Origin of the sequence: Mesorhizobium sp. M0045, assembly GCF_040323385.1 — a bacterium.
Taxonomy (GTDB): domain Bacteria; phylum Pseudomonadota; class Alphaproteobacteria; order Rhizobiales; family Rhizobiaceae; genus Mesorhizobium.
Genome location: NZ_JAMYUY010000030.1, coordinates 1 through 47,403, shown reverse-complemented (window position 1 = coordinate 47,403; position 47,403 = coordinate 1). Strand labels below are relative to the sequence as shown.

42 protein-coding genes, 2 pseudogenes and 1 riboswitch are annotated in these 47,403 nt (G+C 60.0%); of the genes and pseudogenes, 20 read left to right on the top strand and 24 right to left on the bottom strand.

Translation table 11 applies throughout. The features are described from left to right. Window positions 1-475: 475 nt before the first annotated feature. Window positions 476-1,171 carry an OmpW/AlkL family protein gene (locus NKJ72_RS28815; RefSeq protein WP_502901914.1) on the bottom strand — a complete coding sequence of 232 codons (696 nt, stop codon included), beginning with the start codon at window positions 1,169-1,171 and terminating at the stop codon, window positions 476-478. A 173-nt stretch (window positions 1,172-1,344) separates the two neighbouring features. Next, window positions 1,345-3,434: pseudogene (locus NKJ72_RS28810) on the bottom strand (prolyl oligopeptidase family serine peptidase). Here NKJ72_RS28810 and NKJ72_RS28805 point away from each other — a divergent pair. From NKJ72_RS28805 to NKJ72_RS28780, 6 genes are all read left to right on the top strand, one after another. Continuing rightward, window positions 3,425-3,715, top strand: coding sequence for a hypothetical protein (locus tag NKJ72_RS28805; protein ID WP_352480458.1), 291 nt, complete (start codon window positions 3,425-3,427; stop codon window positions 3,713-3,715). The pseudogene NKJ72_RS28810 and the gene NKJ72_RS28805 sit on opposite strands and share 10 nt — an antisense overlap. An 849-nt stretch (window positions 3,716-4,564) precedes the next feature. Then, window positions 4,565-4,738, top strand: a complete 174-nt coding sequence (locus NKJ72_RS28800) for a hypothetical protein (protein ID WP_352480457.1) — start codon at window positions 4,565-4,567, stop codon at window positions 4,736-4,738. Window positions 4,739-4,884: 146 nt separating this feature from the next. Next, window positions 4,885-6,189: a lysine N(6)-hydroxylase/L-ornithine N(5)-oxygenase family protein gene (locus tag NKJ72_RS28795; RefSeq protein ID WP_352480456.1), complete on the top strand. Its 1,305-nt coding sequence runs from the start codon at window positions 4,885-4,887 to the stop codon at window positions 6,187-6,189. 506 nt (window positions 6,190-6,695) lie between these two features. Beyond that, window positions 6,696-7,475, top strand: coding sequence for a phytanoyl-CoA dioxygenase family protein (locus NKJ72_RS28790; protein WP_352480455.1), 780 nt, complete (start codon window positions 6,696-6,698; stop codon window positions 7,473-7,475). A 110-nt stretch (window positions 7,476-7,585) separates the two neighbouring features. Next, entirely contained in the window at window positions 7,586-9,820 is a 2,235-nt protein-coding gene (locus tag NKJ72_RS28785) for a class I tRNA ligase family protein (RefSeq protein WP_352480454.1), read from the top strand. Between the two features lie 129 nt (window positions 9,821-9,949). Then, window positions 9,950-10,276, top strand: coding sequence for a hypothetical protein (locus NKJ72_RS28780; protein WP_352480453.1), 327 nt, complete (start codon window positions 9,950-9,952; stop codon window positions 10,274-10,276). A 372-nt stretch (window positions 10,277-10,648) separates the two neighbouring features. Here NKJ72_RS28780 and NKJ72_RS28775 read toward each other — a convergent pair whose 3' ends face one another. The 3 genes from NKJ72_RS28775 to NKJ72_RS28765 all read right to left on the bottom strand — a co-directional run bounded on the left by NKJ72_RS28775 (window position 10,649) and on the right by NKJ72_RS28765 (window position 15,250). Next, window positions 10,649-12,106 carry an NAD-dependent succinate-semialdehyde dehydrogenase gene (locus NKJ72_RS28775; protein WP_352480463.1) on the bottom strand — a complete coding sequence of 486 codons (1,458 nt, stop codon included), beginning with the start codon at window positions 12,104-12,106 and terminating at the stop codon, window positions 10,649-10,651. Window positions 12,107-12,615: 509 nt separating this feature from the next. Then, complete coding sequence (locus NKJ72_RS28770; RefSeq protein ID WP_352480452.1) at window positions 12,616-14,118, bottom strand: M16 family metallopeptidase; 1,503 nt, start codon at window positions 14,116-14,118, stop codon at window positions 12,616-12,618. 877 nt (window positions 14,119-14,995) lie between these two features. Further along, entirely contained in the window at window positions 14,996-15,250 is a 255-nt protein-coding gene (locus NKJ72_RS28765) for a hypothetical protein (protein WP_352452611.1), read from the bottom strand. A 345-nt stretch (window positions 15,251-15,595) separates the two neighbouring features. Between NKJ72_RS28765 and NKJ72_RS28760 the strand changes: the two genes are divergently transcribed. After that, window positions 15,596-15,808 (top strand): cold-shock protein, encoded by a 213-nt coding sequence (locus NKJ72_RS28760; protein WP_023679670.1) that lies wholly within the window; start codon window positions 15,596-15,598, stop codon window positions 15,806-15,808. A 213-nt stretch (window positions 15,809-16,021) separates the two neighbouring features. Here the strand turns inward: NKJ72_RS28760 and NKJ72_RS28755 are convergent, their stop codons facing one another. Further along, window positions 16,022-16,492: a Ros/MucR family transcriptional regulator gene (locus NKJ72_RS28755; protein ID WP_352480462.1), complete on the bottom strand. Its 471-nt coding sequence runs from the start codon at window positions 16,490-16,492 to the stop codon at window positions 16,022-16,024. A gap of 612 nt (window positions 16,493-17,104) precedes the next feature. On the opposite strand from NKJ72_RS28755, the gene NKJ72_RS28750 reads away from it, so the two are divergent. After that, window positions 17,105-17,353: a DUF982 domain-containing protein gene (locus NKJ72_RS28750; protein ID WP_352480451.1), complete on the top strand. Its 249-nt coding sequence runs from the start codon at window positions 17,105-17,107 to the stop codon at window positions 17,351-17,353. An 809-nt stretch (window positions 17,354-18,162) separates the two neighbouring features. Next, window positions 18,163-19,218, top strand: a complete 1,056-nt coding sequence (locus NKJ72_RS28745; protein ID WP_352480461.1) for a cytochrome-c peroxidase — start codon at window positions 18,163-18,165, stop codon at window positions 19,216-19,218. Window positions 19,219-19,495: 277 nt separating this feature from the next. On the opposite strand, the gene NKJ72_RS28740 is transcribed toward NKJ72_RS28745, so the two are convergent. From NKJ72_RS28740 to pdxR, 4 genes and pseudogenes are all read right to left on the bottom strand, one after another. Next, window positions 19,496-20,017 carry a helix-turn-helix domain-containing protein gene (locus NKJ72_RS28740; protein ID WP_051406236.1) on the bottom strand — a complete coding sequence of 174 codons (522 nt, stop codon included), beginning with the start codon at window positions 20,015-20,017 and terminating at the stop codon, window positions 19,496-19,498. A 248-nt stretch (window positions 20,018-20,265) separates the two neighbouring features. Next, complete coding sequence (locus tag NKJ72_RS28735; RefSeq protein ID WP_352480450.1) at window positions 20,266-20,973, bottom strand: B3/B4 domain-containing protein; 708 nt, start codon at window positions 20,971-20,973, stop codon at window positions 20,266-20,268. A 218-nt stretch (window positions 20,974-21,191) separates the two neighbouring features. Beyond that, a pseudogene (locus NKJ72_RS28730) lies at window positions 21,192-21,269 on the bottom strand (MOSC domain-containing protein); the annotation flags it as partial. A gap of 152 nt (window positions 21,270-21,421) precedes the next feature. Beyond that, a complete protein-coding gene (gene pdxR / locus NKJ72_RS28725) occupies window positions 21,422-22,918 on the bottom strand; it encodes a MocR-like pyridoxine biosynthesis transcription factor PdxR (protein WP_502901913.1) in 1,497 nt (498 codons plus the stop codon). Window positions 22,919-23,000: 82 nt separating this feature from the next. Here pdxR and NKJ72_RS28720 point away from each other — a divergent pair, with 82 nt between their 5' ends. The 3 genes from NKJ72_RS28720 to NKJ72_RS28710 are packed head-to-tail and all read left to right on the top strand — an operon-like array spanning window position 23,001 to window position 25,441. Beyond that, window positions 23,001-24,233: a trans-sulfuration enzyme family protein gene (locus tag NKJ72_RS28720; RefSeq protein ID WP_352480449.1), complete on the top strand. Its 1,233-nt coding sequence runs from the start codon at window positions 23,001-23,003 to the stop codon at window positions 24,231-24,233. A 52-nt stretch (window positions 24,234-24,285) separates the two neighbouring features. Further along, the gene (locus NKJ72_RS28715; protein ID WP_352480448.1) at window positions 24,286-25,188 is read left to right on the top strand and encodes a dihydrodipicolinate synthase family protein; all 903 of its coding nucleotides are present in this window, start codon (window positions 24,286-24,288) and stop codon (window positions 25,186-25,188) included. A gap of 34 nt (window positions 25,189-25,222) precedes the next feature. Then, window positions 25,223-25,441 (top strand): FMN-binding negative transcriptional regulator, encoded by a 219-nt coding sequence (locus NKJ72_RS28710; RefSeq protein WP_352480447.1) that lies wholly within the window; start codon window positions 25,223-25,225, stop codon window positions 25,439-25,441. A gap of 107 nt (window positions 25,442-25,548) precedes the next feature. On the opposite strand, the gene metE is transcribed toward NKJ72_RS28710, so the two are convergent. Further along, entirely contained in the window at window positions 25,549-27,885 is a 2,337-nt protein-coding gene (gene metE / locus NKJ72_RS28705) for a 5-methyltetrahydropteroyltriglutamate--homocysteine S-methyltransferase (RefSeq protein ID WP_352480446.1), read from the bottom strand. 95 nt (window positions 27,886-27,980) lie between these two features. Further along, a riboswitch (cobalamin riboswitch) is annotated at window positions 27,981-28,181 on the bottom strand. Between the two features lie 676 nt (window positions 28,182-28,857). On the opposite strand from metE, the gene NKJ72_RS28700 reads away from it, so the two are divergent. Next, window positions 28,858-28,989, top strand: a complete 132-nt coding sequence (locus tag NKJ72_RS28700) for a hypothetical protein (protein ID WP_023679681.1) — start codon at window positions 28,858-28,860, stop codon at window positions 28,987-28,989. Window positions 28,990-29,306: 317 nt separating this feature from the next. Here NKJ72_RS28700 and NKJ72_RS28695 read toward each other — a convergent pair whose 3' ends face one another. Together NKJ72_RS28695 and NKJ72_RS28690 are read right to left on the bottom strand one after the other, a co-directional pair. Then, window positions 29,307-30,140, bottom strand: coding sequence for a helix-turn-helix transcriptional regulator (locus NKJ72_RS28695; protein WP_352480445.1), 834 nt, complete (start codon window positions 30,138-30,140; stop codon window positions 29,307-29,309). 84 nt (window positions 30,141-30,224) lie between these two features. Next, window positions 30,225-30,455, bottom strand: a complete 231-nt coding sequence (locus NKJ72_RS28690; protein ID WP_352480444.1) for an MFS transporter — start codon at window positions 30,453-30,455, stop codon at window positions 30,225-30,227. Window positions 30,456-30,744: 289 nt separating this feature from the next. Here NKJ72_RS28690 and NKJ72_RS28685 point away from each other — a divergent pair, with 289 nt between their 5' ends. Next, window positions 30,745-31,422 carry a transposase gene (locus tag NKJ72_RS28685; RefSeq protein WP_352480443.1) on the top strand — a complete coding sequence of 226 codons (678 nt, stop codon included), beginning with the start codon at window positions 30,745-30,747 and terminating at the stop codon, window positions 31,420-31,422. A gap of 32 nt (window positions 31,423-31,454) precedes the next feature. On the opposite strand, the gene NKJ72_RS28680 is transcribed toward NKJ72_RS28685, so the two are convergent. From NKJ72_RS28680 to NKJ72_RS28660, 5 genes are all read right to left on the bottom strand, one after another. Further along, window positions 31,455-32,447 (bottom strand): adenosine kinase, encoded by a 993-nt coding sequence (locus NKJ72_RS28680; protein ID WP_352480442.1) that lies wholly within the window; start codon window positions 32,445-32,447, stop codon window positions 31,455-31,457. A 108-nt stretch (window positions 32,448-32,555) separates the two neighbouring features. After that, window positions 32,556-33,731, bottom strand: coding sequence for a methionine adenosyltransferase (gene metK / locus NKJ72_RS28675; protein WP_352480441.1), 1,176 nt, complete (start codon window positions 33,729-33,731; stop codon window positions 32,556-32,558). A gap of 53 nt (window positions 33,732-33,784) precedes the next feature. After that, window positions 33,785-35,122 carry a serine hydroxymethyltransferase gene (glyA, locus tag NKJ72_RS28670; protein ID WP_352480440.1) on the bottom strand — a complete coding sequence of 446 codons (1,338 nt, stop codon included), beginning with the start codon at window positions 35,120-35,122 and terminating at the stop codon, window positions 33,785-33,787. Between the two features lie 916 nt (window positions 35,123-36,038). Continuing rightward, window positions 36,039-36,419 carry a hypothetical protein gene (locus NKJ72_RS28665; protein WP_352480439.1) on the bottom strand — a complete coding sequence of 127 codons (381 nt, stop codon included), beginning with the start codon at window positions 36,417-36,419 and terminating at the stop codon, window positions 36,039-36,041. A 41-nt stretch (window positions 36,420-36,460) separates the two neighbouring features. Then, on the bottom strand, window positions 36,461-36,721 hold the full coding sequence (locus tag NKJ72_RS28660; RefSeq protein WP_352480438.1) for a hypothetical protein: 261 nt from the start codon (window positions 36,719-36,721) through the stop codon (window positions 36,461-36,463). Between the two features lie 123 nt (window positions 36,722-36,844). Between NKJ72_RS28660 and NKJ72_RS28655 the strand changes: the two genes are divergently transcribed. Next, the gene (locus NKJ72_RS28655) at window positions 36,845-37,789 is read left to right on the top strand and encodes a LysR family transcriptional regulator (protein WP_352480437.1); all 945 of its coding nucleotides are present in this window, start codon (window positions 36,845-36,847) and stop codon (window positions 37,787-37,789) included. Between the two features lie 143 nt (window positions 37,790-37,932). On the opposite strand, the gene NKJ72_RS28650 is transcribed toward NKJ72_RS28655, so the two are convergent. Continuing rightward, window positions 37,933-38,295, bottom strand: coding sequence for a hypothetical protein (locus NKJ72_RS28650; protein WP_352480436.1), 363 nt, complete (start codon window positions 38,293-38,295; stop codon window positions 37,933-37,935). Between the two features lie 80 nt (window positions 38,296-38,375). Here NKJ72_RS28650 and NKJ72_RS28645 point away from each other — a divergent pair, with 80 nt between their 5' ends. From NKJ72_RS28645 to NKJ72_RS28630, 4 genes are all read left to right on the top strand, one after another. Continuing rightward, window positions 38,376-38,954, top strand: a complete 579-nt coding sequence (locus NKJ72_RS28645; RefSeq protein WP_352480435.1) for a TetR/AcrR family transcriptional regulator — start codon at window positions 38,376-38,378, stop codon at window positions 38,952-38,954. Between the two features lie 46 nt (window positions 38,955-39,000). Beyond that, a complete protein-coding gene (fabF, locus tag NKJ72_RS28640; protein WP_352480434.1) occupies window positions 39,001-40,305 on the top strand; it encodes a beta-ketoacyl-ACP synthase II in 1,305 nt (434 codons plus the stop codon). Between the two features lie 66 nt (window positions 40,306-40,371). Next, window positions 40,372-41,187, top strand: coding sequence for an oxidoreductase (locus tag NKJ72_RS28635; RefSeq protein WP_352480433.1), 816 nt, complete (start codon window positions 40,372-40,374; stop codon window positions 41,185-41,187). A gap of 271 nt (window positions 41,188-41,458) precedes the next feature. Next, window positions 41,459-41,659: a hypothetical protein gene (locus tag NKJ72_RS28630; protein ID WP_352480432.1), complete on the top strand. Its 201-nt coding sequence runs from the start codon at window positions 41,459-41,461 to the stop codon at window positions 41,657-41,659. A 27-nt stretch (window positions 41,660-41,686) separates the two neighbouring features. Here the strand turns inward: NKJ72_RS28630 and NKJ72_RS28625 are convergent, their stop codons facing one another. The 5 genes from NKJ72_RS28625 to NKJ72_RS28605 form a co-directional block, all read right to left on the bottom strand. Further along, window positions 41,687-42,316 (bottom strand): hypothetical protein, encoded by a 630-nt coding sequence (locus NKJ72_RS28625; protein ID WP_352480431.1) that lies wholly within the window; start codon window positions 42,314-42,316, stop codon window positions 41,687-41,689. After that, the gene (locus NKJ72_RS28620; protein ID WP_352480459.1) at window positions 42,316-43,176 is read right to left on the bottom strand and encodes a lanthanide ABC transporter permease protein PedC; all 861 of its coding nucleotides are present in this window, start codon (window positions 43,174-43,176) and stop codon (window positions 42,316-42,318) included. Before NKJ72_RS28620 ends, NKJ72_RS28625 begins: the two co-directional genes overlap by 1 nt. An 11-nt stretch (window positions 43,177-43,187) precedes the next feature. Continuing rightward, a complete protein-coding gene (locus NKJ72_RS28615; protein ID WP_352480430.1) occupies window positions 43,188-43,976 on the bottom strand; it encodes a lanthanide ABC transporter ATP-binding protein PedB/LutE in 789 nt (262 codons plus the stop codon). Window positions 43,977-44,074: 98 nt separating this feature from the next. After that, window positions 44,075-45,046, bottom strand: a complete 972-nt coding sequence (locus NKJ72_RS28610) for a YVTN family beta-propeller repeat protein (RefSeq protein WP_352480429.1) — start codon at window positions 45,044-45,046, stop codon at window positions 44,075-44,077. A gap of 21 nt (window positions 45,047-45,067) precedes the next feature. Beyond that, complete coding sequence (locus NKJ72_RS28605) at window positions 45,068-46,243, bottom strand: lanthanide ABC transporter ABC transporter substrate-binding protein PedA1 (RefSeq protein WP_352480428.1); 1,176 nt, start codon at window positions 46,241-46,243, stop codon at window positions 45,068-45,070. 330 nt (window positions 46,244-46,573) lie between these two features. On the opposite strand from NKJ72_RS28605, the gene NKJ72_RS28600 reads away from it, so the two are divergent. After that, window positions 46,574-47,403, top strand: an 830-nt coding sequence (locus NKJ72_RS28600) for an alcohol dehydrogenase catalytic domain-containing protein (RefSeq protein ID WP_352480427.1), incomplete at its 3' end; no start/stop codon positions are given.

Here is a 47,403-nt window from a genome sequence, read left to right as displayed (position 1 = left end):
CCTCTCCTCACAACTCGTTCTGGTTGGCCTCCAAAAACACCGCCTTCCCCCACCTAAATACTATTTCTTCTCTCCGGCGCCGCGCCCCCCCCCCCCCCCCCCGGCTGCTCGTGAACCCCCGGTCTTCTTCGGCAGGCTTCAGCGATCTTGCCCCGTTCGGCTTCGCGCCCCCGGCGCGGGGCGGCCTGTCGGCTACTACTGGCAAGTACCTGGTCGGGCGCAGCCGGGGACGCCCCTCTTAACAACGGCTTCTTCAAGTACCCCCGACAATCGGCTGCTGTGCGTTGGATGGTAATCGCATAAAGTTGATCAGAACGTTTCTCCGATTCGGACACCTCCCGCACAGCCCCGTCTGGGGATCACAAGGCCCCACCCCTCTAATGATCCGGGTCGACTCGCCCGTGCAGCGTGGAAAGGGCGCACCAGGCGCCCTTCATTTCCGATCGGCTATCAGCAGCCCCTTCACCTTTCGTTGTTAGAAGCGGTAGGTGACACCTGCGCCTATCAACCATGGATCGAGCTCCGCCTTTCCCGTCAGCTTCGCGCCGTCGACCGTGACGTCGAAGTCTGGCTTGAGGAAAACCTTCTTCACGTCGAAGTTGACGCCCCAGTGCTGATCCACCATGTAGTCGAACCCGACCTGCAGCGCGGTGCCGAACGTGTTCTTAACATGGAGAGCATCTGCACTGCCGACGTCCTGGTTATAAAAGATCGTGTAGTTCACGCCGGCACCGACATAGGGCTTGAATGCGCCGAAATCGGTAAAATGATACTGCAATGTGAGCGTGGGTGGCAGCAGCCAAACCTTACCGATATTGCCCAGTCCGCCGATCGTTCCTTGGCCCTCGATGTTGGCATAGGTGGTGCCGAGTATGAGCTCGGCAGCGATGTTGTCCGTGAAGAAATAGGAGATATCGAGTTCCGGCGTCACCGTATTTGAATAAGAAAGACCGGAGCCGGGCACTGCATTGACGTAGCCCGAATCCTCAGTGACGACCCCCAACGCACGCAGGCGGACCTGCCAAGGGCTTGGCGCTTCCGTGACCGAGGCTCCTGCCTGCGGGACGTACGCGGGGTGCGCAAGGTCCGCCGCGACGGCCTGCTGTCCCACCACCATGAGGATGACGGCCGCTGTTACCCGCCGCGCCACGCCCATTCGCTTTTTCGCCATGATATTCTCTCCTTGCTCTTCAGAAATGATGCGACGCACTATGAAAAATCCTGCTGGAATCGACGGAGCGCTCATGCGCAGTTGCGTGGGACAGCGCACACATTGTTTGTGCCGTGCTCGCAATCATCGACCTGTACTCACTTGTTGAAACGTTGCCCTTTGTCTCCGCCCACCTATCGAACGCCATCGGCTTGCCAGCCGATCGCACTGCGAAGGAAATTGTTACCCAGGGCAATGAATGCGGCCCGCTCCCGATTATCCTTGCCGTAGCCGTGCCCGCCCGCGCCGGGCTCGTAGAAGTAAGCGGGATAGCCAAGAACCTGCAGCTTTGCGGCCATCTTGCGCGCGTGGCCGGGGTGGACGCGGTAGTCCCGCTTCGTGGTGGCAAGCAGGATCGGCGGATAGGGTTGTCCCGGCGTTGCGGCGTGATAGGCGGAGATTCCTTTAGGAAAATCCATTCCTCCGGCTTGTCGGGATCGCCATATTCGTCAATCCAGCTCGCGCCCGCCAAAAGCTTGGTGTAGCGGCGCATGTCGACAAGCGGCATTTTGCAGAACAGCGCGCCGCAACGCTCTGGATAGCGGGTAAGCATATTGGCGATCAGAAGGCCGCTATTTGAGCCGCCCTCGGCGGCAATCCGCCTCGGCAGCGTAATGCCCCTTCGCACGAGGTCGGCGGCAACTGCGGCGAAATCGTCATGGGCGAGACGCTTGCCCGCCCCGCGCCCCGCCTCGTGCCAACGGGTGCCGAACTCGCCGCCGCCCCGGATGTTCGCCACCACGCACGTGCCGCCGCGTTCGAGCCACAGCTTGCCGAGCGAGGAGTTGTAGTGGGGCAGGACCGATTTTCCGTACCCGCCGTAGGCGGTGAGGTGAACCGGGGCATCCCCGTTCCCGTTCGCCGGACCGACCTGCGTATAGGGGATCATCTCACCATCGGTCGAGACTGCCGCGTGGCGCGTCACCACCAGCCGGGATGCGTCGAAATTCTCCGGGTTGCGCTTCAGGATTACTGGAGCGCCAAGAGGCGGCGCGGCATTGAGGTCTAGTAGGAGAAGCTTCCGCGGCGTGATCGGGTCCTGAGCCGAAAAGAGGACCTCTCCATTGGTCTCGTGACGTTCCGCATCGACCGACCGAAGGTGAACAGTCCCATCGGCGGGCACGGTGTCCAGCGCTCGGCGCGTCCATTCCTGGCGGCCGGGGGTGAACATCTCGAAACGCGGATCGAGGTCGACGAGGTAGGAGATAATGAGCTTCCCGTTATTCCAGAAGAATGACTGCAGGGAGCGCCTGTCGCCTGGTTCAAAGAGGATGGCAAAACTGCGCTTGCCGGCGATGAAGGAGGAAAGCGAGATGCCGATCAGCGCGTCCGCGGCATGGGTCATCCCTCCCACTGTCCATTGCTTGCGCGGCTTTACCGCCAGCCAGTCGCCGAAGCCGCTCCACGAGGCGTCCGGAGGAAGGTCGATCCGCATCTTCGGCCCGCTCCTGTCACCGATTCGGCCGATTTTCTCAAAGAAGGTCGACCGCTCGATGAACCAGAGGCGCTCGCTCTCGGCGGTGCGGTCCAGGCGGGCGGACACTCCGAGGGATTCGGAACCGGTCTCGAAGATTACGGGCGCGGTGAGCGGATCCGCGCCACGCTTCCACAGCCGCACGGTGCGCGCGTAGCCGGAGCGGGTGGCCATGCCATCACCAAACGCACTAGAAAGCAGAAGCGTGTGAGGGTCGAGCCAATTAACCCCGCCCTTGGCCTCCGCGAGGTTGAAACCGTCGGCGACGAAGCTAAGAGACTCCAGATCGAATTCGCGATGCACGACCGCCTCACTGCCGCCGCGCGACAGGCCCAGAACGGCTCTTTCCCGTCTCTCCGGCTCAAGGGATGCGCCGCGCCAGATCCAGTCCTCTCCGTCGCTAGCGGCGAGGGCGTCCAGATCGAGCAGCAGCTCCCACTGGGGATCCACTTTCATGTAGGCGGCAAGGGTGGTCCGGCGCCACAGTCCGCGCGGATTTCGGGCATCTTGCCAGAAATTGTAGAGGTACTGACCGCGGCGCCTGCTCAAGGGGATCCGGTCAGGGCGATCGAAAATCGCTGTCAGGGCGTCATGGTCCCGCTCGAATTCCGTTCCACCGAAGTGCTCCAGGGTCCTGGCAGACTGGCTGGCGGCCCAGTCAAGTGCCCGTTCGCCTTCTACATCTTCGAGCCAAAGATAGGGATCATCGTCGGGAGCATTCAGCATTGGGCGGAAATCGAATGCGGTCATGTCCGGATAACTCGAAGAGTGATGTCGCCTGGAAAACAGGCGCAAAGTCTTCCGTCGGCCCGGGAAAGCTCAGTTTTCGCGGCTGCGACCGCATGTTCGGCGCGCATTATCATGGGATTATTTCTCCTCTGTCCGTGCCGCAGCGCGTTTTGCGGACTGCCGTGCAGATGTCGTGCCAAATGAGAAAATCGTTTCATAACAATGCGATCACCCTGATGGCGCTGTGTCTCATGTCCGACATCGTCGAAGATCCGACAACGAATGCAGCCGTGACCGCCTGATAGAACCTCCTGTGCCAACTCGGTGGGCACTGCGGAATAAGCAGTGAAGCTCACCGCGAAAGCGGCCGAGCTTCGGATCGACATCGGCGACGCGGCGATCGACGACCACTACGTCGCCGGTGTCGGGCGCGGCACAGCCTGAGGACTCCGCGGCGCGATCATTGAATAACTGCGTTTACGATGGCTCCATCCTGGCCCCACCGGTGGGCACGCAAAAGACTGCTTTGCGGCCTCATCCCTTTGCCTGGATTGAGTCGCAGGGACCGAATGGCGCACGTGCTTTTGGAACCGGCAGAGTGGTCATAAAGCAATTGTCTTCCGGCTATCTTTCCAGAGATTTCGACAATCCAGTTGTGAAGGTCCCACATCGCGCAATCATTGATGCGCTCAGGTGTGGGCATACACCCATTCGCAACCATCTCATCAAGAGCATCGATCCGACACCAACATAGAGAATTGCTTCCCCATGAGAGAGGCCTCGCGGCGGACATGAGATTGCGTCACTCTTCATGATCGCGGCCTCCGAGGATGTCGGGATCGAGCCAGTGCAACGGCACGATAGGGCGAAGGATCTGGCAGCTGTTGCAACTCCCGACCTCGATGGCCAAGGCATATCGCGATCTGTCCGGCAGAGACACAAGGTTCTGCACTGTCCGTTCATGAAGACCGATTAGCTATTCGGAAAAAGGCGACATCGACGTGCAAATCGGGCGCCGCCGTGAGGCGTCCCCCTCAATGTCGGATTTCCGACAGGATCGCAAATCCGCCAACCTGTTGTTTAATAAGGGTTTCCTCCTCTGGCACGGCCCATGCACCGGATTCTACGAACGCATCAGCGAGACGTTGTCCATGATCATGCGCACCGAAAATGCCGTCGCCGCAGTGAAAACCGCGCTCTCGCCTGCCATCAAGCCGCCGAAAGGCATGATGGTTGAGGCGGGGCGATTGCGCCGGCTTCAACGCCTCATGGGCTTGGAAAGCGTCTCGCGTGACGGCGACGCGGGCATCCAGACGGGCGGATAGGACATACGTCGTTGCCCCACGTCGCCGGCATGACCCCAAACCGGTCGGGACCAAGGCTCGAAAACGTCCGCCAGGGGCCCAAAGGCTATGGCCGATATTCGCCGCGAACAAGCCGGCTAGTGGGAAGACTCTATAGGAGGAAAGCAGTGGAGTTATCTTGCGTTGGGGTCGGTGCCGGGCCGTCTAATTTGAGCCTAGCGTGTCAGATACACGAGCAAGTTGGGCAGGGGGCACTGTTCCTGGATCGGCAGGTCGACTTCCGCTGGCATCCAGGCATCGCATTCGATTCCTCGGAGCTCCAGGTCTGCCACTTCAAGGATCTGGTCACGCTGGTGAATCCGCGATCAGCCTACACTTTCGTAAACTTCCTGCACGAGAACGGGCGTCTGTATCACTTCCTGAACGCACAGTTCGAAGCCGTGCTCAGAGTTGAGTTCGAGCAATACCTGAACTGGGCCTTCCACAGGAACCCACTTGTGCGTGGCGGCGAGACGGTGCGTGGAATCCGCTTTGACGGCGAGTTTCGGGTGCGGACGGATAAGGCGGTTCTCGGCGCCAGAAACGTCGTGGTTGGCATTGGCAAGCAGGCGCAAATTCCGGCTCAGTTTCAGGGCTGGACTGGACGCAACCTGTTCCACTCATCTGTTTTACTGCACATGCATCCTGAGGTGCGGAGAAAGCATGTCTGCGTGGTTGGCGGAGGCCAGTCGGGAGCCGAGGTGATGTTGCACCTTGTCGGCCTGCCGAAAGAACGGCGGCCTGCCTCGATCACCTGGGTCTCGCAGCGCGAAAACTATTTGCCTCTCGACAACAGCCCGTTCACAAACGAGTTGTTCATGCCCTGCTTTTCGGATCGTTTCGCGGCGATGAGCGAGTCGCGGCGTAAGGTGCTCCTGCGGCGTTTCGTGCTTGCCTCGGACGGCATTTCGGAAAGCACGTTGCGCGCAATCTATCAGGCGCTGTACCGCCACGCATTTTTCGAACCAAACCGATGCGACATCACACTGCGGCCGGGCTGCACCGTCTCGCACTGCATCAACGCCGGCGCGGGTCACAGGCTGACCCTGCAGCACGGCATGGACGAGGTCGAAGAAGTCACGGCTGACATCGTCATCCTGGCCACCGGTTACGAGAACGCGGTGCCAGACTTCTTGGAACCCATCGCGCACCGGCTGGAGCAGATCGACAAGGAATTAGCTATTCGCGAGGATTTTTCGGTGAGCTGGGACGGACCGCGTGACAGACGCATCTTCGTACAAAACGCGAGCCTCGGGCAGCGCGGCCTGGCCGATCCGAATCTAAGCCTGCTGGCCTGGCGTGCGCGCCGCATTCTCGATAGCCTTCTTGGGCGCGCGCCATGCGCGAACTCCGAGCATCCTGGCTTCATCAGCCATACCTCGATCGAGAGCTGGCCCGCCCCCGCAGCCGAAGAAATGGGCAGCGGGATATGACTCGTAGACTTTTGATCATCGGCGGTGGCATCCTAGGAATGATGTCCGCCTCCGCTGCGGCGAAGGCCGGAGGCTTCTCCGAAATCATCGTGACCGAACAACCCCTTGGACCAAGCGGCGCATCGCATTATTCTGGGGGCGTGCATTTCCCCTACGGTTGTCAAGACCGTACCAGGTCGCTCACTCGAAAGAGCGCCGTGGTCTTGGCGGCCATGGCTGGGTCGGCGGTCAGCGGATGGTGCCGGCCTTTAGCGATGCGTGTCGTGGCTGGACCGGGTGAAGCGATTGATCCGGCCCAGTTTACGGAACCCCTGGACCCGGCTCAGCCTGACATAGGCAGTCTCGCGCCGAGCTTCTGCGGACAATATCCGCCGGAGCGGAACGCACTTAGCATCGCCGTCCCACATGACGTGAGTCCGTCTCCGTGGACCCGCAACTTGACCAGCGCCCGACTGACCTAATTGGGATGTCCGACCAACCAGTCTTTCCAACAGGAGGCTTTTCGCATGTTGACTGATGCACAAAGAGAAAAGTGGCAGAAAGACGGATACGTCAGGCTCGAAAGGTTCTTCGCTCCAGCGGCTCAGGAAGATATCTCTACTTTTGTCGAAGATATGTCACGCTGGGATGTCAGCGATGATAAATGGCTCATGTGGTTCGAGAAGACGACGGACAATCGAAAGATTATCTCCAAGATCGAGAATTTTCTCGACTTCCATGATCCATTGTGTCGTTTGCTCTTAGAAGATCAGCGCATAAAGTCAGCGGTCGAGGATTTGCTCGGCGAAGATTCGCGCAGGCTCAAGGAGTTGCTGATTTTCCATTACCCCGACAGCGGCGGCTATCTCCCGCATCAGGACATTTATCACATTCCACACAAACTCCCCCACCGGATGGTCCATGCGGTGGTTGCAATAGGCATCGACGACTCCGACCCGGAAAACGGCGGGCTTTTCTTCAGCCCCGGCAACCACAAGAAGGGGGTATTTCCCATGGATGCCGGTGGGGTGATCGATCCTCAAGTCGCCGAAATGTTCTCCTGGGAACCCGTAGTATGGAAGGCTGGCGACATCTTCATCTTCGACGATTACGCACCGCACTACTCACGACCGAACAATAGCAATCGTTCGCGCCGGACACTCTACTTGGTGTTCCAGCGTGCTTCAACCGGTGGACCGACCCGGGCTGAATATAACGTGCTTAAGCGCGCCCTTAACCCGCCCGAGGGCAAAGTGGCCGATCTCGACCAACTCAAGCCCCCAAATGGCATTTTCTATCGCGATTGAGCTCACGCAGCCAGGCGGAGGCAGGCACACGAAACTGATCGACCGCTCAAAAATGCGCGGAGAGTATGGCGTTCTGATTTGCGAGCTCGCGGAGCATAGACCGCAGCCCGTTGCGACGCTTCGGCACGTGGATTGTGGAGGTGGTCGCAGGGCGGTATTCTGTGACGCCTACAGCCCGACTGGCGCCCCCCTCGTCGCCCGCCTGGCGGCCCAGAGCTGCATTATCCTGGCCGGGGCCGCCAACGGGTCGGGCTACCGTTTCTCTCCACAAAGTCCACGGGGGGCTGTCGCTGTCGCGTTGGCAGCCGAAGATCCCACTGCTTCAACAGCTTAGGTTCGTCATGCGCAAATACACGTTTTCTCGAACGGAGCTGTCGCGGGCGTTCGGTATCGACATGGCCACGCTTGGAACGGGAAGCGCTCGCACGGGGTTTTCATTCGGAAAGGTTGGACCCGGCATCACATCCGAGCCCCATCGGCACGACGAAATCGAGGCCTTCGTGGTCCTGTCAGGATCGGGCAAGGTCAGGACCGACCTTGGGGAAATCTCGGTCGAGGCGGGCGATGTCGTTCTGTTCCACCCTTTTGAAGCGCATGTGCTGCGCAACGACGGAAACGAAGACCTAAATTTCGTCGATGTCTACTGGCGAGACGGCCAGGCCGCCCTTGATGCCGCTGCAAAGACCACGGCTCCACGAGGGCCGATCTTCGTCTTCTCCACGCCGCCAACGCCAAATGGCGATCTGCATCTGGGGCATCTTTCTGGCCCCTATTTCGGCGCCGACGTCTATACTCGTTTCCTGCGCATGAAAGGAGTCGAAGCATATCACCTCACTGGAAGCGATGACAACCAGAGCTACGTCACGACACGCGCCGATGCCGATCAATCGACGCCTGCGAACGTGGCGCGCTACTACGCCGACGAGATTCGCGCCACGCTTGCACTTCTCGATTGTGACGTCCACAGCTTCCAACCCACAATGGGCGATGACGGTTACGGCGAGTTTCAAGCCGCGTGTTTCCGCAGTCTTCTGAGCAGCACGGCGGTAGATCTGCACCAGAGCTCTGCGCTTTTCGATGCTGTGACAGGCCACTATCTTTACGAGCCGGATGTTAGCGGCCTCTGCCCCGATTGCGGCGGCTCCGCCGGTGGCAACATCTGCGAGGAATGCGGCGCCCCAAACCTTTGCCACGACTTGGGTGCAGCCCGGTCACGGCAGTCTGCCGAGGCGCCGCTGGTCGGCTCCGTCCGCCGCCCGGAACTTGCCTTGGACCGATGCTACGACAATATCGACCGGCATCTAAGGGCGTCGGGCGTCCCGCTACGGATCTTGGATCTCTTCGCGCGCCTACGCCGACGCGGCAACTTTTCAGTGCCCATCACCCACCCCTCGGACTGGGGCCTGCCGGCCGAAGGGTTCCCGGGGCAAGTGATCTGGGTCTGGCCGGAAATGGCCTTCGGTTTTCTTTACAACATCCAGGCGCTCGGCCGCTTGCTGGGTCGCGACTGGAAGGCGGCCATGCCCGGCAATGACTGGCAGATTGTCCATTTCTTCGGCTTCGACAATTCGTTCTACCACGCGCTACTCTACCCCGCTCTTTACGCCGAGGTCTTCTCCCACTGGACGCCTCGCATCCATTATCACGTCAACGAGTTCTACCTGCTCGACGGCAAGAAGTTCTCAACCAGCTGCCGCCATGCGGTCTGGGGCAAGGAGGTTCTGAGCCCAAAGACAGTCGACGTCGTGCGCCTCCATTTGGGCCTGACACGCCCGGAAGGTGAGCGGACGGATTTCACGCTGAACGCGCTGCGCCGCACCGAGAACGAGGTGTTCCAAGGGATTTGGCTGAACTGGCTTGATGCATTGAACCAGGAGATCAAGCAGGATTTTGCCGGCCGTGTACCCGATGCAGGCGACTGGAGCCCGGCCGACCGCGCCTTCTTTGCTCGGATAGAGATCTATCGCGCGGCGATGGAACGCGCCTATTCGGACGAAGGCTTCTCGGTCCGGCGCGCGGCCGCTCAGGTCTGCGATTTCGTGCGCGATTGCGTGATCTACCGTCGGGCGCAAGACTATGCGGCGGCGCGACGTTTCTATCCCGCCCGCAATCGGACTTCGCTAGCCCTTCAGACGACGGCCGCTGCGATCCTGGCACCGACACTCGCTCCGCTGATGCCCCGATTCGCCAGAACGCTGGCGCGAGGCATCGATGGCGTCTCAACCGAAACATGGCCCCGGTCCGTCCAGCGCCTTGCGCCCGGGACGCGCTTTGATCTCGGACCCGTGTTGGTGTTCTACGCCAAATCCGGCAATCCTCATCTCGATGAGGAGGAAGCACTATGAGCCCAAAGGTGCACCAGTGAGCTATCCCGATCTCGACCAGATCTGCGCGGCAATCAAAGCCGATGATGCCAAATATCTTTACTCGCTGTCACTGGCGACCGAAACCGCTATCAGACGGTAGAGACCAGATTGGCGGACCTGAACCAACGCATCGTCGACACCCTGGCCCGCGCCTTCGAGACCGCTCAGCCGATCGCTTCCCAGCCCTTGCTGTTCGTGCCGCAATTGCCGTGTGGGCTCGACTGCGCTGACCAACCTCTTCGGCATCGCGGGATTTCCGTCCTCCAGCCGGTCAAGACTGCCATGCGGTTCGAGGCGCTTGGTCAACCTGGCGCGCCCTGGATCGTGCGCCGATCACCGGAAATGTCGAATGCGAACGCCTGCCTGATGGTATCTTCGATTCTGTCCGAGCCTGTACCGGCGCGGCAGTCGGCCGAAGAACAACTGAGCTACTGACAATCGGAAGGTAGCAGGTTCAAAATTCTGCCCCAGAAACCGGATATTGCGCACAACCAGCGTTCACGATCGCGATGGTGCACAAGCTTCCAACCAGACCCGCGCAACGACAGCCCGTCGCCTGAAGATAGTCGGCGAGGGCCGCCAAATCCCTCGCAAGCGTATCCTCCGTCACATGCACGCCGTCTTCGCCCACAATGCAGACGCTTGTCTCGTCGAGAGATAAGTTCAGCCAGGGTGCTCCTTCAGGATTGCGTGTTTGCTCGGGTACGGGGCCGCCCCTCAGTTCCCAATCGAGGAGCGATCCTACAATTCACATATTTGGAGATCGCTCGCTAGGTTAGCCGGCTGTGAACCCTGCAAGCCGAAAATTCAGATGCCGCCCATGCACAGATATTTCATTTCGAGGTAGTCCTCGAGGCCATGGCGGGATCCCTCCCGCCCGATGCCGGACTGTTTTATCCCACCGAACGGCGCCGCTTCTGAAGACATCCGGCCGGTATTTACCCCGACCATTCCATATTCCAAGGCCTCGGCCACACGCCAGACACGCTTCAGGTTGGAGGCATAAAAGTAGGCCGCGAGGCCGTAGATCGTGTCGTTGGCCTCACGCACGACCTGATCCGCATCTTTGAAGCGAATAATCGGTGCCAACGGCCCGAATGTCTCTTCTTGCGCGACGGTCATCTCGCTGGAGACACCGGTCAGGACTGTCGGTTGGAAAAACGTGCCATTCGTGCCGATGCGTTTGCCCCCGCATCGAATTGCGCCGCCTTTGGCGACGGCATCGGCAATATGGGATTCGATCTTGGCCAAAGCGTGCTTGTCGATGAGCGGTCCGATGTCCACTCCGGGAGCGAAACCGTCACCAACTTGAAGTCGGCGAGCCCGTTGCACGAATTTCTCGACGAACTCGTCGTGAACGCCCGACTGGACGTAAAGGCGGTTCGCCGAAACGCAGGTCTGGCCGGCATTGCGGAACTTCGCCTGGATCGCACCGTCAACCGCGGCATCGATATCGGCATCATCGAAGACGATGAAAGGTGCATTGCCGCCGAGCTCAAGGCTGACTTTTTTGATCTGGTCCGAGCACTGGCGCATGAGAAGGCGCCCGATCTCAGTCGACCCGGTGAAGCTGATCTTGCGGACCTTGGGATTGGTACAAAGTTCGCGGCCGACCGCGTCACCTTCGGACGCATAGATCAGGTTGACGACGCCTTCGGGAAAGCCAGCCTGATGGGCGAGGGCGAACATTACTCCCGCCACGAGCGGCGTCTGTTCAGCGGGCTTGAGGACGATCGTGCAGCCCGCCGCCAAGGCTGGCGAGATTTTGCGCGCCACCATCGAGGCCGGGAAATTCCATGGCGTTATCGTACCAACAACTCCGATGGGCTGCTTGATTACCAGCATTCGGCGGTCCATCGATGGTGCGGAGATCGTCTCGCCATAGACGCGATTGGCCTCCTCGGCGTACCATTGCAGATACGCCGCAGCATGCGATATCTCCGACTTGGCTTCGGCAAGCGGCTTGCCCATCTCCGCGGTGAGAATCGTGGCGAGATCGTCGGCGTGGTCGATGATCAACTGATGCCATCGCCATAGAACGTCGCTGCGCTCACGTGCGGTCAACCCTGCCCATCCAGGCTGCGCGACATAGGCCTTGTCGATCGCAGCGCATGTCTCATCGACACCCATGTCGGGTAGTTCTGCCAGCACTTCGCCAGTCGACGGGTTGAGGACCTCGAATGTCCGCTCGCTAATCCGCGTGCCAAGTGCCGGCAGGCGATCAATGGGTCCAAACAGGTCAGGGGATCTCAGGTGACGGATCATCGGCAGGCACAGGGGCAATACCGGATTCCTCCTCAACGCAGCAGGTATATATAGCAGGTGCGGTGTGTACTCCGCGACGTCCGGGTTCCTTATAGGGCCTCGGCCAGACAGCTGGTAGACCACGGTAACCAACTGGAAAGGGAGAATACCTGAATACGCTAGAAGATGCCTCGCGGTTCTACTAGTCGAACGATTGAACAACGGACATCGGCTTCGCCAGCCGCGCGGAGTGGATGCTGGTGGACTGCGCCTACAATCTGCGGACCACGAATCGGCGACTCTATCCACTCGAAGAGAGGCTGGCCTGAGGAGGGGCGCACCCCAATAATGACGCCTGAACCGGCAAATGCCTGGCAAGGCCCGCGAAAACCGCTCCTCGCGGCTTTAAACAGATCCCGTTTACCGGGCGAGCGCCCGCAAGATGAGAAAGAGGATGGAGAGGAACAGGGTGGCGAAGGCGCGCCGAGGGAAGACCGGCCGGCGCATTTGCATGGGGATGGAGCTCATGATCAATTCCCCGCCTGTTGCTGCGGCAAAAGATAGCCTGTGGTCGAATGGTCGAGCACCAGATAACGCGCGGCGACCGCCTTGACCTCGTCGGTGGTGACCTGGCGGACGCGGTCCGGCCTCTCGAGCACGTCCTTCACATTGCCACCGGTGGTGAGCGTCTTGCCATAAATGTTGGCGATGTGGTCCAGCTCGTCGTGCGCAAAAATCACCGAGCGGATATAGCGGTCTTTGGCCTTGTCCAGCTCGTCGCGGGTGACGCCATCCTTGGCGATCCGGGCGACTTCGGCAACGGCCGCCGCTTCGAGATCGACGAGCTTTGCATCGCCGCGCGGCGAGCCGGAGATGGTGAAATTGGTGTCGTCTAGCATGGTGCCCTGGAAGGAGGCGCCGGCCGCCGAGGCTATGCCTTGCTTGACGACAAGCTCCTGATAGAGCCGGCTGCGGTTACCGCCGCCGAGGATCTCGGCCAGCAGGTCGAGCGCCTCGGCCTCGCCGGGCTCTGCCGTATGATAGGACGGCACCACCCATTGAGTGGAAAAGCTCGGCACCGAAACGCGCGCATCGGTCAGCGTCACTGTGCGCCTGGTGTTCTGCTCCGGCTCGACCGGACGGTTGCGCGGGGGCAGGTCCGGCCCGCGCACAACCTTGCCATAGGTCTTCTCGGCCAGCGCCTTCACCGTCTCAGGCTCTACGTCGCCGGCCACCACCAGCACGGCGTTGTTCGGTCGGTAGTATTTGTTGTAGATGGTGAATGCGTCGGTGCCGTTCAGCTTCTCCATCTCCTGCATCCAGCCGATGACCGGAATGCGGTAGGGCTGGTTCTGCCGCAACGTCGCGTTGACCTCCTCGTCCAGCAGAGCATGCGGGTTCGTCTCTCTGTGCCAACGGCGCTCCTCCAGGATCACGTCGCGCTCGGTCTGGATATCATCGTCGTTGAGGATGAGGTTGAACATGCGATCGGCCTCGAAGCCCATCATCTCACCCAACGCCGAGGGCGCCACCGTCTCGAGGAAGGTGGTGTAGTCATAGGCGGTGAAGGCGTTATTGTAGCCGCCGATGGCTGAGACGGCTCGGTCGAACTCGCCGGCGGCGTGGTTGGTCGTCGCCTTGAACATCAGATGCTTGAGGAAATGGGCAAGGCCGGATTTGCCGGGTGGCTCGTCGGCGCTGCCGATCTTGTACCAGACCATATGAGTGACGATCGGCGCGCGGTGATCGGGGATGACGACCACTTCCATGCCGTTGTCGAGCAGAAAATCCGTCACCTTGCCGCCGGCAGTGGCGGCCAGAGCCGGAGCGGTCGTCACCAGGGCCAGCGCGGTGGCAATGAACGCGTTGCGCAGCCAGGCGGACGATCGATGGCTCCGGTTGTGGTGGCTGGTCGAAAGGCAAGGTTCGAGGCAAAGTGATTTGTCCCTAATTTTGATGAAGGCGCTGCGTCCCCGTCTCCCCGCGTGGGAGGATCGGCGGGTAGCGCCGAGCCAGATGAATAAGCTCTTCATGGAGCCAGGCCTTACCCGAGCCTCATCTTTGGATGGACCCAGGAGACCTGCGGCGGTATTTCTTGGTGAGGTGATCATGGGACGGATTCTCCTTGGTCCGCGACGCCTTGCGGATGACCAAGCATGCACCGTGCCAGATCAGAAAACCGTTCGAGGCAGTGGACAAATCGGGCTCTGCCATGTTGCGCATCCGACATTGTCGGACATCGGACAGGGCCGAACGCGACGCGCGCGGCTGAGAATATCTTCTTCGTTCGGAAGACGATTGGGCGCGCTGCCGGGGAGGGGTATAGGATGCGCTTCGAATGGCCGCTGCACTGACGGTGAGAATGGAGATGTTGGTCGCCGCAGCGGAACCCTGTCCTCGACAGCCAGACCGGGTCGATGCTGAAGGGCAGAGGCGTGAGCAGCCCAGCCAACTCGAGCGCGGAGCCTGCTCGCCCTAGGACGGATCTGATCCAAAAATCGGCAACTTGGGCGATCTCGGCGAGGCGCTGGACAACGAAGATCGTAGGACTCGGGCGGGAAAAAACGATGCGGTCGCGCTTCTGGCGTAATGCGCCTGCCGCGAGGCCGTTGAGCCTGATGAGTTGCTGCGCGAAAGGAAAGGGGAGTGTTTGCGCGGGACCTTGGTCAAACGTAAGAAACAACCGTCGAGCTCGCCGTGGAGGGGCATGCAGGCACGTTGGTCGCTGGAGGACAGCAGCACGGAAGCTGTCCGCGCTTGCCGTCGTCGCTGGGTACCAAACAGGAGAATTTGGCGGTCGCGATCGAATTCATCTGCGTAAATACCGCCTGGCTGTGCTCGGTTTGCCGGCGAACAGATTTTGCCTTCTTTGCGGCTGCAAACGCATCCCTGGCGGCGTGGTCCCTTAGGTCAAGAGCATCGGGTGAGTAACAGCCTGATCCTGCTCAATCTGATGCGCGCCAACCGCCTCGCCGGATTGTGGAACCGCTCGCGGGTAGCTTCTACCACAAACAGCAAGGTCATGAAATCAAGTAGGAAGTCGTCGATCGCTTGGGCGATTGTTTCTGACTTGCCCTTGAACTGGTCCAGCAAAACGCGCGCGTTATCGATCGCTTCCACGCTGGTGGCATCGATTAACCCCTCGACCCTCTTGAAACAATCCAATTCGAAACTCCTTCAAGCGCTTGTCGAGCCGTTATGCACGAAGGTAGCTCCGTGAACTACCCGGCCTTTGACCTGGCGGCACGAGCAGCGGTCGGCCTTACGTCCCGTGCCTCCAAGCACCAGCCATAGACGTGGCGCTGAGGAGCGTTGGAAGGATGGGGCGCTCCCGGCCATGCTCGAGCGGTACCGTAGGACAGTGCTTGCTGGCGACCACGGCCACAATTGAGTGCGCCAGCTGATCGGGGCTTAACAATTTTTCGCTTTTTGCTGCGCCCAAGTCTCGGCTATGAGTCGGGCAGGCCTAATGGCCTGCCCACGTTGCAATTATTAAGGAGGAACACGTATATGCCTACTGGAACGGTAAAGTGGTTCAACAGCACCAAGGGGTTTGGATTTATCCAGCCCGACAATGGCGGTCCGGATGTTTTCGTCCACATTTCGGCTGTCGAACGTGCGGGCCTCTCGACCCTCGCTGACGGCCAGAAGATCAACTATGAGATCGAGCAGGATCGCCGCACCGGGAAATCCTCCGCTGGCAGCCTCAGCAAAGCTGGTTGAAACGTCCTGGCAAGAGTGGGCGCGTAGGTCCGGAGGTCCTCACGGCCGATAGGAGCGAGCAAAAACTGAGGGCAGCAGATTGCTGCAGGCGTCGCGAATTCCTCATGAAACAAAGTTGTTTGAAAGGAAGGCGGGGTTGGCCCCGCCTTTTTATATGACGCGCAGATTAAGCCGATGGCTGCAACGCTTCAGAACGAATCTCCATTGCCGAAATCAAGCCGCGACCTTCTTGCGGGTTCGCTTCGTCGGCGCCGGCTCCGGCGCTTCCGGCGCTTTCGGTTTGCGGCCGAGCCCCATTGTCTTGGCCAATGACGAGCGCGCCGCGGAGTAGTTCGGCGCGACCATGGGATAATCCGCCGGTAGGCCCCATTTGGCCCGATATCCATCCGGCGTCAGCCCATAGTGGGTCGACAGATGGCGCTTTAGCGATTTGAATTTCTTCCCGTCTTCAAGGGAGATGATGTAGTCCGGTGTCACCGACTTCCTGATCGGGACTGCAGGCGTAAGGGCAACCGGCTCTTTTGCAGAGACACCTTCCGCCGTCCCTTTCAGAGCCGCGTGCACTTGGCCGATGAGGGCAGGGAGATCCCCCACCGGGATCGGATTGTTGGAGACATAGGCTGAGACGACATCGGCCGTGAGCTCGATGAGGGTGTCGATGTTTTTTTCGGCTTCTTCTGTCATGAAACTCTCCAGGCGGCGTGAAACACAGTCGGCGAAGCGTCGCTTCATAGTGGCGGTCGCCGCTGAAAGCAACCAAGGTCTCAACAGGGTTATTGCGATGCTCGTCCAGCAGCGAGATCTATAGCGCGGTATCGCGCCGTCATGACCGTTGATGCGTTCCGTTGTTGGCGACCTGCCGCGGTGCTTGCGCATTTTCAGGCGCGTCTCGGCCGTAAGCTTTGCGCCAGACGACCAGTAATCTCGAAACGAAGCGGGCTGTTTCTGTTCGCCATCCTCTCTTTGGCTGTGAAGTCGGTGGCAGAGCAGTGGCCGCTTCCTGGTGGCGCGTGGAGGAACTATCAAGCGTTGATTCGCAATGGTCGAAACGATGTAGATTCATCCGGTGAGCCGCTCTCGCAGCAGGATGTTAGGGATTGGCCCGCTGGTAAACCGAGGACATCACGCCGCTGCTTTGCTATTGAACCGCTATCGCTGTGACAACACATTCCGCAATGGTGGGCGGGTGTAGAGGAGGCGCCTGTTCACGCAAACTAGCGGTTCAGCAGGTCGGGAGGAACGAATGAGCTCAGGAACTTTCAGCAGCCCACTTTCGTAAGGCGTGCAGCGCACATCGTGCAAGAGATTGCCCGTCCTGCAGATGCTATCGATTTTCTCAACGAATGGCCAGAAGATCGCAGAGACCGGATCCACGAAGCCGCCCCCAGGGCGTGCTTTGATGCATACAACGGACGAAAACCTGCGAGCGCAGCGCGCAAGAGTTTTTTCCGCTTTGCGAAACAGGTCGTCATATTGGAAGATGCAACCTCCGCGATGCAATGGCTCGCTGCCTGCATGTCGGACAGTAGAAAAGCGCAAGTATAGGCGTCGCAGTCGTGTGTGAGGCTGGAGCGGGTACGCCGACGAGGTTATTGTGTCGAGATTTCGCCGGCATCTGGAGCGTAGTGTAGCGAACAAACAATATTTTGCGGCGCTATGGCGATGTTAATCATCTTGTTGTATTTGTAAATCAGCTTCTCGCGATAGGATTGCAACGCCTCCGGTGTGAAAATCACTGCGTGGGACTTGGTTCTCAAATTCATGATGGTAAATTGCCGTGTAATGATTGCAAAGCAGTTGTCCCATCGAAGCAAGATGATAAATGAAGCCAAAATTGTGCTCCGTCGTCTGCCAATATTCGCTCTATGGAGGCCTACAAGCCAATTAAAACAGCTACTCGGGCGCCTCTGAAATTCGTGTAATTCTGCTCACCCCAAACGGCCCTCTACAGTCGAAATAAGATCGTCCCGCAAAGGTGCTACAAGACACTATCGCGGATCGATTTGGGCCCACGTCGATTTGGCGAAGGCAGGCGGAAGTCGAGCGGGACCTGCTGCGGAACAGATAACCGGCCCCAAACCGAATCGGACACGGTGGCCCCGATTTCTTCATAGTTGAAGGCGCAGAGAGAACCGAAGCACGGCTCCGGGCTCCGGCGCCGCCGCTTGCCGAGCAGCGATCCTCCGCCTCCCTGAAATCCAATCGAGAAGAGCGTTCAATTCCGGGACGGTCCAAGCTCTGCCGCGAAAACAGGTGTCAGACCACCCGGTCCTCTCCCGCAACTGATCTAGCGCAGGGCGTTCATGAGCCGCATATCCCAGAGTGGCTGCGTGCACGACGCAGCGAGATCATTTATGAAAATCCTATTTAGTACGATGGCTGTCCCCTTGCTGGCAGCCACCGCTTTTGCTGCGGATTCGATCCCCGCAGACCTCAGAGAAACGGCACTGGCCACCTTCAGGGCTTTGCCATCCACCACGCCGGCAGTCGCCAACAACCCGATCACCCCGGAAAAGATCGCTCTCGGCAAGGCACTGTTCTTCGATCCACGCGTTTCTGCGTCAGGCGTCTTGTCGTGCAACTCGTGCCACAACCTGGCCACCGGCGGCGACGACAATCACGAAACCTCGATCGGCCATGGTTGGCAGAAGGGACAGCGCAACGCGCCGACTGTACTGAACGCTGTCTTCAACATCGCCCAGTTCTGGGATGGTCGTGCCGCAGACCTGAAGGCTCAGGGGAAGGGACCGGTCCAAGCCGGCATCGAAATGGCCAATACACCGGGCCAAGTCATCGCCACGCTCAAGTCCATGCCGCAATATGTCGAGTGGTTCGATGCAGCTTTTCCGGCTGAAGCCGATCGGGTCACCTTCGACAACTTCGCCAAGGCAATCGAAGCCTTCGAGGCGACACTGGTCACGCCGGCCCCCTTCGACAGCTTCCTGAATGGTGATGAGCTTGCCATGACTTCCGAACAGAAACAGGGCCTGGCGCTTTTCATGGACAAAGGCTGCTCGTCCTGCCATGGCGGTATCAACGTTGGTGGGGAAGCCTATTACCCATTCGGCCTCGTAGAACAGCCCAGCGCCGAGGTCCTGCCGGAAAAAGACAAGGGCCGATTTGCGGTCACCAATGCAGCCGACGATTCCTATGTTTTCCGCGTGGCGCCGCTGCGCAACGTTGCACTCACCGCGCCATACTTTCATTCGGGCAAGGTTTGGGATCTGAAACAGGCCGTTGCCATCATGGGAACCACCCAGCTTGGCGTGGTACTGGCGGACGAAGAAGTCGACCTGCTTGTTGCCTTCCTCAACTCGCTGACCGGAAAGGCACCCGAGGTCGCCTATCCCATCTTACCCGCCGAAACGGCGACAACACCCCGGCCTATAACGCAGATCTTAGGAAAATAAACGGCCAGCTGACTGCGGAACATCGCAATTGACAATGATTGCGACTTTTACTGGACGAGACGAGTCGCGACGTCCATGAGAACGCAAATGGCTCGTTTCCAAAGTGCAGACACTGCTTCCGTCACCAGCTCGTTGCGATGGAATCATGTTTGGGATCTGGCGTGCGACATGCCAAGGAAGGCGTCTGACGCATGAGGCTCGCGCGCTGTCGATACCGCGCGGCGGCCGGCCATCGCGCTGGCGGCCGAATTGCCGCGCGCCGAAGTGATCGGCCCCCTTAGGGCGAAGGGGCAGCCACTCCGTCCTCCATGTCCAGCGATTCTTCGACTGCTTCCGGATTCCGGGCGATGGTCCAAAGGAGAGTATTCGCCGCTGCATCCGGTTTCGAGCGACCTTGCTCCCAGTTTCGAAGCGTTGCCAGATCGAGGCCATACCTCACGGAGAATGCCTCCTGAGAGAGCTTCGTGCGATCCCGGACTTCGCGAACACTTATCGGCCGCGGCGCATGAACCTTCGCGATCACGCCTGCGGACGACAGTTCATTCTTCAGTGCCAATAGGTCGTCGACGCAAGGAACCGTCACGAACGCCTTGCCGTGATCGACCATCTCCGTGAGTATCGCGTGGGCCGTCCTGAGCGGCAGCTGTCTCTTAACGAGAATCCGGGCGGCCTCAGGAGTATTCGCGCCGTGAAGAAAACTGAGGCTCAGTCGGACGGGAGAGCCTGACGACACCGGGACGACGTCCCGGGTTCGCACCCGTTGTCCGTACCGCTCCATGAATTTCGATGTAGTCGACATTAAGCTTCTCCGCGATCACTCGACCGAGCTTGCGCAATTTGGACCATCCCCACTGGAGACATCGCGATAAAAGTACGCCAAACAACGCTAAGGGAGAACAAGCAGTGATCTGATTTCGTTCGACGCTCGTTTTCGAGAGCCGTTCTGGGTCGTTCGCAATCAACTGTGTAGGCCAGCGGAGCGGAGCAAGGAGCGCCAGATCCGGACAGGGCTGAGTGGGGTGTTTCTCCGAAAGATGGGGCCATGCCCTAAGGAACACGAGATGTAGTGGACTCGTGGATCCGCGCGGTTTCGATTCGCGCACCCGGGCACAACGCTTGGATAAGTCCCATCAGATGCTCTCCGGTGGCCGTCATCTGTTTAGCTGACATTGGGCCGAGGGCTTCCAGCACGAGCCACATGGCGCGGGTATCGACCGTGACCATGGTGCGCCGCCCCTGCCGCCAGTTCCAGCGGCGGCACGTGACACCGGCATCATCGCACCAGATGACTTCGCCCGGTTCAGGATGCTCGGTTACCATTTCACCTTGCTGGATCGTGTCGAATGGCTCCGCTCCCTTCGCAATTAAAAGTCTCGGGACCCCCTGGTAGAGATCGAGATCCTCCCCGCCAATCGGAACGCCATACAACACGCTGACGGCATTGTAGGCATCAACCAGTGGGGATATCCGCGGGAGAGAGCCATCTTTCCGCACCCGCTTGAGAAGCGCGGCGGCCGAGCACGGCGTTCGATTGGCCTTTGTGCCGAAAGCCTCGTAGGCAACGGCCCACGCCGCAAGATGCGCGTCCCTTTGGGCGTCATCGCGAAGCGCCGCCTGTTCCGCCGCCGCAATCGTGTCGTTCAACGCCTGTGCATCCGGCACGTCGATTTCAGCGTTCCGCACCACAATGCTGATCAGATGAAAATCCGGGTAGCGGGCCTTGATCTCGGGGGCAATCAATGGCGTGAAAGACATGGGAAGCTCTTTTCTCATGGGGAGGCTTTGCGCTGCGGGTCGTTCGGGAAATGTTTCAAGAAAGGTGCTTGGCGAGCGTCCAGATCTTCTGGCGTCGCCATGGTGCATGCCGCACCATGCGCTGGATAATTCCATCATTCGGCGGTGGACAAGGCCTGATAGAGATCGTCGATTATGTCTTGCGGGTGCTCGAGCCCACCTCGGCCGGCAACAAGCTACGCCTCCTCCAGATCCTCCATTTCATAGGAGGCAGCGGGCGCGATATGGATGTGAAGCAGCTTTCCTTGCCGGGTCATGCATCGCTTTCGGAAATTCGTCTCGCACGAAAATCTGCCGCCAAACTGGCCTGATCAACAGCATGGTATGGCGTTTTCCCAGTTGGCTTTGCAAGGAAATGCGGTTCAGCCCAAGGGTCGGTTTCCTCGCCAGCACGCCACGTCCCGCCGTTTTAGCCACCGTGTCCCGGCAACGCGTCTTGCACCTGCTTGACAACCGCTCGCAGGATCTCAACGCCCTTCTCGATTTGCCGAATGCTCAAGGCGGCATAGCCCATGACAAGCCCCACGCGATCGATGTGGCCTTCGTCCGATTGCCGCTCGTAAAGGGGCGAGATCAGGTGCAGCCCCAGGCCCGCGTCTCGGGCGGCTTCGACCAGGGTCGTTTCCCGCGATCGCGGCAGTTCGTCGAACCAAACGACGACGTGCAGACCGGCCTCTGCTCCCTGGACAGCGATGCGATCTCCGAAGCTGCGCCGCAAGGCGCCCAACAACGTCTCCCGCCGCTCGCCGTTCAGCCTGCGCACACGCCGCACATGGCTTTCGTAGCCGCCACTCTCGAACAAACAGGCCAGAGCCTCCTGTTCAGCCACCGGCGAATGCCGGTCCGCGAATTGTTTGGCGGTAGCGAAGACCTCCTGCAATTCCGTCGGGACGACGAGGTAGCCTATGCGCAGCATCGGCGAGAGCGTTTTGGAGATCGTGCCGAGGTAGATGACAGCCCCGTGGTCCTCGAGACTGTGCAGCGGAGGGACCGGATTGATGTCGTAGCGATATTCGCTGTCGTAGTCGTCCTCGATCACATAGGCGTTGTTGTGCCGCGCCCATTCCAGAAGCTGATGGCGGCGCGCGATCGGCATGACGCCGCCCAGCGGAAACTGATGCGATGGCGTGACATAGGCCAGTCGCGCCCCGATCCCCGCCAGCAACTCCGTCTTCATCCCGTCCTCGTCGACGGTGACGGGGATGGGCAAGGCACCCGTACTGGCAAAGACCTGACGCGCCATCCTGTAGCACGGGTCCTCGATGACGAAGCGGTCGGCACGATCGAGAAGCAGGCGAGCGCACAGATCGAGGCCCTGCTGCGAACCGTTGATGATGATGATCTGCTCGAGGTCGCAGCTCAGCGTTCGGGCGCGCCAGAGATAGCCCTGGAGCGCCTGGCGCAGCCGGCGCGAGCCGCGAGGGTCGTCATAGGCAAGACGCAACGGGCGCTGCCCCATCGCCTCGTTCATCGCACGTTTCCAGACCAATGCGGGGAAGTCTGACGGCGCCAGGTCGCCATAGCGGAAATCGACCTTCAGTCCAGTCGGCAGATAATCCGGCCAGGGCGGCGTGACGCGCAGTCGTTCGCCATAGGCGGACAGATGAACCGGGCCGACTCGTTTCGCGACAGTGCGGCTCGTCTCAGGACCGATCAGCGAGGATGCAACGCGAGGTCGTGCGCCTTGACGGACTTCGATGAAACCTTCCGCGGTCAGTTGGTCATAGGCGACCGTCACCGTCGTTCGCGAAACCCCAAGGTCATTTGCCAGGCCGCGGGAGGACGGCAGCTGACTACCGGTTCCATAGACGCCGCCGAGGATTTGCTCGCGAAGAGCCTCGTAGATCTGGCGTGCACCCATCGCGTGCGAGCGACCTGCAGAACCGGCACTTGAAGACTGGACCATTTCATTCATTGCCAACTGGATATTTCACATCGGCCAGTTTGCCGTCAATCTTTCGGAAACCCAAGAAAGATCTAGAGGCCGAATGACCCGTTCCTATCAATCCGAAACCGATGCTCTCACGCGGTCGCTCCACGACACCGGTCCCGGATTCGCCACTCGGGCGATCCATCATGGCTACGATCCCGCCGGCTTTTCCAATGCCGTTCAGCCGCCAGTCTTCTTGACCTCGACCTATGGATTCGAAAGCGTGGCAGCGAACGAGGCCGCCGCCGCCCTTGGCGGAAGGCTCTATGCGCGCGAATACAATCCCACGACGGAGATCCTCGAGCAACGGCTCGCCAATCTGGAAGGAGCCGAGGCAGGTTTGGTCGTTGCCTCGGGGATGGCGGCTTTCGGCACACTGATCTTGTCGCTCCTGTCCCAAGGCGATGAACTCATCGTCCACAAGACACTTTATGCGAACACGCTTGCCATGGTCGAACAGGCGGTCCCCCGCTTCGGCATCAAGGTCGTCGCGGTCGACCTGTCCGATCCTCACAATCTCGATGCCGCGATCACGGAGCGGACCCGGCTTGTTTTCTTCGAGACGCCGGTGAATCCGCTGAGCCGCATCCTAGACATCTCTGCCATTGCCGAGCGCGCCCACGCGCGCGGTGTAAAGGTTGCAGTCGACAGCACCTTCGCCTCCCCCGCGCTCCAGCGGCCGCTCGAACATGGGGCAGACCTCGTGCTCCACTCGCTGACCAAATACATCAATGGGCACGGCGATGCCCTTGGTGGGGCGATTCTCGGCGACGCGCAAACGCTCCGCACGCTGCACGAAACGGGCCTGCGCTACATCACCGGCGCAGCGCTCTCGCCCATGTCAGCCTTCCTGATCCTGCGCGGTCTGAAGACGCTCACGCTGCGCATGGAACGGCACAGCGCCACGGCCCTTGCGGTGGCTCAGGCGCTCGAGGCGCACCCGGCGGTGGCATGGGTGAGTTATCCCTTCCTCGACTCGCACCCTGATCAGGTGACGGCGCGAAAGCAGATGTCCCAAGGGTCGGGCATGTTGGCCTTTGGCCTCGACGCTGGGTTCGAGGGCGCGCGGCGGATGATGGACCGGCTCAACCTGATCACCCGGGCTGTCAGCCTCGGCGATGCCGACAGCCTCATCTATCATCCGGCAAGCCTGACCCGTGCTCGTCAGCCGATCCGCAAGGATGCGCATCTGGCCGATGGAGTCGGCGAGGACCTCATCCGTCTCTCGGTGGGTCTTGAAGACGCCGAGGACCTGATCGCCGACATGCGGCGGGCTCTGGACGCCTTGTGATGACCTGTGGTCCGGCCAGTCCCGCGCTCGCGTACAAACCCGGAGCCTTGCCATGGCATTCCTGAGCGGCCTTTCCGCGTTTCCCATCACGCCGACCGATCGTGACGGCCGTGCCGATACCGTTGCTCTGCGCAAGCTGATTGCCAGGCTTTGCGCCGCTCAGGTCGATTCCATCGGTCTTCTCGGCAGCACCGGCACATACATGTATCTGACGCGCGAGGAACGGCGACGGGCGCTCGCCGAGACCTTGGACGAAACCGGGGGACAAATGCCGGTCGTAGTGGGTGTGGGCGCGTTGCGCACCGATGAAGCAGTGAGGTTCGCGCAGGACGCCAAGGCCCTTGGAGCTGCCGCGGGGCTGCTTGCGGCCGCCTCCTACACCCCGCTCACTGATCACGAGGTGTTCGAACATTTCTCGACGGTGGCGTGCGAGAGCGGCCTGCCGATCGTCGTCTACGACAATCCAGGAACGACGCATTTCCATTTCACCCCAGCACTCGTCAGCCGCCTGGCAAAGGTGGGTGGGATTGTCGCTATCAAGAATCCGACAGACAAGGGCGATGCGATCAAGAGCCATCTGGCCGACCAGAGGCGCACTGTGCCCGAAGGGTTCTCGATCGGCTACAGCGGCGACTGGAACGCTGCAGAGGCCATGATCGCTGGCGCTGACACATGGTACAGCGTCCTCGCGGGCATCCTGCCCGAGGTCTGCACAAAGATCGTCACAGCGGCGCAGCAGGGCGATGCGGCCGAAGCGCGACGGATCGATGCCGCGCTTGCGCCGCTCTGGAGCCTCTTCAAGGAGTTCTCGAGCCTTCGCGTCGTCTATGCACTTGCCGAATTGCTCGACATTTGCCGTGCCGACCCCCCGCGTCCCATCCTGCCTCTGCCCTCAGCAGCGAAGCGCCAGATCGCCGCCGCGTTGGAACGCTTGCCATCGGATGTCAACCGGTGAATAGCGAACCCGGCGGCCAGCGAAGGAACCTGTCATGTATGTACCCGCGCATTTCGATGAACCGAGCCGAGAAGTCCGCTATGAACTGATCGAGAACAGTGCACTTGGTATGCTGATAACCCATGGCCGGAGCGGTCTCGACGCCAATCACATCCCCTTCGAACTCGACACGTCACAGGGAGAAAACGGTACCCTTTACTCCTGCGCGATTAATACACGTGCCGAAGGAAAGTGCACATTCTCGCTCGAGTGACTTATTTCAAAAGATGTGATCGCGTTTTGGCACATTCACGGCCGACATGCGGCAGCCGGTCACTCACCACATGGTGAGCAACCAGGAAACCCTCCGGCCTACACTTTCTACCGGAGCGCACGTGCTGCATCGACCATGTTCATCAGGGCAGGGCGGACCTCCTCCCATTTGCGTGTTTTGAGGCCACAGTCCGGGTTTACCCACAGTTGGGAATCCGACAGTCGCTCGCGGGCAAGCATGACGAGATCCGAAATCTCGCCGACTTCCGGGACGCGTGGTGAGTGAATGTCGTAGACTCCGGGACCGATTTCGTTCGGATATTTGGAGCTCGTGAAGGCGTCCAGCAGTTCCATCTTCGAGCGCGACGTCTCAATCGAAATGACATCCGCATCCATTTCAGCGATCGCGTCGATGATCTCGTTGAACTCCGAGTAGCACATGTGGGTATGGATTTGAGTCGCGTCCTTTACACCCGTTGAAGCGATCCGGAAGCATTCGACAGCCCAGTCGAGATAGTCGTTCCAATCAGACTGGCGCAGTGGCAATCCTTCGCGAAACGCGGCCTCATCGATCTGGATCATCCTTGCGCCGGACCATTCGAGATCCGTCACCTCGTCGCGGATGGCGAGCGCGATCTGGCGGCATGCTTCGGAGCGGGGTACGTCGTCGCGAACAAAAGACCAGTTGAGAATGGTCACCGGGCCTGTGAGCATTCCCTTCACAGGGTTTTCCGTAAGCGACTGGGCGAATTGCCACCAGCGCAGCGTCATCGGCTTGGGCCTCGATACGTCGCCGAAGATGATGGGGGGGCGCACGTAACGCGACCCACAGCTCTGCACCCAGGCATGCTGGGTGAAGGCGAAGCCGGACAGCTGCTCGCCGAAATGCTGTACCATGTCGTTTCGTTCGAACTCACCGTGCACCAGCACGTCCAGCCCGATCTCTTCCTGCCAGCGAATTGCAGCCTCGATCTCCTTCTTCAGGAAGGTCTCGTAGTCGACATAGCTCAGCTGGCCCTTCGCATGAGCGGCCCGCGCCCTGCGTACCTGCGGCGTCTGCGGGAAGGACCCGATGGTCGTCGTCGGGAACGGCGGCAGCCCGAGCGTGCCGGCCTGGACTCTGGAGCGCTCGGCAAAAGCGCTCTCTCGTCGCTTCATGCTGTCGTCAATGCTGGCGATCCGCCCCTCAACAAGCGGGTCATGGATCTTCGTGGACGTTACGCGAGTGGCGGCAGCCTCGGCAGACGCTTTCAACGCGCCTGCCACCGCATCCCTGCCTTGGGACAGGGCCCGGGCCAGCAACACCAACTCGTCGGTCTTCTGGGCCGCGAAGGCGAGCCACGACCTGATGTCCGCGTCGAGTTCCGTCTCCATGCGGAGGTCGATCGGCACATGCAGCATCGAGCAAGAAGGCGCGATCTCGACGCGGTCCAAGGGCCAGCCGGCGACGATCGGTTTGATGCGGTCGAGAATGGCGGGCAGGTTCGCACGCCAGACGTTGCGGCCATCGATCAAGCCAAGCGAGAGCACCAGATCCTTCGGTGCGAGCCGACCCACCGTTTCCAGCTGCTCGGGAGCGCGCACGAGATCAATATGCAGCCCGGCCAGGGGCAGAGAAACCGCGGTTTCGAGATTGTCTCCCAGCGGCCCGAAATAGGTAGCCAGCATCATTTTCAACTCGGGCGCGGCTTTTGACAGCTGGCCATAGGCGAATTCGAACGCAGCTCGTTCGTTCGGGTTCAGATCGAGGACAAGCGCTGGCTCATCGATCTGCACCCAGTCGGCTCCCGACAGCTTCAGCCTCTGCAGGAGTTGCTCGTAGACGGGCAGCAGCCTCGGCAGGAGCGCGATGGGATCGAATCCTTCGGCAGGCGATTTCGCCAGCTTGAGGAAGGTGATCGGTCCAAGGATGACTGGGCGTGTGTGAACGCCGAGAGCTTTAGCCTCGATGAAGTAATCGACCGGTTTCGTCGACGAGAGGGCGAACGTCTGATCATCGTTGAGTTCCGGCACAATGTAGTGATAGTTGGTGTCAAACCACTTGGTCATTTCCATCGCGGTTACATCAGACCGATGAGCCGCCTGCTGGTGACCAGCGTGTCGACAATCCTCCGTCTGACCCTGGTTGCCGCGCGCCATTGCGAAGTAGATGTCAAGTGGAACCTCGCCGCTATTCCAGCCGTAACGGGATGGAACGGCGCCGACCATGGCTGCGGTGTCGAGCACATGGTCGTAGAGCGAGAAGTCGTTCGACGGGATTTTCGACACGCCGCGATCGTGCTGCTCCTCCCAGCCAGCGGCACGGAGCGCCTTCGCGGTCGTGAGAAGGTCGGCAGCGGACGATTTTCCGGACCAGTAGCTTTCAAGCGCGAATTTCAGTTCTCGCCGACGACCGAAGCGGGGCACGCCGAGCGTTGCTACAGGAATTTGCTGAGAGATAGTCATGCCAGACCCCGATGGTTGGGGCGTCGGTGACAAGGAAGGCGCTAGCAGGCCGGCACGAACGCCAGGCTGCAGCGGCCACCGAGACACCCCGCCCGTGGACGTAATTCGCCGTGGCAGGTCTCCTGGCTCGCGGGGTCATAGCCTCTACCCGTCTTCCCAAGGCTATTCGCCTCAGTGACATGAGTGGGGTTGGCTCGCCGCTAACAGTTGCGGGGGCAGCGCCGGCATCGCACCGGCTTCCCTCTTAGCTCCGCTGCGGCAGCGCCGTACGGAGAACCACGACGCGGGAGACAATTACAGCAGTTCGCTTCTTTGTCAACGCCGCATAAAGAAATGTTTATGTCGTTATGTTAAATTTCCGTTGGCATGTTCCAAAGGTCGCCTCGAAAGCGAAAACTGTGGAGCCTTGAGCGGCCGGTAAATCAAAGCAATGACGCACGGCGCCCTTGTCCAGGAGGATAGGAGTTCGTCGGCTGCCGGCAGCAAACATACCGGCAAGCGCCGTGGTGCTGCTTAGCGCATCATGCGAACCACCTCGGCGTCGAACTTCGGCTCCGAGGTTCCGACCGCTTCGTTGGTGATCTGCTCGCGACCATATTCGGCTCAATGGCGAGGCTGTTGCCCATGTGGAAGCTGTTGGCCGTGATGCCCTCGGTGATATGACACAACGATTTCGGGGGGAGCACACCGAGGCCAGGCGCAGCGGCGTGTTGCGAAGTGATCGAGGCCAATGTCTCGAACTGCTTGTTCGCAGCCCACCGGCTCAAGGTAACCCGGCTCAAACCACCGGGCCAGCTCAAGTCCTGTCCAAATGAGGCCTGAGCGGCAAATCATCGTGCACGCGCACGGTCTGGCGTTCAATCTTGTGATGCGTCTTGGGCGGACAATCGCCACGGTGCAGCGCGCAGAAGCGGTCCCCAATTGGGAAGCCGAGGGCGGTGAGGCAAGCCAGCGCCACAGGCGGAAGGGGACTTGGACCTGTTTGCCCTGCTGGACCACAAGTTCGCGACACAGGGCCTCAAGGAGAAGACCAAGAGTGATTATGCGCGGGACCTCGCCAAATTCATCAAAAGCAGCGGGCAGTCAAAGTTCGGCGCCGATTGACATGGAGATAGCCATCGCAGCGGACCGCCCAGGCGGACCGCAAGCCGGAATACAACCGGGTGCAGGCGGCCAAGCTCGTCCACAAGATGGCGTCGGGCACACACCGGCGATGGGAAAGCGGACCGTGGAGTGCAGGAACTTCACGCCTATCCACGCTCCCGTGGACGTGTCCTGCGGCACATCGGCAGCGATATTGAGGAGGCACTTGAGCTTCTGGTCGAGCACTCTTACCTGCCACTGCCTACGCTTAACGTCATCTCGTACTGAAAACGCACCACGCAAGGTCGAGATGTAACATGCGCCCTTCGTGGATGGTTCTAAGCTTCCTCGGGCGCGGTCAATCTGTGATAACGGTCGCTTGGAACCTCCATCACCGCGACGCGATCAAGGTTGGCGTATCGCGCTCGGTAGTAACCTTCTTCCTCCACTTCGGCGAAACTACACTGGGGAACGTCAAAGGTCGCAGCTTCCAATCCGAAGAAAGTCGTAGCGGTTTCTTCATCCAAGAAGTTCCACTCATCTTCTCCGTCGTCATATGTGACGCGAACATAGGAGGCCATGCGCACGGCTTCCTGATCACCCATCTCTGCGATGATGGCATCGCATTCTTTCTTCAGCTTTCCTGAAACCTCACCCTTATCCCAGTCATCCAAAGCCCGATAGATTTCTGGATGATAATACTCTGGCATCTCCTCTACATCGTTACCGATAAGCTCAATGGTGCGGACATATTGCGGATTTATCAAGAGTATTTTGTTGTCAAGGCTCCAACAATACAGCCATGGCCTGCTTGTGTTATTTCTACGCAGATTATGAAGTTCCTTCAACTGACGTAAAATCGATTCACGCGCCTTTTCATCGATAGGATATTGGCGGCTGCCAACAGTCGTCTTGATTCTGAGCGTGCCGTATCGCGTTTCGGCATCGGCAATTGCAAACGGGCTCGTGCGCCACTCCTCGACATCAATCTTCCAGCCCAGCAGCTCCTCGACTGTGCATTTCAACGTGAGACAAAGGTCCTTGATCTGCTCGACGTTCAACTGCGTTTTGCCTGTTTCCCAACGGGCCACAGTCTGTTGCGTCGTTGCCATCTGCTCTGCCAAATCTTTTTGAGTCATGCCCAGTCGAACCCTAAGTTCTTTCATGTTCATAACTCACCTCGCGTGTGCAATACACGCATTGTGGATGAATTAATCTAACACGTCAAGCGTGTTCAAAAATCGCAGCATGTGTTTTTAGGGCGTCTTCGAGGGCTCCGGCAGCCGTTCGTGACCACTTGCGCAAGACACAGGGCTGGTACACAGCACGAATGGGCGATCAAAAATTACTGCTGCGATGCTCGTCATCAGCCAAGCTGCCGCCGCACCTTCCACTAGGGTGCCAAGGTTCGAAATGAGTGCAGCCGACCATAGCGAACGGAAGGTCTTGTGCTCAAAAGGAACGAGTGAAGATGTTCTCTTCGCCATTGTGGGAAGCCTCGGGATTGACCGCGGGGCTGGATTTGTTTCGCCTCACTCAACCATGGCCTCGCCGTACAAGCCAAGCTGCCACAGTGCGCGCCTGCTAACCCAGAAAACTTGGCTGCCTTACAGGCATGCGCAGGACGCGCGAAGCCGCTCAAATCTCCCCAGATGGGTCGGCCATCGAAGACCGGCATCACTTGCCCGTTGAGCGGCTATACGATAATGCTCCGCGCTAAGCAGGAAGCGCCAAAAATTCGAGCGGCGACTTCATCCTCCTATTCAGGAAGGAACTATGAGGCGGCAGACGCGACCATTCACCGTGGAAGTCAAACAAAAGCGCAATTATCAAAAATCCGCACGTTCCATCTGGGGTAATTTCGACATCGCCGCGGCGATGGCCGAGACAACAAAGGAAGTCGAGCCGTTAAATCGTCAGCTTGTTGACTCTACTGTAGTGGCCCTTGATGCTGAACCTTTGCACAAACCGCGAGTGGAGCATTTCATGGCCAATCCCCTGGAAACCGAGTCAGCAGTAGTTCCTAGCGAACCGGCAGACAAAGCGGAAACGCCAAAACCGAAGACGAGAGCGCGGCGGTCGAGGAAGCCAGAAGCTGAGGCGAGCGCGCCTGCCCGCAAGAAGGGCGCCAAGCCGATATCCGCGACCACTGAAGCACCGCCGTCGGCGCGAACAGGCCGAAAGAGCTACTCCGCGAAGGATCGTGCCCAGAAGCTGGCGCAGATCGAGACCTCGATCGGCGGCGGCGCTACTCTCAAGAGCGCGGTGAAGCAAGCCGGCATCTCGGAACAGACATATTATCTATGGAAGAAGGCCGCGGCGCCTGCGGCGGACAGTGACGGGCTGAAGGATCTCGTCGCGCTCGAGGAAGAAAACAAGCGGCTAAAGAGCCTGCTTGCCGATCGTCTCCGCAAGGAGAATGCGGAACTGAAGAAAAGGCTCGGGCTGGATTAAGGAGGGTGGGCAGCTGGTTCTTGGCTCGCCACCTACAGCAGCCCCGCCTGCTCGGCCCCGCGGCGCAGGTTCTGCCTCGGCCTTGGGCCGATCTGCTGGATGACCAGCCCGGCCGCTAGCGAGCCGAGATCGCCGCAATCCTTGAGGCTGCGGCCTTGCGTGTAGCCGTAGAGGAAGCCGGCGGCATAGAGGTCGCCGGCGCCTGTCGTGTCGACCAGCTCGCGGATCCTGGTCGCATTGATGGTCACGGTCTCGTCGCCGCGCACGATCACCGAGCCCTTTTCCGAGCGGGTGACGGCGGCGATCTTGCAGTCCCTGCGGATCCGCGCCAGCGCCTCGTCGAATGAAGCGGTCTGGTAGAGCGACTTGATCTCGTGGCTGTTTGCAAAGACGATATCGACGGTGCCGGAGCGCATGAGATCGAGGAATTCGTCGCGGTAGCGGTCGACGCAGAACGAGTCTGACAATGTCATCGACACTTCGCGCCCGGCGGCGTGGGCGAGCTTCGCCGTCTGCCGGATCGCTTCCTTGGCACGCGGCGGATCCCACAGATAGCCTTCGAAATAGGTGACGGCGGCGCCCGACGCCTTGTCGGCCTCGACGTCCTCCGGGCCGAGCTCGACGCAGGCGCCGAGATAGGTGTTCATCGAGCGCTCGCCGTCCGGCGTGACGAAGATCATCGAGCGCGCCGTCGGTGGTTCGCCGTTGAGCGGCTTTGTGTCGAAGGCGACGCCCTGGGCATGGATGTCATGCGCGTAGATTTCGCCGAGCGCGTCGTTGGAGACCTTGCCGAAGAAGGCGGCGCGGCCGCCGAAGGAGGCGACGCCCGCCGCCGTGTTGCCGGCGCTGCCGCCGGAGGCTTCGATGGCCGGGCCCATGCGGCTGTAGAGCAGTTCGGCGCGCCTCGTATCGATCAGGTTCATTGCGCCCTTGATGATGCCGTTGGTCTCCAGGAACGCCTCGTCGCACTGGGCGATGATGTCGACGATGGCATTTCCGATACAAAGCACGTCATAGTACGGCATCAATGATGTCTCCGCCAAAAGCCCACCGGCTTTCTGGCATGCCGGCCGCGGGCGGGTCTGGCCAGTGGGAATGGGCTTTCCGCTTGCCAATCGGTTCGGCGCCAGCCCTCACGGGGCGGCAAGTCCTGCCTCGCGACGCAATTCGTCGGCCCTGTCTGTCTTCTCCCAGGTGAAATCAGGCTCTTCACGGCCGAAATGGCCATAGGTCGCGGTATTGCGGTATATAGGGCGTAAGAGATCAAGCATCTTGATAATGCCTTTCGGTCTGAGATCGAACAACTCAACAATGAGGCGATCGATCCTTCTTTCTTCAACCCTGGCTGTCCCGAACGTGTTGACCATGACGGAAACCGGACTGGCCACGCCGATTGCGTAAGCAAGCTGCACCTCGCACACGTCGGCAAGTCCGCTAGCGACGATGTTCTTTGCGACATACCGGGCCGCATAGGCAGCTGAGCGGTCAACCTTGGACGGGTCCTTGCCCGAAAAAGCGCCGCCGCCATGACGACCCATCCCACCATACGAATCGACGATGATCTTGCGTCCAGTGAGACCGCAGTCGCCGCGCGGCCCGCCGACTACGAACCTCCCCGTCGGGTTGACCAGAATTCTGATGCCTTCCGTCTCCAGGTGGGTCGGTAGGACAGGCTTTATGATTTCCTCAATGACGCCCTCGCGGACAGTCTCTTGCGAGACCTGCTCGTCATGTTGCGTCGACACCACGATGGTATCCAGGGCGACCGGGCGCAACCCCTCGTAGCGCACTGAGACTTGGGATTTCATGTCAGGACGCAACCAGCCAAGCTGTCGTGCCTTCCGGACATACGCCTGCCGTTTCGTCAAGCGATGCGCGAGCTGGATCGGCAAAGGCATCAAGGTATCGGTTTCGCGGCATGCGTAGCCGAACATGAGGCCCTGATCTCCCGCTCCCTGCTGGAGGTCCTGCCCTTGTCCCTCGTCAACGCCTTGGCTGATGTCGGGCGACTGCTCGCTGAGGGCATGAATGACGGAGCAACGCCGGCCGTCAAAGCCGACGGCCTCATCATCGTATCCAATATCGAGAATCGTATCGCGCGCAACTTGGCTATAATCCACCTGCGCATCGCTGGTAATCTCGCCAGCCAGAACGACCATCCCTGATTTTACCAACGCTTCACAGGCGACGCGCGCCTTGGGATCTGTACGGAGGATGGCATCGAGGATGGCATCCGAGATGTTGTCGGCCAACTTATCCGGGTGTCCCGCGCCAACCGATTCGGAAGAGAACACGAACTGCCTAGCCATGAGAACCTCGCTTCGGGTGTTGGAGTTGTATGGGGCATTTTGCTTAGCCCACCTTACCTGTGGGTAATGCCTGGGACCTCGAACGCAGCGCACAAATCGGCAACGTCTCTTCGCACGCAGGCATGGAGCTCTTCGTCATCAGGCCGCCGGAGGACGCAGTCAATGAAGCCAGCAATTTGCACCATTTCCACATCGCGCATGCCCATTGACGTCACTGCGGGCGACCCCAAGCGAATTCCGCTTGTGACCGCAGGATGGCGCGGGTCGCCAGGCACCATATTAAAGTTTGTGATGATGCCTGCCTTTGCTAGCCGCTCCGCATAGGCCTTGCCCGATAGTGGTCGATCGCGCAGATCAAGGATCAGCATGTGATTGTCCGTCCCCCCGGTAACCAGGTCATAACCTCGCTCGATCAGTGCCTGTGCAAGAGCCTTGGCATTCTTGACGGTCTGCTGGCCGTAGCTTCGGAAGGACGGGTTCGCGGCTTCGTGCAAGGCAACCGCTAGCGCAGCGATGGCATTCATGTGAGGCCCGCCTTGCAGGTGAGGAAAGACCGCCCGGTCTATTCGTCTGGCGAGATTGTATTTGCTCTTTGTATGATACAGGGCCTGATAGCGATCTTCGTTCCTGGACAAAATGAAACCACCGCGGGGACCGCGGATCGATTTGTGGGAGGTGCTGCTGACCACGTCGCAATGGCGCACGGGATTCGGGTGCGCTCCCGCGGCAATCAGGCCGCTGATGTGCGCAATGTCGGCTACGAGATAGGAGTTCGCTTCCAGGGCGATTTCTGCCACTGCCGCGTAGTCGAAGACACGCGGGTAAGCAGTTCCGCCGACCCAAATGAGCCGCGGCCGTTCCCGCTTGGCTGTCTCGCGCAAGCGGTCATAGTCAATCTGCTGTGTGTTTTCATCTAGTCCATAGGGGACGCGTTGATAGTCAGTTCCGGAAAAGTTGATGGCCCAACCATGAGTCAGATGGCCCCCTTCCGGAAGGGGCAAGCCCATGACTTTGTCACCGGGACTCAAAAGCGCACGATAGACAGCCTGGTTGGCCGGCGAGCCGGAATAAGGCTGGACGTTGGCATGCTCGCTGCCAAATAGTGTTTTCAAGCGCTCAATGGCTAGATTTTCAAGCTCATCAACGATCTCATTTCCAGCGTAGTAGCGCGCACCGGGGTACCCCTCGGCGTACTTGTTCGTGAAAATGGAGCCGTTCGCTTCCAGCACGGCCGAGGACGCAAAGTTCTCTGAGGCGATGAGCTTGAGGGTCGTCCGCTCCTGCCGCTCCTGTCTCAGAAGCAGCTCGTGAACGCGGCAGTCAACCGCGGCCAAGGAAGACCGCCCATAGGTGTCGGGCTGCGCGCTGGCGCCATCGGCGGATTTGTCCATGGTAGCTTCGCGCTCCAATTGGTTGACCTACTTCACGATTAAACATGCGGTCCCCTTCGGCCGCGTGTCTCGTACCGCTTCGAGCCGTTGAAGGTCTCGTTTGTGATAGCCATCGCCGTGGGGCAGGAGATCAACCAACAATTGAACCAGCCCGCCGTCCTTACCTCCTGTTTTGAGATTGTACGAGCACCACGGACGTTGTTCGTTGCAGTAAAGAAAGTCGGCTCTGGCCAGCAGCCGAACGTGTCGTACAACGTGCTCACGACGCAGACCCAGAATCTCCGCTAGCTGGCAGACAGTTAGGTCCGCGTGCGCGCAAAGGCCTAGAATTCGAAGGCGATCTAAATGCGCTGCCGTCCGTAGGCGACTGACCAGTGTCAGCATTGGTCAGGACCAAGCCACTTGGAAAGCCTGGGCACTCGTCCTACTGAATTTGTCATTTCGCGTTCTCCACAGATGTTGCAGCTTTCGAACCAAATAATATGGTTGCTTGTCCACCGACCGGACAATCTCGGTGGCCGTGAAGATACTGTTTTGAGCCGATATGGCTGTGTCGAACAAACAAGATGGGCGCTCTTCTTGCCATTGCCGTTAGCCGAAATTGCACGCAGTTCGGCGGGTCGGAGAATAAGCCACGGTTCGGACCCCACTGACTCAAACGTTGCAATAAGCCTACCATTCACAGCGAACCGGAGTTGCTAAGAGTCTATGAATTTCCTTGAAGGATCTGTTGCAACGTTTGCGCAGCCCGGTCTTGCTCCCGGCTTGCAGCGGTCAATCTCGTGCAGACTGACCGTGATGCAAAGATGACAAGGAAGGTTCGCTTTCAATCCGATCTTCTTCCTGGCCAAGTAGTTCGTAGTCTCATAACTGTGGCCTAGACAAAAGCTGGGCTAATCAGCGAGGTATGATGTCGTTAGCGTGGTTGGGCCACCAGCAGGTCGACGCCAAGATCGACACGCGCAATTTCCCGCGCTACGAGAATGTCAGTGACTGCGCGCTCTTCCTCGGGCGGTCTGGCTGCGCCGTCTAGAATCTGAATGCGTCTCGCGCCGACCCGTTCAGCAATGAGCTGTTCGGCTTGCCGCATTGACGGCGAAGCAAGCTCAAGTACGTTTTCGCGCATCTCACGCGCCGCCTCGCCGACTTCCGCAAAACGCTTCTCGGCGAACTGGTCCTTAAAGAGCGCAGCGAGATCATCAAATGTTTGAACTTTGGTGGGCTTGGGTTTCGAGCAAAAATATCCAGTTGCCAGTCCAGGTTTATAGGCAAGGCTGTGCGCTTTGTAGTCTGGCAAGGGCCCAATATCCCCTGGTGAGACGAAAATGGACTGCCGTGCTACGGTTGCTCCATTATAAGAGCGGTCGAAATCGCTGATGTTTGCAATACAAGGAGCCGCATAGAAGACGTTTGACGGATAGCGCGCCTCAAGCCGAAGAAGCAGTTCATGCTGACGCGACACATCCCTTGATTGATGGTGTTGCGGATCGTGGTGGCCGCCTGCGTCAGCTGACGGATGGTCGCTACGACCGCGGAGCGCAGTTCGTCCGGCTCGCCAAGATAGGAGTTCAGAAAAGCGTCGAGCGTTGCCGCTGGCATCGTAACCTCCCGATCCAGCCGCCTCTCCTCGGGTCGGCCGGATCGGGAAAGGAGAACAAACGACGCTGGATAAGTAAAATTCAATAACTTTACTCAGGCAGTAAAAAAATTTTAGTATGCGATATGAGAAACCTCACGCTTAAGCAATTCAAGACCGTTCAGGCAATCGTCAGCCACGGAAAAATCGTCAGCGCAGCAAAGGTGTTAGGCCTGTCTCCTCCAGCGGTGACGATCCAGTTGCGGCAGGTGGAGGAGGAGTTCCAACTGGCCTTGTTCGACCGGACGTCGGACGGCATGCGTCCCACTGCCGCAGGTCTGGCCTTCGTCGAGACGGCACAGGCCATCGAGGAGCGGCTTCGTCTGCTCGAAGACAAGATGGATGCGATCAAGGGCGTGCGCGCCGGCAGCTTGCGGCTCGGCGTCGTTTCCACGGCCAAATATTTCGCGCCGCGGCTGATGGCCGCCTTCATGAAGGAACATCCAGATATCGACATGCGCCTTGCCATCGGCAACCGCGCCGAGACGATCGACAATCTGAAGAACCACGACATCGATATCGCGCTGATGGGACGCCCGGCCAAGGAAATCCCGGTGCGTGCTTCGGTCTTCGGCGATCACCCGCTGGTCATCATCGCACCGCCCGACCACCCGCTGGCGTCGGCACGCGACATTTCCAAGGAGCGGATCGCCGAGGAGCATTTCCTCATTCGCGAGTCCGGCTCCGGAACGCGCATCTCATTGGAAATATTCCTGAGCGACGTGCCCGGCCGCATCGACGATCTCGGCGTCGAGATGGACTCGAACGAGACCATCAAGCAGGCGGTGATGGCCGGGCTCGGCATTGCGTTCATCTCTGCCCACACCATCGCTGCCGAAACCGAAGCCGGCCGGCTGGTCATCCTCGATGTTGTCGGCATGCCGATCCGCCGGCAATGGTTTTCGGTGATGCGCAGCGATCACGCGATCTCGCCGGCGATGGCGACCTTCCACGATTTTCTGATGCGCAAGGGCGCGATGTACCTGCCCCTGTTCGGCAAGCTCTATCCGCACGAGGAACCGAACACTTGAGGTCGCGCGAGTTAGGGCGCGCGGTGCAGGCAAAACGCTTGCCCCAAACTTATTCGATAGCGTGATCGAGGCACCGTGTGGCGAGCCGCGCGGACGCGAGAGCCAACGGCCAGCAGCACGCAGGTTGCGGTCTGAACTTCGGCTCAGCGCATTGTCGCGTCGGCTCGCAGACACCTGGTCGTCTCGGTCGAGACCGTCACCTGCTCGCCGGACCTTGAGAACGTGTAGAGCGAGCCCTGGTGACCCGGCATGGAAAAGGCCACGGAGTCGTCGTCGGCGAGACCCATTACGACGCGCAGCGGATCGCCCCCGGTCTTCGGCGCGAAGGTGGCGGTGACCTCCAAGAGGTCGCCGTCGGCCGGGACGTAGTAGACCACCATGTCAAGGTGTCCCTCGTGCAGGCTGCCGCCCTCGATCGGGCGTCCGATGGTGGCCTCCTCGGCAAAAGCCGGGGTCGCAAGAAACAGCGCGGCCAGGAGTGATGCGCTCAGGTTTTTGCGGATCATCTCATATCTCCTTTTTTAGATTGCGTTCGACCTCTATATGATTTATAGATTACGAATGCAATCCAAAAAGGAAGCTAACGATGCGCGTAAGTCGTACCCAGGCCGCGGAAAACCGCGAAACCGTAATCAACGTGGCAAGCCGCCTTTTTCGGGAGCGCGGGTTTGATGGTATCGGCCTTAAGGATCTGATGAAGGGCGCCGGACTGACCCAAGGCGCGTTTTACAAGCAGTTCGCATCCAAGGACGACCTGGCGGCGCAGGCGTCCCGGCGGGCGATGGAGAGCGCCACCCGTCGATGGTCGGCCGCGACTGCGGCAAACCCTGATGATCCGCTTGGCGCGGTGATCGCGTTCTACCTCAGTATGGACCATCGCGGAGAAAAGATGGACGGCTGCCCGATCGTGGCGCTCGGCTCGGATGCCGCCAGACAGGGCAAGGACGTGAAAGCGCCGTTCGAAGCCGGAATCAAGGAGCATCTCGAGATCCTCGGCCGTTTCATCGCTGGAACCGGTGGCGGGGAGTTCGATGGCAAGGCCATGGCTATTCTCTCGACGATGGTCGGTGCGCTGATGTTATCGCGCCTCATCAACGATCCAGGCCTCGCGCAGGCCTTTCTAGATGCGGCGGCCAATCAGGTTCGCGAAGCAGCCGGTGCTTGAGCGGCGTTGCGGCGCCCGCGGCGCGCCCGAACTGATAGGAAAATAGATGCGACGGATTGTTGTTACGGGCATGGGAGCGGTTACGCCCCTTGCTGCCGATGCTGAAACGTCCTGGTCGCGTCTCCTGGCCGGCCGCTCGGGTATCCGGAGGCTTGCGGATGATATGGTGGGCGACCTGCCGGCGAAGGTCGGCGGGGTGGTGCCTTCCACACAAGAAGATCCGGACGCTGGTTTCGATCCGGATGTCGTCTTTCCGCCGAAGGATCAGCGCAAGGCAGATCGGTTCATTTTGTTTGCCTTGGCGGCGGCAGAAGAGGCGCTCGCCCAAGCAAGATGGGTACCCATCTCGGAAGCTGATCGCTTGCGCACGGCCACGATCATCGCCTCGGGCGTCGGCGGATTCCCGGCCATAACCGAGGCGGTGCGCACGGTCGACCGACGCGGCGTCCGCCGTTTATCACCTTTTACGGTGCCGTCGTTCCTGGTGAACCTCGCGGCAGGCCACGTCTCGATCCGCTATGGCTTCAAAGGTCCGCTCGGTGCACCGGTGACGGCGTGCGCGGCCGGCATTCAGGCGATCGGTGATGCGGCTCGCCTAATTCGCGCCAACGAAGCCGATATTGCCGTGTGCGGCGGGACGGAAGCATGCATGAATATCGTCAGCCTCGGTGGGTTTGCCGCGGCACGCTCTCTTTCGACCTCCTTTAATCACCGTCCTGAAGAGGCCTCCCGACCGTTCGACAAGTCGCGGGACGGTTTCGTCATGGGCGAAGGAGCCGGCATGCTGGTCATCGAGGAATTGAGCCACGCCCTGGCGCGCGGCGCAAGACCGCTGGCCGAGCTTGTCGGGTACGGCACGACGGCTGATGCTCATCACGTCACCTCCGGTCCCGAGGACGGCGACGGTGCGCGCCGGGCCATGGAGATCGCAATCGCCCAAGCAGGGATTTCGCCCCGCGAGGTTCGTCATCTCAATGCCCATGCGACCTCTACGCCGGTAGGCGACCTGGGTGAGATCGAAGCAATCAAGAGCGTGTTCGGGCGCGATTTCGCGATAGCTGTCAGTGCAACGAAATCGGCGACCGGACACCTGCTCGAAGCCGCTGGCGGGCTCGGAGCTATCTTCGCAATCCTGGCGCTCAGGGATCAGATGGCACCGCCGACCCTCAATCTGAGCGCTCCCGATCCGGCCGGCGACGGGATCGACTTCGTCGCAAACCATGCCCGGCCGATGGCGATGGACTACGCAATCTCCAATGGCTTCGGCTTCGGAGGCGTTAATGCCAGCGCGCTGTTCCGGCGCTGGACGGATGATCTGGCCGGCGCGAGCACCGGAGGCGCTCATGATTGACGCCTTTCGCTCCGACCTTTCGCGCTTCTCCCCGCCAATGCAAACACGAAGAAAGATGTGACCTTCATGAACAGGACCAATCTAGGCGTCGCCCTGGTGACCGGGGCATCCAGCGGCATCGGGCACACAACGGCCAAAGCCCTGAAGAACGCAGGTTTTCGCGTGTTCGGAACCAGCCGTGGCGCGGTCGCCGAACGATCCGACGGCATTACCATGCTGACCGGCGACGTGACCGATGACGCGTCCGTGGCAAAACTTGTACAGGACGTGCTGGCCGAGACCGGGCGCATCGACCTGCTCGTCAACAATGCCGGCGTTGGCCTGCTTGGTGGCGCGGAGGAGTCCTCGATGGCCCAGGCCAAGTCGCTGTTTGACGTGAACGTCTTTGGCGTTATGCGAGTAACCAAAGCGGTCCTGCCGACAATGCGCCGTCAAGGCAAGGGCAGAATCGTCAATTTGAGCTCGGTGCAGGGGTTCATTCCAGCTCCCTATTTCGCGCTTTATTCGTCGACCAAGCATGCCATTGAGGGCTATTCCGAATCGCTCGACCACGAACTGCGTCCTTTCGGAATTCGCGTCGTGTTGGTGGAGCCCGCCTATACCCGCACCTCATTTGAGGAAAATCTCGCCAGGCCGGATCAGTTGCTCGATATCTACGACTCTGCGCGCGCCGGCATGAATGCAGCTGTGCGCAAAGCAATGGAAAAAGGCGATGCGCCGGAAGTGGTGGCCAGGACCGTTTTGGCGGCTGCGACCGATCCCGCTCCGAAGGGGCGCTATGCGGCTGGAAAAATGGCGCGCCAGGTCAGTTTCCTGCGCCGTTTCGTCCCCGCATTCGCATTCGACAAAAGCCTGCGAAAGCAACTAGGGCTGCCGGTTTGATGACATCGATGAACACCCGTGAAGATCGGAATCATCGACGCTGGAAACATCGGCACCACATTGGCGCGGCGTAACCTGACCCGATCACTCCGGAGAAACGCCCTGCCGTCGTTGGCGTTAGATTAGCGGTATGTTATATTGCGGCGCGAAAGAGCGGGGGCCGCGCCCTTTCAGCACCGGTAAGCGATCTGTATGTGCGACCCCTGCAGACTGGTGGGTATCACGGAAACCTCCCGGCATGGGGTTGGGGATTCGATGGGGACAAGGGGCAATGCTTTACACGCTCGTTATGATGGTCTGCCTGACGGCTGTGCCGCAGACCTGTGAACAACGCGAACAGATGGTGGACGGCCTGGCGATGAATCCCGGGACCGCGTTCATGCAGGCGCAGTCGCTGGTCGCCCAGTGGATCGAGACGCATCCCGGTTATGTCGTGCGGCGCTGGCGGGTGCTGCCCGGCCGGGGTTCGTGAGATCCGCCGCGACGATCGAATGGGATTCTATTTCTCCGCGCCGAGCGTTTCCGAGACGACCTTGGACAATTGGTAAAGCCGCTGCTCGATGATCGTCGGCACTTCACAGACGTAAGTCAGTGATTGGACGCGTTCATTGAAAATTCGCGTTGCGAATTTCAGCTTTTCGGTTCGCCGATCGATCTCTTCGGGATCTGCATCCGGCTTTGCCCGCAACGCATCGACATCGGACCCTTCCTTGCGCAACGCGGCGGCCATTTCGAGCTGCTTGTGGGCGTAGCGGGAAATGCCCGAAATCACCTGCGAGCGCTCGGCGTCCAGGTGATCGAACATGCCTTGCACCAGCATCGCCATTTTGGGTGCAAGCTGTTCTGCCGGCAAGGAGGCCGCGAAATCCCTGATCTTCTTTTGAGCTTCCGCAATCGGCATCCGGCGAGCTGCCACTTCCTCGATCAGGGCGGAGATGGTGGGGTCCTTCGACCAGTCCTTCGCCGCTGAAGGAAGGTCCGGTCCGTTCCAGATCTGGCCGAGCGAGAGTTGCGGCACCTTGCGCTGCATGCAGGGCCAGTCTGGATCGGGGTTGGCTGCCATGGCGTTAATGCCCGGCGCGAGCATGGCAACCAGAGCCAGGCCGCGAACAAGGCTCATTCGTGCCATCAGGTATTTCCTCCCGTGTCCTGTTTGCGGGTCATCAGGCCGCGCGAAGGGTCGTAGGCGATGATGGCGGCGGCAAGGAACAGCAGCGTGCAGCCGGCAACGACGCCCAGCGACAGCCACTCAACCTGGCCGTAGAAGGCGAAGCGGATCAGTTCGACGGCATAAGTAAACGGATTGGCGAGGCAGATCTTGTAGAGCAGGGGGCTGGCCTCCTGGATACGCCACAAGGGATAGAGTGCCGGAGAAGCGAAATAGCCGGGAAAGATGACGAAGTTCATGATGCCAGCGAAGTTTTCGAGCTGCTTGATCATCGAGGACAAAAGCATGCCGAGCGCGCACAGCATCATGCCTGACAGGAACAGTGCCGGCAGCACGGTGAGATAGCCAAGCGGCGGCGCCTTGACGCCCCAGAACCAGGCAACGATCAGGAACGCGTAAACCTGCGCGATCGACACGGCGACACCGGCAAGCATCTTCGAGATAAGTAAAAACCAACGCGGGAAGGGGCTGACCAGCAGGGTGCGCATGTTGCCCATTTCGCGGTCATAGACCATCGACAGCGAAGACTGCATGCCCGAAAACAGCAGAATCATGCCGCACAGGCCCGGCGTGATGTAGACCTCGTAGAGCACGTAGGTCTTGTAGGGCGGGATGATCGATACGCCGAGCACCTGCCGGAATCCGGCGGCAAAGATGAACAGCCAGACGAGCGGCCGAACCAGCGAGGATATGAAGCGCTCGCGCTGGTGCAGGAAGCGCAGGCACTCCCGCACGACGATCCCTTTTAGGCAAATGAGGTAGTGACGGAGCCCAAATTGTTCGAACTTCACCGGCGTGAGGGCGGCGACTTTTGCGGGCATTGCGGGAGCGCTCATGGCGACATCTCCGCGATGCCGCTTGTTTCGATGCGGTTAAGCCTGGAAAAGGTGTCGCGGATCGAACTGGCACCGCTCGTCACAACGACATCGGCCACCTTACCCTTGGCAACCAGGTCGCCCTGCCGCAGCACGACGACATGGTCGCTGTCGTCGACCTCATCGATCAGATGCGTCGCCCACAGCACACCGATGCCCTCGGTTTCGACGAGTTTGCGGATGGTGGCCAAAATGCCCGCACGCGACTGGATGTCGAGACCGACCGTCGCCTCGTCGAGCAGCAGCAGGGAAGGGCGGTGGAGCAGCGCCCGCGCGATCTCGATGCGCCGCATTTGGCCGCCGGAAAGACTGCGTGCCTTGTCATGCTGACGGCCCTGCATGTTGACTGTATCCAGCAGCGCGGCAATGCGCTGCCGGGCTTGGTGTCCGCCGATGCCATGCAATGAGGCGTGGTAGGAGAGGTTCTGGTGGACGCTGAGGTCGAGGTCGAGCGTGCGTGCCTGGAACACGATGCCGACACGCCTGAGCGCTTCGCCCGAAGCGCGGCCGACGTCATGGCCGAAGATGCGGATCGATCCGCGGCGCGTGCCGTAAAGATGGCTGATCAGTGAGAACAAAGTTGTCTTGCCGGCGCCGTTGAGGCCGAGCAGAACGGTGAAAGTTCCTGGCGCGATCGAGAATGAGACGTCGTTGAGCGCCCGCTTCGTACCATAGGAATGGCTGACGCCGGCAACGTCGAGTGCCGCCACCTCCTCTCCAGGTCCGCTTGTCCTCACATGCCGCATGCCGATGGCTCCTTCGGGGCGCGCTGGTTTTCTCGTGCGCTTGCAACATCCCCGCGGCAAAGATTTGTCATGTCGGCCTCCCTGATAATCGCTGCGGTCTAGTGAGGCGATATGGCCACGCCCCAAGGCTGCTGGCCGACCGTTACCGATTGAACCGGCTCGTCCGTCGCCGTGTCGATGAAGGTGATGTCGTTGGAATTACCGTTGGTGGTGATCAGCGTCTTTTGATCGGGTGTGAAGTCGAGATGCCAGACGCGTTGGCCAACCAGGATGTATTTTTCCACCTCGTAGGTTTCGGTATTGATGACGGCGACATGGTTCGCCGGGCCGAGCGCGACATAGGCCTTCTTGCCGTCGGCGCTGATCGCGATGCCCACCGGCTGGATGGTTTCGGGCCGCAGTCCCGCAATCGCGAACTGGATCTTCTTCACCACCTCGCGCTTGAGACTATCGATGACGCTGACGGTGCCGCCGATTTCGGCGCTGACCCAGATCTGTGATCCGTCGGGCTTGAATTGCGCAAAGCGCGGACGCGTGTCGACCAGGACATTGTCGGTCACCTCATGGCTGTCGGTGTCGATAAAATGCGCCATGCTGGTGGTTTCGGAGGTGTTGACCATGGTTTTGCCATCGGGACTGATAGCCATGCCTTCAGGCTCCACCCCAACGGGAATCTCGGTCATGACCTGCTTGCTCTCGATGTTGATCGCGGTGACGAGATTGTCGTCCTCGTTGGCAACGTAGAGCGTGGTGCCGTCGGGCGAAAGCACGAACAGTTCGGGATCCGGGCCGGATGGCAGCGTGCCCACAATCTGCAGCGTCCCGGTATCGATGATTTCGATCGTATCGTCATCGCTGGCGCACAAATAGATGAACTTGCCGTCATGCGAGATGGTGATACCGCGCGGCCTCTGGCCGACTTCGACGGTCTTCACCACTTGCATCGTCGCCGTGTCGACGACCGTTATCGTATTGTCTTTCTCGTTGGAGACATAAACGGTGTAAGCCCACGCCGGATTGGCCATGAAGCCGGTTGCGAGAATGGCGAGTGCGCAAGCTCGTCTCTGCACGAAGATTCCTCCCGATTGGTTCTACTTAAGAACGCATTTCGTTTCCGGCTGATCGATGCCGAGCGTATCGAGCTCGGAGATCTGGTGGAGATAACCCTCCTGTGGCGATGTCGAGACGACGGATTTGGTGTCGCCGAGCAGGATTGGCTGGCGAAGCTGATGGTTCCACTTGCGGAAGGTCAGCTTCTGTCCCTTGAAGGCGGCGACCGAGAAATCGTCCGAGCGGATGTAGTCGCCGATCTTCTTCGGATCGTCGCCATTGGTCCGCGTGCTGGCTTCGCCCACCACCCGCACCGCCGTCCAGGCCGACATGTCCTTGGACAGCATTCGCCGACCGGTCGTCCTCAGGAAACGGCTCTGCATCTGAATGCCGCCCCATTGCTCGCTCGCGGGATGCCAGGACGACGCGACAAGGCCCGCCGTGCCGGCGACCAGCCGCGGTGTCCAGGTGCGGTAGGGCACATAAGTTCCGAACACCTCGCTCTCATCGGCGACAAGCACCACGTCATGCTCCGGCAGATCCTGCGTGAACACGGAAATCTGCTGCTGTATCTGCGTGGCGCCGGTGTCGGTGCGGCGCGCCGTGCCGGTGTCTTTGAACTCCTTCTCGGCGACGATCTGACCGCCGAAGCGGGCCGCCGCGCGGCGCAACGCGTCCGCATATAGATGATCCTGCTCATGCGAACCGTAGAGCAGCACCCAATTCGGCCATTTCTTTACCACGAGATACTGGGCCAGCGCGTCAGCCAGCATGCTTCGCGTCGGCGCGATATGGAAAATATTTATGCGGCAGTCTTCCTCGCGCAGGCTGTCGTCGGTGGCACCGACATTGAAGACCAGAACGCCCTTGTCGCGGGCGATGTCTGCGATCGACAGCAATTGCCTGGCCGAGAGGTCCGCGACAACATAGCGGTCACCTTTGGCAATCAGATCGTTGAACGCTTGGATCACGTCGGCGTCCGGCTTGACCTCGGTTATGTCGAGGCTGAATTTCTGGCTGAGGAACTTCCCTGTCGTATTGTTGTCGCCGATCGCCACATTGGCGCCGGCAACACCTTCGTCGCGTGGCGGCAGGTCCAGCAGGGAAAGCGCCAGTTGCGGCGCGTAGGCCCGCAAATAACCTATTCTGATTTCGGTTATCTTTGTTTCCGGCCTGTCGGTTGCGACCGGTTGCTTGCCCGTGACTTCCTGGGCCATCACGTCCGCAACGTCGGCGGTCTGGAAAAAAAGGCACAAAAAGGCCGCGAGAGTGCCCGGCACCGCGCTCGTCATCGATAAAACTGCCCGTTCTTGCACTAAAGTCCGATTGTTCCCGGACCAGCGCGAATTCAAGGTGCCCACAATGAGCTTAGCGGACCCCACAAGATTTATCAAAGCCCTGCAAGTGGACTTGCGTGTCTGCTTTAGTCCTATGCCTTTTCGTGGGAATACGGCGATGAATGAGCGTGTTGCGGTCTTCGACTCCGAGATGATCCGCAGCAATGCCGGAATGTGAAACTCTATGGGTTGTCTTGGGAGGAGTGCCTGATGAAAACGCGCGCCGCTGTTGCCGTCGCCGCCGGAAAGCCGCTGGAGATCATGGAGGTCGACCTCGAGGGTCCTCGCGATGGCGAGGTGCTGGTCGAGATCAAGGCAACCGGCATCTGCCACACCGACGAGTTCACGCTGTCGGGCGCCGACCCCGAAGGCCTGTTTCCGGCGATCCTTGGCCATGAGGGCGCCGGCATCGTCGTCGACGTCGGCAAGGGCGTCACCTCGGTCAGGAAGGGCGACCATGTCATCCCGCTCTATACGCCGGAATGCCGGCAGTGCCCGTCCTGCCTGTCGCGCAAGACCAATCTGTGCACCGCCATCCGCGCCACGCAGGGACAGGGCCTGATGCCCGACGGCACCTCGCGCTTCTCGATCGGCAAGGACAGGCTGTTCCACTATATGGGCTGCTCGACCTTTTCCAACTTCACCGTGCTGCCCGAGATCGCGGTGGCCAAGGTCAATGCCGACGCGCCCTTCGACAAGATCTGCTACATCGGCTGCGGCGTCACCACCGGCATCGGCGCTGTGATCAACACGGCCAAGGTCGAGCAAGGCGCGACGGCGGTCGTCTTCGGCCTCGGCGGCATCGGCCTCAACGTCATCCAGGGCCTGCGCCTTGCCGGCGCCGACATGATCATCGGCGTCGATGTGAACAACGACAAGAAGCAATGGGGCGAGAAGTTCGGCATGACGCATTTCGTCAATCCGAAGGAGATCGACGGCGACATCGTGGCCCATCTCGTCAACATGACCAAGCGCGGCGCCGACCAGATCGGCGGCGCCGACTACACCTTCGACTGCACCGGCAACACCAAGGTCATGCG

Bases quoted from the DNA above. Each gene is read 5' to 3' on its own strand.
- NKJ72_RS28815 (WP_502901914.1), bottom strand. From the start codon at position 1,171: ATGGCGAAAAAGCGAATGGGCGTGGCGCGGCGGGTAACAGCGGCCGTC.
- NKJ72_RS28805 (WP_352480458.1), top strand. From the start codon at position 3,425: ATGCGGTCATGTCCGGATAACTCGAAGAGTGATGTCGCCTGGAAAACA.
- NKJ72_RS28800 (WP_352480457.1), top strand. From the start codon at position 4,565: ATGATCATGCGCACCGAAAATGCCGTCGCCGCAGTGAAAACCGCGCTC.
- NKJ72_RS28790 (WP_352480455.1), top strand. From the start codon at position 6,696: ATGTTGACTGATGCACAAAGAGAAAAGTGGCAGAAAGACGGATACGTC.
- NKJ72_RS28775 (WP_352480463.1), bottom strand. From the start codon at position 12,106: ATGATCCGTCACCTGAGATCCCCTGACCTGTTTGGACCCATTGATCGC.
- NKJ72_RS28770 (WP_352480452.1), bottom strand. From the start codon at position 14,118: ATGAAGAGCTTATTCATCTGGCTCGGCGCTACCCGCCGATCCTCCCAC.
- NKJ72_RS28760 (WP_023679670.1), top strand. From the start codon at position 15,596: ATGCCTACTGGAACGGTAAAGTGGTTCAACAGCACCAAGGGGTTTGGA.
- NKJ72_RS28755 (WP_352480462.1), bottom strand. From the start codon at position 16,492: ATGACAGAAGAAGCCGAAAAAAACATCGACACCCTCATCGAGCTCACG.
- NKJ72_RS28745 (WP_352480461.1), top strand. From the start codon at position 18,163: ATGAAAATCCTATTTAGTACGATGGCTGTCCCCTTGCTGGCAGCCACC.
- NKJ72_RS28740 (WP_051406236.1), bottom strand. From the start codon at position 20,017: ATGTCGACTACATCGAAATTCATGGAGCGGTACGGACAACGGGTGCGA.
- NKJ72_RS28735 (WP_352480450.1), bottom strand. From the start codon at position 20,973: ATGTCTTTCACGCCATTGATTGCCCCCGAGATCAAGGCCCGCTACCCG.
- pdxR (WP_502901913.1), bottom strand. From the start codon at position 22,918: ATGGTCCAGTCTTCAAGTGCCGGTTCTGCAGGTCGCTCGCACGCGATG.
- NKJ72_RS28720 (WP_352480449.1), top strand. From the start codon at position 23,001: ATGACCCGTTCCTATCAATCCGAAACCGATGCTCTCACGCGGTCGCTC.
- NKJ72_RS28715 (WP_352480448.1), top strand. From the start codon at position 24,286: ATGGCATTCCTGAGCGGCCTTTCCGCGTTTCCCATCACGCCGACCGAT.
- NKJ72_RS28710 (WP_352480447.1), top strand. From the start codon at position 25,223: ATGTATGTACCCGCGCATTTCGATGAACCGAGCCGAGAAGTCCGCTAT.
- metE (WP_352480446.1), bottom strand. From the start codon at position 27,885: ATGACTATCTCTCAGCAAATTCCTGTAGCAACGCTCGGCGTGCCCCGC.
- NKJ72_RS28695 (WP_352480445.1), bottom strand. From the start codon at position 30,140: ATGAACATGAAAGAACTTAGGGTTCGACTGGGCATGACTCAAAAAGAT.
- NKJ72_RS28690 (WP_352480444.1), bottom strand. From the start codon at position 30,455: ATGGCGAAGAGAACATCTTCACTCGTTCCTTTTGAGCACAAGACCTTC.
- NKJ72_RS28685 (WP_352480443.1), top strand. From the start codon at position 30,745: ATGAGGCGGCAGACGCGACCATTCACCGTGGAAGTCAAACAAAAGCGC.
- NKJ72_RS28680 (WP_352480442.1), bottom strand. From the start codon at position 32,447: ATGCCGTACTATGACGTGCTTTGTATCGGAAATGCCATCGTCGACATC.
- metK (WP_352480441.1), bottom strand. From the start codon at position 33,731: ATGGCTAGGCAGTTCGTGTTCTCTTCCGAATCGGTTGGCGCGGGACAC.
- glyA (WP_352480440.1), bottom strand. From the start codon at position 35,122: ATGGACAAATCCGCCGATGGCGCCAGCGCGCAGCCCGACACCTATGGG.
- NKJ72_RS28660 (WP_352480438.1), bottom strand. From the start codon at position 36,721: ATGCCAGCGGCAACGCTCGACGCTTTTCTGAACTCCTATCTTGGCGAG.
- NKJ72_RS28655 (WP_352480437.1), top strand. From the start codon at position 36,845: ATGAGAAACCTCACGCTTAAGCAATTCAAGACCGTTCAGGCAATCGTC.
- NKJ72_RS28650 (WP_352480436.1), bottom strand. From the start codon at position 38,295: ATGATCCGCAAAAACCTGAGCGCATCACTCCTGGCCGCGCTGTTTCTT.
- NKJ72_RS28645 (WP_352480435.1), top strand. From the start codon at position 38,376: ATGCGCGTAAGTCGTACCCAGGCCGCGGAAAACCGCGAAACCGTAATC.
- fabF (WP_352480434.1), top strand. From the start codon at position 39,001: ATGCGACGGATTGTTGTTACGGGCATGGGAGCGGTTACGCCCCTTGCT.
- NKJ72_RS28635 (WP_352480433.1), top strand. From the start codon at position 40,372: ATGAACAGGACCAATCTAGGCGTCGCCCTGGTGACCGGGGCATCCAGC.
- NKJ72_RS28630 (WP_352480432.1), top strand. From the start codon at position 41,459: ATGCTTTACACGCTCGTTATGATGGTCTGCCTGACGGCTGTGCCGCAG.
- NKJ72_RS28625 (WP_352480431.1), bottom strand. From the start codon at position 42,316: ATGGCACGAATGAGCCTTGTTCGCGGCCTGGCTCTGGTTGCCATGCTC.
- NKJ72_RS28620 (WP_352480459.1), bottom strand. From the start codon at position 43,176: ATGCCCGCAAAAGTCGCCGCCCTCACGCCGGTGAAGTTCGAACAATTT.
- NKJ72_RS28615 (WP_352480430.1), bottom strand. From the start codon at position 43,976: ATGCGGCATGTGAGGACAAGCGGACCTGGAGAGGAGGTGGCGGCACTC.
- NKJ72_RS28605 (WP_352480428.1), bottom strand. From the start codon at position 46,243: ATGGCCCAGGAAGTCACGGGCAAGCAACCGGTCGCAACCGACAGGCCG.